The organism is Micromonospora sp. BQ32 (genome assembly GCF_059358895.1).
The window spans coordinates 403,218-460,757 of the sequence record NZ_JCADBI010000004.1 but is presented as its reverse complement, the minus strand read 5'-3'; the positions used below and the strand labels follow the sequence as shown (position 1 = coordinate 460,757).

Sequence of the window (57,540 nt, the reverse complement as noted above, 5' to 3'; positions counted from 1 at the left end):
CGGCCAGGATGAACCCGAGGTCGTTCGAGCCGATCAGACCGTGGCGGAAGGCCACGATGCCCTGGCGCTGCTGCACCGGAGCGCTGGCGGCCAGGCTGCTCTGACAGCCCAGCACCTCAACGTTGGGCAGCGTGCGCAACCCGTCGGTGAGTCGCGCGCCGAGCGCGGTGTTCCACCGGGCGACGCGGTCCAGGCCGGCGGCGTCGAGCCAGTCCAGCGCGGCGACCAGGCTGATGATGCCACTGGTGTTGGGTGAGCCGTTCCAGCCGGCCGGGGCGTACGTCGGACCGCGCTGATTGCGCGCCCAGATCGCGCCGGTGCCCGGCAGCGCCATCGCCTTGTGCCCGGAGAACACCACGAAGTCGACGTCGGTCGCCGAGGTCGACAGCGGCAGGTGCCCCACGCCCTGCGCGGCGTCGAGACAGATCGGGACGTCCGGTCCGGCCACCTCGCGCAACCGGTGCACATTCATGTCGTTGCCGTAGACGTGGTGCACGTGGGTCGCGGCGATCAGGCGGGTCCGATCGCTGATCATCGCCGCGAGCCGGCCGGTGTCGTAGTCGTGGGCGGCGTCGTAGGGCATGGCCCGTACGCCGATGGACATGCCCTGGCGACGCAGCAGCTCGGCAATTTCCAGCCAGGGTGCGTTGTTGGCGGCATGATCGGCGAACGGCACGATGATCTCGTCGCCGTCGCGCAGCTGCGGGGCGAGCCAGTCGCGGGCGATGGCCCGCAGACCCTCGGTGGTGCCGCTGACGAAGTGCACACCCGAACGATGCGGCGCCGGATCGTCGAGGAAGCGGCGCAGCCGGTCGCGGGCCTGCTCGATGCGGGTGGTGGTCCGGTTCGCCCACGGGTACGTGCCCCGGGCGGCGTTGGCGTTACCCGTCGTCAGATAGGTCAGGACGGCGTCGAGGACCACCTGCGGCTTCTGCGAGGTGGCGGCGCTGTCCAGGTACGCCACGTCGGGGTTGGCGGTGATGAGCGGAAACTGGGCGCGCAACGTCTCCTGCCACGGGCGCAGCTCGTCGAGAACATCCATGTCAGTCGCGCACGAGCTCGGCGCCGGCGTCACGCCAGGCGATGATCCCGCCGTCGAGCGAGCGCACGTCCGGATGACCCATCCGGGTCAGCAGAGCGGCGTAGCGGGCGGACTTCTCCCCCACCGGGCAGACCAGCAGCACCGGCTGGCGACGACCGAACGGCAACCCACCGTGCAGCAGCTCGGCGAAGAGCTCGTCGACGATGTTGATCGAGCCGTCGATGTGCAGCGCCTGGTACGCGAACGGGCTGCGCAGGTCGACCACCAGCCCTCGGAGCTCGGCGATCCACCGCTCGGCTTGCGCGACATCCACGGTGGCCGCCTGCCTCACCTCCGCGTCGGTCACCGTGCGGACGGAGTTGCGCCGTGGCGGCCGACCGAACAGCTCGGGGCGCCGCTCCCGCAGATAGCTCATGTAGCTCTCGACCCGGTCACAGACGATGAAGACCGCCGTACGGCGTGCGGTGAGCTGCGCGTCGACGGCGCGCAGGTGGCGTACGGCGCCCTGGTAGGCGCCGCCACCGGTCGGCCCGGCGAGCGTGCCGCATCGGCGTACGAGAGTCAGCAGACCATCGATGGCGTCGTCGGCGGTGATCGTCTCCACCGTGTCGTAGACACCGGGGTCGAAGAGCCCGACCTCGTGCACCTCGTCGATGGTGCGGATCCCCGGGATGAAGTCGGACTTGTGCGCCACCAGCCCGACGACGCGCACGTCGGGATTGTGCTGGCGCAGCGCGGCCGCCACGCCGGTGGAGGAGCCGGCCGTTCCGACGCAGGCGATGAAGTAGTCCGGGGCCCGGCCGTCGAGGTCCTTCACGATCTCCGGGCCGGTGCCGTTCAGGTGCGCGTCGACGTTGAGTTCGTTGAAGTACTGATCGGTGTGCAGGTAGCCGCCGCCCGATCCGGCGAGCCGGTGGTACATCCTGGTCAGCGGGTCGTCGGCGTCGGTGGGGTCGAGGCATTCGGCCTGGCCGGGCAGCTCGTCGATTTCCGCGCCGAGCAGCAGCAACAGGTCCTTGATCTCGGCGACCTTCATGCGGTTGGTGACGCTCTTGAAGGTGAGCCCGTGCATCCCGGCGATGACGGCGAGAGCCTTGGCCGTGTTGCCGCTCGACAACTCGACGACGGTGTCGCCGCGCTCCATGGCCTGGGTGAGCAGGGGTCGGGCCATGTTCCACGCGGCGCGGTCCTTCAGGGAGCCGAACGGGTTGAGCAGCTCCATCTTGGCGTACAGGTCGATGTTGCGCAGGCCGTGTACCGCGGGGTCGATGCGCACCAGCGGGGTGTTGCCGATGGCCTCGGTCATGCTCTCGAACCTCATGGTGCCTCCGCGCGATGGTGAACGGGCCAGTACTGCTCGTCGAGGCACCATCGCCACGCGCCGTCGTCGCGGTACAGCGCGACCTTGCGGCCGATCGGCTGGTGCAGAGCGTGTGTGGCGCTGAAGTCCATGAGGTAGCCGGCGGTGTTGACGAAAGCCAGCAGGTCGCCGGGGCGGGGTCGAGACGGCAGGAAGACCTTGCGTCGGGTGATGAGATCCGCTTCGAGACAGAGGTTGCCGAACAGGTACACCCCCACAGGCCCGGGACCGGCCGGGGTCGTCCGGTGCACGACGACCGGGTCCATCAGGACTCCGTGTTCCTCAAGGCTGACATCGCGTGCGTTGCAGTCCAGGCGCACGATCGTGTCGCCGTTGGTGTCGTCGCGTACCTCGAGAACGCTGGCCAGGACCAGGCCGCACTGGTCGAGCAGGGCCCGACCCGGCTCGACGTGCAGGTCGTACATGTTGTCCAACAGCAGTGTGCCGAGCGGGCGGCGCTGCTCGGGCGCGGTTGTTCGCAGCAACCGATCGAGGTACGCGGGCCCGGCAACGGGCCGGTGAGCGGGGTACAGGTGCAGCGCACCCCGAACGTGGCCACCCTCGGCGCGCAACCCGTAACCGTGCCCGTTCCAGGTCAGTGGCGCCCGCCGGCCGAGCACCGCCTCGGTCAAGGCGGAGGTGTACTGCTCCCACTGCGCGCCGTCAGCGAGGTAGTTCACGCCGAACCCACCGCCAATGTCCACTGACCATGGCCGCAGCCCGCGTCGGCGGCACTCGTCGAGCGCGCCGAGGCAGCCCTCCAACGCGACAGCCTTTTCCGGCAGCCCGATCGTGTCGAGGTGGAACGCCACTCCGACCAGGTCCAGGGCGTCGGCGTGTTTCTCGACCACGTCGAGGACCTCGCTCGCCGCGGCGGCCGACACCCCGAAGCGGCTGCGGCGACTGCCGAGCTGCACGCCTGTCGAGGTGAAGCCCGACAGGCGTGCCATCACGCGTACGCGTGGCAACGACCAGTCCCTGACCAGCGTGGCGAGCGCCGCCAACTCGCCGAGCGAATCAGCGCCGACGGTGACTCCGGTGCGCGCGCACAGCCAGAGGAACTCCTCGTTCTTCGGCCCGGTGGCCATGATCCGTTGCGGCACGAAGCCGGCACCGAGCGCGTGCTGCAGCTCGGCCAGCGACGCCACGTCGATGCCCGCGTCCGTGGCGGCGAGCTCACGCACCAGGGCGCTGGATCGGTTGGCCTTGTGCGCGTAATAGATCTGACCGGAGAGGCGGTGGTCGAAAAAGACCGAACGGAACGCGGAGACGTTGGCCGTTAATTGCTGTGGCAGAATCACGCCGAGTGGAGATCCCAACGCGTCGGCTAATTGTGTCAGCAGGACGGTTTCGTCGAGCGCCGACCGCAGTGTCGGATCGATTTGCGGGGCCAGATAAAGGGGCAATGCGACTCCTCGGGTGAGTCGTGGCGCCACGGGCGCCGCCACCTCTCTCGCCGGAAACCCTTTGTGACGACGGCCTGCTTCAACGTAACCGATGTTCCGACGCCCGCCAAGAGGCGGCAGACGAGCGACTGGACAACCTCGCCGCCACATATACGAGTGCGCATATGTGGCGATGCTCGTCAATGCCTGCGTCGACAATCCAGCAGACCCGACGACCACCACGCGAAGCCATTGTCCTGCCCCACCGCATCGGGGCACGCTGGACACTCGCGGTCGGTGATACCGCAGCGGCGGTTCAGCCTTCGGCGCAGGCCGCGCAGATGCCGGCGATCCCCTCTGGTGGCCCCGGGGGCAGGTCTCGCTGTCCTGCCGTCGGCGATCTCGATCCGCCACGCCCTGCCGGCGGAGGTCGGAACTGGTGGCACTTCTCGGCGCGGCGCCTACGAGAAGTAGGCGCCGCGCCGATCGGATCCGCCGCGGCGCACGCGTCCTACCGGGGCGGATATGGACAATGGGTTGGCAGATCAGCTGCGGGGGGACGGGTCAGGCAAGGACCTCGAAGGTGAAGGTCTTGGCGCCAGAGCTGACGGTGGCGCCGCTGGAGGCGAGTTTGCCGGTGACTTCGAAGGTGACGGCGTAGGTGCCGGCGGCGTCGAAGCCCCAGTTGGCGTGGGCATGGGTGTTGTAGTTGACGTTGAGGCTGTCGGGCAGGCCGTTCCCGCTGTCGAAGAGCACGGTGGGGGTGCCGCCGGAGACGGTGTAGATGCTGAAGCCCGCGGGGCCGGAGACGCTGGTGAGCTTGAAGGTGACCCGGTTGTTCTGGAGGATGCCGCTGGGCACCTCGGCGGTGTTCCACCCGGCCCAGAGCAGTCCGGCGGTGCTGGACTGCGGCAGGACCCATGCCTGACCGCCGGTGCCGAGGAAGGACCAGGCCGAGCCACCGGGCACGGTGATTTTGGCGGTGTTCGGCACCCGGAAGAGCACGTCGGCGGGGTTGCGTTCGACGCTGGTGGCGCCGGTGCCGTCCAGGACGTTGACGGTGAGCGCACCGGCGGCGTAGTCGACGTCGATCACGTCGACATGACCGCTGGAGAGCACCACCGGCGCCGCGGCGACGGGCGTAGCGGTGCCGGCGAGCAGTGCGCCGGTCAGGAGGAGACCGGCGAAGAACCGGTTGCGGGTACGCATGGCGTTCACGCCCTGACCGTGATGCGCAGCGTGGCGGGGGCGGAGGTCACCTGCTGGCCGGTGGCGGCCAGGGTGCCGGTGGCGCGCACCGCCACGTAGTAGGCGCCGGCCTTGTCGAACGCCCAGTTGGCGTGCGTGTGGTCGCCCGCGGTCACCGTGATGGCGTCCGGGAGACCGTCGCCGCTGTCAGCCAGGATGGTTGGCTGGCCGACGGCGTTCTCGGTGTAGATCGCGAGCTGGCCGGGGCCGGTGACCGACTGCACCGACAGCGTCAGTGTGTCGCCCGCGAAGATGCCGGCTTCGATCTCCTCGGTGGCGATGCCCGGCCAGATCAGGTTGGTGTTCTGAATCTGCGGCAGGACCCAGACCTTGGACACGCCCGGGGTGCCGAGGAAGGCGTAGGCGGGGTCGGCGGGGACGGTGACCGTGGCTTGTCGCTTGACGACCAGCTTGACCTCGTCGGCGCCGTACTCGATGTCGTTGTCCTCGTCATGGATGCCGACCTCCAGCGTGCCGGCCTCGTAGGCCACGTCGACGAGGTCGAGGTGGCCGGTGGTGAACACCACGGCAGACGTGGTGGCGGCCTGGGCAGGCAGGGCCGTGGCGACCAAGGCCACGCCCAGGACACCCGACGCCAGCAGATGACGGATGGTGCTACGCACGAAGAGACTCCTCTCCCGCGACGGTCCCGGGTGGACCGTCGCTTAATGGAAACGATAGTCGTTTTATTTTGCCGGCGATAGGGCTGGACGAGGGCTCGGATGCGCGTCATCGCCGAGTTCGCGCCCGCCGGGGCGTCGCCACCGTCGGGTCAGGAGGCCGTGGCGCGGGGCGAACAGCCAGGCGGCCAGGAAGACCGCGGTGGCGACCAGGACGATGGTGCCGCCGACCGGTGTGTCGTAGCTCCAGGACAGGTACAGCCCGACGGTCGCCGAGACGCCGCCGATCAGCGGGGCGAGCAGCATCATCACGCCGAGCCGGTCGGTGAGCAGACGGGCTGCCGCCGCGGGGGTGATCAGCAGGGCCAGGACGAGGATGTTGCCGATGGTCTGTAAGGAGATCACCACGGCCAGCGTGACCAGGACGTAGAGCACGATGTCGAGCCAGAAGACCGACAGCCCCATGGCCCGCGACATCTCCCGGTCCAGGCAGACCGCGACGAACTCCTTGTGCAGGGCGAGCACCAGACCCAGGATGACCAGGCCGGCGCCCCCGACGACGTACAGGTCCCGGTCCGGGATACCGGTGATCGAGCCGAAGAGGAACTGCTGCAGCGAACCGGCGTACCCGGGGGCCTGCGAGATGATCACGATACCCAGGGCGAACGCGCCGACCAGGAACACACCGATGATCGAATCCTCCTTGACCCGCCGATTCTGCGAGAAGATCGCGATCAGCAGGGCGGTGGCGACACCGGCGACGGCGCCACCGAGCACCAGGCTGCCCTGTAGGACGAAGGCGACCGCGATGCCCGGGAAGACCGCGTGCGCCACGGCATCACCGATGAACGCCATGCCCCGCAGGACGACATAGCAGCCGACGACGCCGCAGACGATGCTGGACATGACCGCGATCGCCAGCGCCTTGGGCAGGAACGCGAGGTCAGGGTTGAGCAGGTCGGTGAGGAAATCGGTGATCGACATCAGGTTGCCCCCACGAGCTTCAGCAGCGGGGAGGTCGCGCTCACCCCGAAGGTCGTCGTCCACAGCTCGGCGTCCTGCAGGTCCGCCGGCTGCCCGTCAGCGATGATCCGACCGTTGAGCAGGACCAGCCGGGTGCAGGAGTCCACCGCCGCGACGAGATCGTGAGTGGTCATCAGCACCGCCCGGTCCTCTGCCGCCAGGCTGGTGAACAGGTCACCCAGCAGTTCCTGCGTGGGCATGTCGAGTCCCGTGAACGGCTCGTCCAGCAGCAAGATGCGCGGCGCGAGCGCGAGGGCTCGCGCGACCAGGACACGTTGACGTTGCCCACCGGACAGCTCACCGACCGGCCGCCGGCGCAACCCGGTCAGCTGTACGCGGTCCAGTGCGTCGCCGACCGCCCGCCAGTCGGCGACACCCGGTCGGCGCAGCAGGCCGACGCGGCCGGTCCGGCCGCTCATCACGGCCTGTTCGACCGAGATGGGGAAGTCCCAGGTGAACTCGTGGCGCTGGGGGACGTAGCCGATTCCGGAACGGCCGGGCCGCGACGGCCTGCCCTCCACCGTCACGGTGCCGCCCCGGGTGCGGGTCAGCGCCAGGATGGCGCGGAGCAAAGTGGTCTTCCCGGCGCCGTTGGGCCCGAGCAACCCGACCAGTTCACCTCGGTCCAGGTGCAGCCGGATATCGCGCAGGACCGGCCGGCCGCCGAGGTCCACGTCCAACCCGTCGATGTCGAGTGCTCTCACCGCTGGTCCTCCGACCGTGCGGCGGCGCGTTCCTGTTCGGCCCGGCGCTTCGCGCCGCGTCCGCGCAGCAGCAGGAGGACCAGTCCGACGGCGAGCAGGACGGCCGCGCCGACCAGCGCGATGAGCAGCGTCGTGGACGTGCCGGCAGGCTCGTCGTCTGCGGCCCGGTCCTCGTCGGTCGGTGCCTGCCCGGCTGCCGCGGGGATGTCCGTGGCGACGGCGAACGCCTCGTCGGCACTGGTGGTGTCACCCACGGCGAAGCGCAGCGTGCGGGTCGCCGAAACCGTCTCACCGCTGATCAGGTCGGCCGACGCCCGGACCGCGACCAGGTAGACGCCGGGTGCGGTGAACACCCAGTTGGCGTGGGTGTGGGTGTTGACCTCGGCCCAGAACGGCTGCGCGGCGGAGTCGGCGGAGCGCCACAGTGGCTGGGGTGCGGCGAAGTTGCCCGACTGCAGGTATGTCGTGAGGTTTCCCGGTCCACGTACGCCGAGCAGGGTCAGGGTGACGCCCCGGTCGATGGTCTGCATCACCCGGGGGTCCTGGGTGTTCCACCCGAGCCAGACGACGTTCTGGTTCTGGGTCTGCGGCACCACGTACACCCGCTTGCCGGCGTCGACGCCGAGGAAGGCGTACGCCGGGTCGTCGGGAACGGTCTGCAACGCGGCGTCGGAGACCCGCAGCAGGGCCTCGTTGGGGTTGCGCCACACCGGACGCGCCTGCGTGCCGTCGTGGATCAGCAGCGTCCACTGGTCGTCGACGTAGCGGGGGCCGATGTCGACGTGCCCGCTGGCGAGTTCCGCCCGGCCGGTGGCCAGGGGCTGATCGGCGGCGATCGACTGGCCGAGGCCCGGTGTCGGCTCCTCGGCACGGGCCGGGGTCTGCGTCGTGGCCAGCACGATCAGCGTGGTTACCGCGCATCGCAGGATGGCGCTGGTCGTGCGGGGGCGTCGTCGCGCCCGTCCTGCCGTCACTGGCTCCTCCATCACTCGTCCGTCAGGCAGTCGTGCAGCGATTCGGCGTTGAACCGCATCATGTCCGTGTAGCTGGTGACGTCCCGGTCGAAGGTGTCGCCGTAGATCGCGCAGATCCGCAGCCCTTCCTCGCGGGCCACCTCGGTGAGGGTGGTGGATCGGGCCGCCAGGTTGGGTTCCAGGAAGACGGCGGGGATCTTCAGGTTGCGGATCGTCTCGGTGAGCCGGCGGCGGTCGGCGAGGCTCGGCTCGGTGGCGGGGTTCGGGGTGACGAACCCGGAGATCTGGACCCCGTACGCCTGGCCCAGGTAGCCGAACGCGTCATGGGTGCTGACCAGGTGCCGGCGTGACGGCGGAATGCGGGCGATGGTGTCCCGGACCTGGGTGTCGAGCGTCTCCAGTTCCCGGATGTAGGCCGAGGCGTTCCTGCGGTAGTCCGTCGCGCCCTGCGGGTCGACGCCGATCAGGGTGTCCCGGATCAGCTCCACGTAGGAGATGGCGTTGCGGACGTTCTGCCACAGGTGCGGATCGATCTCGCCGTGCACGTGCTTGCCGAGCACCGCCTGCGGAAGCTGGTAGACCTGGGTGCCGGGCCGTCCGAGGAACCGGAACCGGCGGTCACCGGGCACCTCCAGCAGCGCCCTGTTCGGCACCTCGATCACGGTGCTGGCCGGGTCGTACACCCGCTGGTTGGCCTCGCCGCTGCCCTCCGGGTCGGCGAACAGGTAGAGCCGCCGCTCGTCGAGGTCGACGGTGACATCGGCGTGGCCGGAGTTCAGCACCTGCGCGCCCGCCTTGCCGGGCACCGAGTGCGGGTCCACCCCGACGGCGAAGGTGAACACCTGCTCCCCCAAGGGCACGGGTGCGGTCTCGGGGGTCACCGCCAAATGCGCCCGCATGGTCAGCCGGTAGACCCCGGGCTTGGTGAACGCCCAGCTCATGTGCGTGTGCGCGTCGGGTGGCAGCGTGGCCGTGTCGTCCCGGTACCCGTTGGCGGCGTCGAACCCGTCGCCCGAGTCGACGTAGAACGACGGGTTGCCGAACGACTCGGTCAGGTACGCCAGTGCCCGACCCGGCCCGTCCACGGCGGTCGCGGTGAGCAGCACGTCGGAGGAGCGGTTCGCGCCCTGCGCCGCGCCGGTGCCGCGTACCCGCATACCCAGCCAGAGGGTGTCCAGCGACACGTCCTCGACCAGCGGGATGATCTCCGCGGCGTACTTCACCGCGCCCTCGGCCAGCGAGATGTTCGGTACGCCGTCGCGCAGGTTCGCATCCAGCGCCTTGATGACGGCCTGCTCCTCCAAAAGCAGGTAGTTGCTGAACGCGACGTCGGCGTAGACGACATCCCGCACGTCCCGCAGCGACGGCTCGTAGCTGTGCGGGTCGGCGCTGTCCGGCACCAAGGAACTGACGGCCACCCGCTCACCGCCGACGTTGCTCACCAGGTCCCGCAGGATGCCGGTGGTCGTGATGACCTGGACCCGGCCGTCGTTGGCGGTCAACGCCACCTCCGACCGGCAGCCGCCGATCAACCCCACGATCAGCAGCGGCAGGACCGCCTGCCGCAGCCGTGGCACGACCAGCGGACTCATGCGTCTGCCGTTGCGAGGCCGGCGCGGCGGCGGCGGGTCAGCAGCACCAGCAGCACCCCGACCGCGACGAGAACCACACCGGCCGCGCCGGCCGTCAGCACCCAACCGGTGCCGGTACGCGGGAGACGGCCAGCACCGCCCTGGTCTCCCCCATCGTTGTCCCTCTCACCCCCGGTGTTACCGCCGGAGCCGAAGCCGCTGTTCGGGTCGGTGCTGTCGCCGACGGCGATGGTGAGCGTCTTCGTGTCGGTGACCGCCTTGCCGGCGCTGGTGGTGCCATTCATCTGCACGGCGAGGCGGTACAGGCCGGGCTTGCTGAACGCCCAGTTGCCGTGCGCGTGGGTGTTCAGCGGGAGGCTCAGTTGCTGCGGGAACGCCTTGGCAGAGTCGAACAACACGTCGGCCTTGCCGAACGAGCCGGTCAGGAAGAGGGCGAACCGGCCGGGCCCGTTGACGCCCTTCAGCGTCCACGTGACATTGCCCTTGACCCCCGAGACGACGGACTCGTGCTGGGTGTTCCAGCCAGGCCAAACGATGCCCGCCTGCTGGGACTGCGGCAGCAGCCACACGGCGTCGCCCTGCTTGCCGAGGAAGTCGGCGCCGGCCGGCACCGTGATCTTCGCGTTGTCCTTGACCCGCAGGACCACGTCAGCGGTTTCCCGCCAGACGGGAGGGCTGGTCCGGTCGTCCTTGATCCGGATCGTCCACGTGTCCCCGGACAGTTGGGGGCCCATGTCGACGTGCCCGTCGGCAATCACCTGGCGGGCGCCCGCAGCGGTGGTGGCCGCCGCCTTCGGGGCCGCCGGTGCGGCTGCGGCGGGCTTCGGCGTAGCGACGAGCTTCGGCGCAGCCGGGGGTACGGCGGGTGCGCGCGCTGCCGACTGCCCGTCGGGACGCGTCGCCGGCTTGGCCGGGGCCGGTAGTGGCGCCTGCTCGACCGGGCTGATCGCGGGGACCCGCACCCGGTACGTCGCCTCGGCGCCGACCTTGTCGCCGGAGCGCAGGGTGGCCGAGCCGGCCAGGGTCAACCGGTAGTCACCGGCCGCGTCGAAGGCCCAGACCACGCCGCCGGTCCGTGTCGCCACCGGCACCTGCACCGTCCGCGCCACGCCAGGGCCGCTGCCGAAGAGCAAGGTCGCCGTGCCGAGTCCGGACAGGGTGTACGCGGTGAACGTTCCCGGCCCCTCGACCGAGCGCACGGTGAGGGCCACCGTGTCGTCGGTGACGACGCCGGGGCGTACCTCGGTGGTGTCCAGCGCGGGAAACCCGCTGTCGCCGGCGGACAGCGACCACACGGGACGCCCCGGCGAACCAAGGAAGGCGAAGCTCTTCCCTGCCGGCACTCGGCCGGCCAGCCCGCCATCCGGGCCGAGCACCACCTCGGCCGGGTCGTGTCCGGCCGCGTCGCGGGACACCTGCGCGGCGTCACGCAGCCGCAGCGACATCGCGTCACCGTTCAGGGCGACGGACACCAGGTCCGCGCCGGCCGCGCTGACCGCGGCCGGTTCCGCCGCCGCCGGCACACCCCCAACGGCCAACGCCAGTACGGCCAGCGCAAGACCGGCGGCGCCGGCGCGCATGGTTCTCATCCTCATTGCCTGCTCCCCAGACGGATTCGTAGTAGTTCATCGACGTCGTGCCGCGCCGTGACGACGTGACTCGCGGCGTTGACGCCGTCCGATGCGATCGAGAGGGCCGGCGCGGCACTCCCGGTCCGGCAGGGCCGTGTCATCGCTCGTCCTGCACCGTGCGGTCGATGTCCGGCTGCCGGTTGTGGTGGCCCGGTTCGCGACGGCCGGCGTCCGGCACCGGTTGATCCGGCGGCCCGCTGCCACCGCTGGGCTGCGAGCTCGCACCGATCTCGGCAGGGATCGCGGTCTCCCGGCTGGCCTCGGCACGACCCTCCTCCCGGGCGGCGGCTACCGCCTGGGCGATCTGTCGGGCCCGCCGCCGGCGGGCGGCGACCAGCGCCCAGCCGACGAAGGCGAGCAGGGCCAGGAGAAGCAGCTGGGGCCAGGGCACCGCCCAGACGACGACCCTGGCCGTGTCGACCGCCGGCGGCGGGTCGAGGACCTGGTCGCCCACGGCGGCAGGCGTCACGGCGGCGCTCGCGGTCAGCCGGAACAGTGGTGGCACGCCGGTCATGCGTACGGTGGTGGTCAGTTCGCCGCCGGGCAGGATCTCCGGCAGCGCCGCCGCGTCGACCGAGCGCCGGCCGAGGCCGAACGGGCCGGACGCGGCGAGCGTGGGCTGCCCGGTGAGCCGGACATTGCCGGTGTTGCGGACGGTGACGGTGGCGGTGAGCGTGCCACCGGCCAGGGGGTTGAGCGAGCCGGTGTGCCGTACCCGAAGGTCCTCGACGGTCAGCGCCGGTTGCAGCTCGCCGGACACCCGCAGGTAGATCCGCGCGCCGACGCGGTGGTCGACGGCGACCTGGTTGCCCTGCGCGTCCGCCGTCGTGTCGGCGAGCGAGGCGACGATTCCCCCGGCGTGGTCCCCGGGCGTGGCGTTGCCCGGCACCGTCAGCGTGAACGGGATGTCCAGGCGGGACGTGGACGGGATGGTCACGGTGCCGCCGGTGAAGCGGACCCAGGCGCCGACGTCGGTGGGCTTCTGACCACCGGCCAGCAGGTCGAACCCGCCCTGCGCGGTGGTGAACGCGTCGCTGGCGTAGAGGTTCAGGGTCAGCGGGCGCGCCGAGTGGTTGGTGACCGCGACGTAGTCGGTCAGGGTGGCACCGGGGTCGAGCTTGTAGGTGAACGCGGGCCGGCCGTTCGGGCCCTTCGCACTCGACGGCGCCACTCCCCACGTCACCGCGGACGGCGCAGGAGGCGACGGCGTGGGCGGTGCCGGGGCCGCGCCGAGCAGGACGATGCCGGTGGCGATGGCGGCGAGCAGACGCATGGCGGGGATGGATTCCGTTCCTGAACGAGAGGGGTGAGGCGGGGTGGGCGGGTCGCGGCAACGGCCCGCCCACCCCGCGACCGTCCGGTGACCCGGTTCAGCGCCGGGCCGCGGGACGGGTTCGGGCGATCAGATCGCGGTGAGGGTGAGGGTCGCGGCATAGGTGCCCGCGGCCGTCTCGGTGGGCAGGCTCAGCCGCAGACCCGCGCCCAGTTGCGCCGTGCCGCGCCCGGCACCGCCCGGCGCCGCTCCCAGCACCGCGCTGTTGCCCAGGCCACCGCCGGCTCCGACGACGTACGGCGCAACCTGCGGACCGGCGACGACACCCTGCCCGGAGCCCTGGGTGATCACCCGAGGGCTCCAGCCGAGGTAGCCGGAGCTGAACGTCGCACCGTCCGGCCCGGCGAAGTCCGTCGGGATCTGCCCGGAGGCACTCCATCCCGGTCGGCCGGCGCGGGTGTCGGTCACCGTGACCGGGCGGAGCTCACCGTTGCTCTCCCACCGGTCACCACCCGCACCGAGCTGCGCGGGCGGCAGCACCACGGCACGGTCGTCCGGGTTGACGCTGATCACCAGAGAACCCTGCGTCTCGTCGATCGACGCGGTGATCGTCTGCGAGGTGCCCGGCTCCTCCGGCGGGAACGCCACCCAGAGGGCCACCGGTTCGCTGGTCGCCACCACCTCGTGGGCGTCGCCGTACAGCTTCACCACGTACTCGCAGGCGTTCAGCTCCCGGGTGGCCGTGAACGAGTAGCTCGCACCCGCCTCACCCGCGATGATGCTCCAGTCGTCCGTACCGGGGCACCTGCTGAACCAGTGGTAGTGGTCCAGCTCGGTCTGCGGCGTCTGCACCGCGTTGAGCGTCACCGTGTCGTTGGGCTGGTACCCGTCGGCCATGCCGCTGACCGACAGGCTGACCTGCGGCCCGCCGCCGGACAGCTCGCCGACGACGAACGAGTAGTCGACCGGCCCGGTGCTGACCGTCGTGCCGTTGGTCAACGTCGCGTCGGCCTGGAACGTCAGCGTGTAGCTGCCCAGCGCGCCGAACGCCCAGTTCGAGTGCGCGTGCGTGTGCACCGGCACGTCGACGGCGTCGGGCAGGCCGTCGTCGGAGCGGAACTTGATGATCGGACCGCCGAACGAGTCCTGTGTGAACAGCGTGACGGCGCCCGGCCCCTGCACGTCGACCAGGCTCAGCCGCACCTTGTTCCCCTCGAACATCCCCGAGCCGAGCGTCGTGGTGTTCCAACCCGGCCAGAGCAGATCCGGGTCCTGGGTCAACGGCAGCAACCAGACCTGGCTACCCGCCGGCCCGAGGAAGGCGAACCGAGGATCGTCCGGAACGGCCATCGCCGCCTGCGGCATAACCTGGAACGTCACGTCCGCCGGGTCCCGCGTCACCGCAGGGCTGACCGTGTCGTCGTGCACCTTCAACGACAGCGCACCATCCTCGTAGTGCACGTCGACCGCATCGGTGTGCCCCTTGGACAACACCACCTTCTCGGCCGCCGACGCAGCGGTCGGCGCCAGCACCGTGCCGGCGACCACCACCGCCCCGGCAACCAGGGCCGCGAAACCGCGAGCCCTCAGAATCGCATTCATACCTCCCCTTTCAGCACCGCGCACACGTGCGCACGGTGGTCCATGTGGTGACGTCACCAGGACGCCTTGCGCACCCCGGGCAGCTCGCCACGTAGGGCCAGCTCGCGGAAGCGCACCCGGGACAACCCGAATCGGGAGAGCACCCCGCGCGGACGCCCGTCGATCTGGTCGCGCGAGCGCAGCCGCACCGGGCTGGAATCCCGCGGCAGCCGGCTGAGCCGGCGCACCGCCTCGGCGCGTACGTCCGGGTCGGTGTCGGGATGGGCGACCGTGCGCTTCAGCGCCGCCCGCCCCTCGGCGTGCCGGGCTACCAGTTCCTCACGGCGCGCCTGCCGATTGACCAGGCTTTTCTTGGCCATCAGCGGGCCTCGCGGAACTCGACGTGCCGGCGTACGACCGGGTCGTACTTGCGCAGGACCAGCCGGTCCGGGTCGTTGCGACGGTTCTTGCGGGTGACGTAGGTGTAGCCGGTGCCGGCGGTGCTGCGCAGCCGCACGATCGGTCGCGCGTCGGTCTGGCGGGCCATCAGAGCGTCACCCCTCGGGCGCGCAGCTCGGCGACGACCTTCTCGATGCCCTTGCGGTCCACGGTTTTCAGCGCCTTCGTGGTCAGGGTGAGGCTGACCCATCGCCGTTGCGACGGCAGCCAGTAGCGGTGGTTCTGCAGGTTCGGGTTCCACCGTCGGCGGGTGCGCCGGTGGGAGTGGGACACGGCGTTGCCGAAGCTCGGCTTCGCGCCGGTGACGTCACAACGTCGGGACACAGTGAACGCTCCTTGCTGACTGAACGATAACGACAACGGTTTTCAGTTTTACATCATCCGTTCGGCCAGACCCACCCCGGGTTGCCGCCAACGACCCCGATCGGCGGTCAGGCGCGCCCCGTCGGACCGCCATTCGCCTCGCCAGCCGTGGTGTGTTTAGAATGACAATCGTTTTCAGTTAGCGCTGAGAGGAGTGCGATGTCGTCGTCACCACAGGCCCCGACCCACGTCGTCACAACGGACGCGGACACCCGCCCGTCGTTGACCGTGCTGTCCGGGTTCTGGCCAGCGGCGACCTTCGCCGCCGCCCGGGCGCTGCTCGCCGCCGACGAGTCACTGCTGCTGGTGCGGCACGACCTCACCGGGATCCGCGACGGCGTCGTACGCCGGGTGGTTCGCTCCGGCGCAGGCATCATCGAGGACGAGCAGGTCAACCTGAGGCACGGCTGCGCCTCCTGCACGCTGCGCGAAGATGTGCTGCCCACCCTCGTCCGACTCGCCCGCACCTACCCCGGCCAGGACCTGGTGCTGATGCTGCCCGAAGTGGTGGAACCAGAGGCGGTCGCCGCCGCCTGCGCCCACTGCCTCGTCGACGGCGCACCGATCACCGCCCTCATCCGCGTCGACTCCTACGTCACCGTCCTCGACGCCGAACACCTCCTCGACGGACTCGCCAGCACCGACGACCTCACCACACTCGGCATCCAGGCCGCGGAGAACGACGACCGCGCGCTCGCCGACGTCGTGGTCCGCCAGATCGAGTACGCCGACACCCTGCTGCTCTGGGGCCAGTCCCGAGAAGGCGCCTTCGACACCAGTCGGCTGTCGGTCCTGCTGCAGCGGATGGCGCCGTGGGCGTTTCACATCCGCGTCGACGGTGACCTCGTCGACGCCAGCACCCTGACCCGCCAGCTGCGCCACACCCACCGGCACCGGCCAGAGACCCCCGGGCTGCTCGCCCGCGGTCTGCAGGGCTACACGCTGGGCACCCACGAGCCGGAATCCGACTGCGGTGTGGTCTCCGCCGTCTTCCGCGCTCGCCGCCCGTTCCACCCGCAACGCCTGCACGACGTCCTGGAGCAGGTCAACGCCGAGATGATCCGCTCCCGAGGCCACCTCTGGCTGGCCAGCCAACCCGACACGGTGGTGGCCTGGGAGTTCGCCGGCGGCGGTCTGGCCATGGGCTCGCTCGGGCACTGGCTGGTGAGCCTGCCCGAGGATCGCTGGGAACACGTCGAAGACCAACGCCGCCTCGCCGCCGCCATGGAGTGGGACCTCTACTACGGCGACCGCCACCAGCACCTGGTCTTCATCGGCCTCGACGTCGACCCCGTCGAGCTGCACCGCACCCTCGCCCGCTGTCTGCTCACCGACGCCGAACTCGCCGACGGCGAAGAAACCTGGCGCACCTACCCCGACCCGTTCGCCGGCTGCTTCCCCCTCGGGGTGGAGGAACTGGCAGACACCGACACCGACACCGACACCGACACCGAAGGAGCGCAACCCGCATGAAGCCCGGAATCCACCCCGACTACCGGCCCGTCGTCTACCGCGACAAGGGCGCCGACTTCGCCTTCCTCACCCGCTCCACCGCCAGCAGCGACCAGCGGATCGAGTGGACCGACGGCAACACCTACCCCGTCATCGACGTGCAGATCTCGTCAGCCAGTCACCCCTTCTGGACCGGCAAACAGCGCCTGCTCGACACCGCAGGCCGGGTCGAGAAGTTCCGCCAGAAGTACGCCCGCCGCGGGCCGCAGGGCACGTGACCATCGGGGTGCCGGTCAACCGGACCGACCAGCGCCGCAGCTGGCAGGCGCCACCCGGCACGACCGGGTCTGGCGCCTGACAGCTCAGCGCACGCACTCGGCACAGGTGCCGAAGATCTCCAAGGTGTGGCCGACGTCGCTGAAACCGTGCTGCGCGGCGACCTGGTCGGCCCACCGCTCCACGGCCGGTCCGGCCACCTCGACCGTGCGCCCGCAGTGTCGGCACACCAGGTGGTGGTGGTGTTTGCTCTGGCTGCAACGGCGAAACAGTTGTTCGCCGCCCGGCAGCCGCGTCGAGTCGATCTCACCGGCATCCACCAGCAGCTGCAACGTCCGATAGACGGTGGTCAGGCCGACCCCCGCCTTGCGCGCCAGCAGCATCTGGTGCAGTTGCTGCGCCGAGTGGAAGCCCTCCACCTCGCGCAACAGCGCCAGCACCTCTGCCCGCTGTCGGGTGTTTCGGGTTACATTCGGCATCGCCTGGTTCACCGTGGCCGCCATCCTCCCGTGATTTCGGCCGCCGCCGGCCTGCCGCTTCCGACACGTCGCCTCGCTGCCGGTCGGACCATTATGCGTCGTCGGGGCATCACCTCCGCCGTACCCTCTCCCGAGCTGCCGACTCCCCGTTGTGAGGCCGGTACAGATCGACCCGTTGCCCGGTGCACCAACCGTCCGGGTGCGCGATACCGAAAACCGGAACTACCACTCGCCGCGACCGGCGGGGTCGGCCAACGGCACCTCGATCGCGTGGACAGCGGCGACGGCTGATGTTGGTCAGGAAGCCGTCCGGGCCACGGCGGCCAGTCTGGCCCTCACTCGCAGGGGGCACGCTGGCAGGTCACGGAGAGATCACAACGTGGAGACATCTATCGACAACGACTACCAACACCACGAAGGATTCGCTCACGGGTGCCCTGTCATCTCAGAGCCCTCTTTTCTGGAGGCCAGACGTCGAGGCACCCACATTGCTCTTCATCAACAGCAGTACGGGTAGGCGACCGAGTTGACGCCACATCCCACATGCCCAGAGCAGCGAAGGGGGCGGCGTGGCCGGATCCGAGCCCACCACCTCGTCGAGCACCAGCACAGCCGCCGACGCGTCCGTCGACGCACACGCCACAGCGCCAACCCTCGACGCCGCTCCGGACCACCACGGTCACCGGACCCCGTTTCCCTTCGCCGGCCGGATCGGCTCGGTCGAGATCCTCGCCGCCGTACTGGTGCTGCTCATCTTCCTGCGCGATCCCCTGGCGAGGCTGATGTCCGCGCCGTCGCTGGCGACCTGGACGACGGTGTTCGTCTCGGTGATGGTGCAGGCCGTACCATTCCTCGTCTTCGGGGTGCTGCTCTCCGCCGTGATCGCGGTCTTCGTACCCCGCTCGTTCTGGGCCCGGGCCCTGCCCAAGCGCCCCGCCCTCGCCGTCCCGGTCGCCAGCGCCGCCGGGGTGATCCTCCCCGGCTGCGAGTGCGGAGCAGTGCCGATCGCGGGCTCCCTGATCCGCCGCGGCGTCACACCGGCGGCGGCGCTGGCATTCCTGCTCGCCGCGCCGGCGATCAACCCGATCGTCCTCGTCGCGACAGCCGTGGCCTTTCCCAACAATCCCGAGATGGTCCTCGCCCGCGCGGTCGCCAGCCTCATCGTCGCCATGATCATGGGCTGGCTCTGGCTGCGCCTGGGCCGCGCCGACTGGATCCGACTCCCACGTCGACCCGACCTCGACGGGCTCCGACGCGGCGAGGCATTCTGGTCCGCCGTACGGCACGATGTGGCCCACGCCGGCGGGTTCCTCGTCATCGGCGCGATGGCCGCCGCCACCATCAACGTCGTCGTCCCGGAACAGTGGCTGCAGACCCTCGCCGACCAGCCGGTGCTGTCCGTGCTCGCCCTGGCCGGGCTCGCGGTCCTGCTGTCGATCTGCTCCGAGGCGGACGCGTTCGTCGCCGCCTCACTGTCGCAGTTCTCCCTCACCGCCCGGCTGGCCTTCCTGGTGGTCGGCCCGATGGTCGATCTCAAACTCATCTCCATGCAGGCCGGCATCTTCGGCCGGCGCTTCGCCGCCCGATTCGCGCCAGCCACCTTCACGGTCGCCGTCGCGGTCGCCGTCATCACCGGGATGGTGCTGCTGTGAACCGGATGGCCCAGGCCTGCGTCATGATCTTCTTCGGGGCCGCGGTCCTGCGCGCCAGCGTCACCGACCTCTACCTGCGCTACGTCAAGGAAGGGCTACGACCGTTCCTCATCGCCGCCAGCCTGCTGCTGATCGCCGCCGCGGTGATGACCCTCTGGTACGAACTGCGCCCCTACGCCGACGCGCCCGAGGACCGGAACGACCCACACGACCCCGACAGCGGCAATCGGCGGCAGAGTGCTGAGCAGCGCACGAACGGGTCAACGGCAGAAGATCTTCACGACGAACACGCCCACCACGAACCACGAGTCGCCTGGCTGCTCCTCCTTCCCGCGCTTGGACTGCTGCTCGTGACCCCACCCGCCCTCGGCTCGTACGCCGCCGGCCAAGCGGGCACCGCACTCACCGCTGAGCAGGACTACGACTACGACTACCCTCCCCTACCCGCCGGCGATCCGGCGACGACCACCGTGTTCGACTACGCCGCCCGAGCCCTGTTCGACGAGGGCCAGTCAATCGGCGACCGCCGGGTCCAGTTGACCGGCTTCATCACCCCGGGACCCAACGGACAACCGATCCTCGCCCGCATGGTCCTGTCCTGCTGCGCCGCCGACGGCCGACCCGTCAAACTCGGAATGGCCGGCAACGCGCCCACCGGTCTGGCCAACGACACCTGGATCCAGGTCACCGGCCGCTACACCGACCGCGTCACCCGAGACTCCATCAACGACGAAGAGATCCCCTACATCGACGTCGAATCCTGGCGACAGGTGACCGCCCCCAAGGACCCGTACGAGTAGTCCTCCGTACGCCGGACACGCCTCGGGCGAGTACAGCCGCCGGGACGCCGCAGACAGCCCGCTGGGTCGCAGCGCGCGGGGCGATCGCTCACCGGCACCGGCCGGCTTGGCTTGCGTACCCGCGCGCGACGCTGGCGTGATCCCCGACTGATACCCGCAGCGGTACATCACCGGTCAGAGGTGCGGTGCCGGTCCAAGACGTACCTGTTGACGCGATTCCCGTATCGGCCGGATGCCGACTCTCCCAACCGGAACCCCAGCGATTGGAAGAGCTGCGAGGACCGGACGTGCCGACTGTCGACCTCGGCAACAATCGGAAGACCTGCGAGACCGTGGGTGCTCTGAAGCTGATCGAGCACGGCACGGAGCGCCTCACGGGCGTAGCCGTTCGACCACCGCGAGGGGGTGATCCAGATCCCGATCTCAAGGTCGTCCGCCCGACGGTCGACGGCCACCACGCCGACCTGCTCATCGGTGTGGCGATCCACCACCTGGAGCCACACTCCGAGGCCTTGTCGGTGCGCGGTCAAGCCCTGGTGAAACCGGTCAGCCGCGCGCTGCCGACTCCATGGGGCACCGTCACCCACGAGGTACGTCACCTCCGAATCAAGGGCCAGAAGCAGAAATGCGTGCAGTTCCGACTCTCCGTAAGGCCGCAGGACCAAACGGGCCGTCGCCAGCGTGGGTGCCCAGCGGTCGTAGCGGCCACCGCCACGGGCGTCGGAGGTGGGCGCCCTCTCCGGAGTCGCCAGCGCATGCCCCGCGGTGCTGTCCACGTGATCGGGAACCTCACCCTCGTGGCGATCGCCGGTGGTGGAGGTCCCGGTCGGCTCGAACATCAGGATCGAGCCGCCCGGCGAGGACGGCTTGTGTGGGGTGCCCCTGGGCACCACGAACGTGTCGCCCTGGCGCAGGACGACGGTGTGTTCCTGCCCGTCCGCGTCGCGGTAGGCGACATCGAACTGGCCGGCCAGGACCAGGAAGAACTCGTCGGTGTCCTCGTGGACGTGCCAAACGTGCTCGCCCCGGGTGTGGGCGATCCGCACGTCATAATCGTTGATCCGGGTCACGATCCGCGGGCTGTAGATGTCGTCGAACGACGCAAGCGCCTCGGACAGATTCACGGCGGCCAGGTTGACGGGAGTGATCGACATGAGCCGAGCCTCCACCAGGGCCGCCACGCCGGTCTTGGACGTTCTTGACGCCGACGGCACCCGCTCGCCCGGTTGCCGGGTCCGGGCCTGGCGCCCACCGGTCCCGGGGATCAGCGAGGTGTTCCACGCCCACATCGTCGACTACGCCTACCCGCCGCACGCCCACGACACCTGGACGGTGCTGATCCTCGACGCCGGCGCCATAAGCTACGACCTCGACAGCCGCCACTGCGGAGTAAGCGGCGCCGACTATGTCGCTGTCCTGCCACCCGGCGTGGTCCATGACGGCCGCCCCGCCGCCAACGCGCCCGGCTTCCGCAAACGCAACCTGTACCTCGACCCGGCCTTCCTACCCGCCAGTCTGATCGGCCCCGCCGTCGACCACACCACCCTCCGCGACGGCCCGCTGCGGCAAGCCCTCGCCCGGCTTCACCAGGTCCTTGATGCCGACGAGGACCCGCTGAACGCCGAAGCCCGGCTGGCCATGATCGAGCAACGACTCACCGACCACCTGGCCGCCGCGCCTGCTCCGCCTGCCCGGTCGGAGCCGCAGGCCGCCCGCGCGCTCAGGGCGCTGCTCGACGAGCACACGGTGGAGGCTGTCAGCCTTGCCGCCGCCGCTCGCCTCTTGGACCGGTCGGTACCTCACCTGGTCCGCAGCTTCGGTCAGGCTTTCGGGATCAGTCCGCACGCCTACATCATCGGTCGACGGATCGAGGCCGCCCGCAAACTACTCCTCGCCGGCATCCCGCCGGCCGAAGTGGCGATCACCGTCGGCTTCTGCGACCAGGCCCACCTGACCCGGCACTTCCGCCGGCACACCTCTACCACCCCGGCCCGGTACGCCTCCGCCGCCGGTAGCCGCGCTGAGCCCATTTGACGTCAGAGCTCATGAACATGCAGAAAGGCAGTGGCTCGTCACCCGAGTCCAGGTGTCCCATGACCAGCACGACTGAAGGCAAGATCGACTTCAGGAAGACGCTCGATGCCTACCAGGCCCACCAGGGCCGGTTCCGGACAGTCGACGTACCCGACATGCAGTACCTCATGATCGACGGCCACGGCGACCCCAACACCTCACCCGCCTTCACCCAGGCGATCGAGGCGCTCTACCCGACGGCGTACAAACTGAAGTTCGCCAGCAAGCGGGGCCTCGGGCGGGACTACGTCGTGCCGCCCCTGGAAGGTCTGTGGTGGGCCGAGGACATGGCGGCCTTCACCACCGCACGGCACAAGTCACGGTGGCACTGGACGCTGATGCTCATGGTCCCCGACTGGATCGACCAGTCCATGTTCACCACCGCCATCGGGCAGGCCGGCGCCAAGCGCCGGCCGGCGCGTCTCAGCGACGTCCGCCTCCAGCCACTGTCCGAGGGGCGCTGCGTGCAGACGCTGCACGTCGGTTCCTTCGACGACGAGGCCGAGGTACTCGCGCAACTTCATCATGAGTACATCCCCGCCAACCGACTTCGCATGGCCGGAACTCACCACGAGATCTATCTCAGCGATTTCCGCAAGGTCGCACCCGGCAAGCAACGCACCATCCTCAGGCAGCCAGTCACCATCGACCCGGGGAGCGGGATCTGACGGGCCATCTCCAGGTGACTCCGGCTGATCCTGATCGGTGCACCTGTCTCGCTACGGCACCTCTCTGTGCCAAGGCGCTGGCAACAGAGAGGTGCCGTTAGATCCACAGTGCCCTTCGGCCCCGACGACGTACCGCTGGAACACGGCATCATCGCGGTGTCCTGGTTCGTAGCGTTCACAGACGCGCTGCGCCGCCGGCCTGAGCACCGCGACCGCCTGCGCGCCGGTGACACCGACTACGCGATCGCGTTCGCCCACGAGGTCCGCCGCTTCTACTACTCGTTTGCACCGATCGTCGACGGTCGGGCAATCACCGACCCGACCTGGCAGGGCCAACACCTTCCCGCCGGGTCGCTCGTCCTGCTCGACACCTACGGAGAGAATCGGGACCCCCGCACCGGGATAGGTCGGCTCCGATGACGAGGGGCGGTGTGGGCGTGGGTCAGCGACGGTCGGCGGGTCGACGGGTCAGCGCGAGCCCGAGGGCGATCATGCCAACGCCGAGGAACAGGTGCAGCCAGTTGTCGGCGTTGTTGAGCGGCACGAAGTTGGCCCCGCTCTGGTGGTCGACGAACAGCCCGTAGAGCCAGAGCACCAGGTAGATGGCACCGCCGGTGATGAGGTAGGTGCGGGCGCCGGAGACGGTACGGGCCAGGGCGAGGCCGGCGACGCCGAAGGCGAGGTGGACCAGGTTGTGCAGGATCGACACCTGGAACAGTCCGAGCAGCTTGGCTCCGGACTCGTGCCCGGCGAACTGCATGGTGTCGTAGTTGCTGGTGATGCCGGGGATGAATCCGAGCACGCCGACCAAGACGAAGACGGCACCGACGGCTTGGGCGGCGGTGCGGACCGGGTGCTTGGCTGTGGTCGTGCTGCCGGAGTGGGACCGGTTGACCATTGTTACCTCCATGGGAGACGGTGCCGGTTCTGTCCCCCACCAGGCCGGCCCGAAACCGGACGGGTCGGGTCAGTGGTGACGCAGTCTCCGCGCGAGTTCGACGCGGAGGTGGTCGATGCCGGCGCCGGTGCGCGCGGAGACCGGGACGGCGTCGGGGTGGACGCGGCAGAGCGCGTCGACCCACTCTGACGGCGCTGTATCGATCTTGTTGAGGACCAGAAGTTCGGGAACGTCACGCGCGCCGATCTCGTGCAGTACGCCGTGCACCGTGGTGATCTGGTCCAGCGCGTCGGGGGCGGAGGCGTCGACCACGTGCAGGGCGAGGTCGCTACGGGTGACCTCCTCCAACGTCGAGCGGAACGCGTCGACGAGCTGGTGCGGCAGGTGCCGCACAAAGCCGACGGTGTCGGTGACCGTGTAGGTCAGCTCGCCGGTGCTGATCCGGCGTACGGTCGGGTCCAGGGTGGCGAACAGTACGTCCTGCACCTGGGCGTCGGCGCCGGTCAGCCGGTTGAGCAGGGCGGACTTGCCGGCGTTGGTGTAGCCGGTGATCGACACCGAGGGCACCTGGTTGCGTGCGCGCCGGCTGCGGGTGCGTTCGCGGCGCCGGGCTAGTTCGGAGGCGTTGCGGCGCAGCCGGGTCGCCCGCTGCCGCAGGGTGCGGCGCTGGGTCTCGAGCCGCATCTCACCGGGACCACGAACCCCCATGCCGGCGCCCCCGGCTGTCCGGCCACCACCGACGCGCGACATTGCCCGGCCGCCGCCGCGCAAACGGGGCAACTGGTAGGCGATCTGCGCCAGCTCCACCTGCACCCGGCCCTCGCTGGTGCGGGCGTGCTCGGCGAAGATGTCGAGGATCAACGCCGTGCGGTCGACCACCCGCACGCCGACCCGCTGCTCCAGGTTGCGCACCTGGCCGGGGGTCAGTTCGCCGTCGGCGATCACCAGGTCGGCGTGTGCGCGTTCGGCCAGCGCGGCCAGTTCGTCGACCTTGCCGGAGCCGACGTAGGTGGCCGAGTCGGGGTGCGGCCGGCTCTGCACCACCTCGTCGGCGACGGTCAGGCCGTCCGTGGCGGCGAGCCGGCGCAGTTCGGTCAACGAGGTCTGCGAGCCCGGTCCACTGTCGGCCGCGCCGCCGTCGTCGCGTACCGCCACCAGCACCGCCGTCGGACGCTCTCGTCGGGCACCGACGTCCGGGCCCAGCAACCACGATCCCGCCATGCTCTCACCTCGCCTCGTCTCGGGTGTGTGTCCGCCTACCCCTGCCCCGGCCGACCATGCCCAGCCGCCTGCCCTGCCGGTCCAGCGGCCGAGGCCGGCCGACGGCACCTGCCCCCTTCGTCGGCGTGGCTTTCGGCGATCGGTCGGCGGTTTTAGCTGGCCGGTGTAGGTCTGGGGCAAGAGGGCGGAATCTGGGTGATTCTCGCCCGAGGTCCGGGTAGGAGGCCGAGGCGCATCCGACGCGAACGGAGAAATGATGTTGAACGCAAGGGCATCGCCCTGGAGAGCCCGTTCACTCATGGCACCGGACCCCTGTCTCCCAGCCCAGGCCACCCGAGATGAGTGCAGCTGGAGGAGACCAGCGGGGTACCCGTCGGCCAACCCGACGAACGTGCTGAAATGGACCTACTCACTCCCGAGTAGAGTCCGTGATCCGAACTACAGGATGAGGCCGAAAGATTTGATGAGCCGGAGCAGCGCGACTCCCCGGATCGCGAGGGACGATGACCTCGCGGGCTTCACAGCCGGCCAGTTCCTGGCCGTGACAAAAGCCCTCACGATGATTTTGGCCCTCCCGCCGTCGGCGGCCGACCACGTCGATGCGCTCGTCATCGCCAGCGGCCAGGGCGAGGAGTGGCGTTTCACCCACGCGATCCGCAACTGGGAGGCGAACCTCGATCTCCGTTACCTCCTGGTGGCCAACGGCAACCCGACCGAGAAGACCTACGTCGAGATCACGCTCGGCTACCTGCGCAGCCTCGGTCTCCGCCGCATCGAGGGAGTCCACCTCCAGGCCGAGCCGGCTCCCAACACGGCCCTGCAGGCCGCGTGGATCGTGAACCAGGTCAGAGACCGAGGCATCACGAGCCTCGCACTCGCCGTCTCTCCCTACCACCTGCCCCGCGCCTACCTCACGCTCCTCAAAGCGTGCAACAAGGTAGGCGTTCGCCTTCCCATCATTCCGGTTCCCGTGGCCGTCCCCCCGGACAGACTGGTTCCGGAAACCGGCGCCACCGCCTACGACCTCGTACCCGGGGAGGTGAAGCGCATGCTCACCTACGCGGACGAGGGTTGGATCGCGACACTCGAGGAACTGCAGCAATACCTACAGTGGCTGTGGAGCCATCACGAGTCGCTTCTCAGAGCCTCTTCGCGAAGGTCTGTTGAGGATGGCGTGACGGCCTGACCTCCATCAAGGGGGCGGGCAATGTGCAGCAGGGCCCGCGCGCCGCAACCGAGGGCGGGGGGAAACCGACTCCCCGAGCACCCTCGTCGACCGGCAACTACGAGCCGGAGGGCCGGGCGGCGCGGCGACGCTCGGTAAGCCGTCGCGCCTTCACCACGTTGCCGCAGTCCGCCATGCGACACCAGCGGCGGGACCCGTTGCGGCTCCGGTCGAGGAACAGCCAACCACAGCCACCTTCGAGCACCGGGCAGCGGCGCACCCGGGTCAGGTCGGCCGTCAGCATGACATCGTAGGCGGCCTCGGCGATCCGGTCGGGAACCAACATGGCCGGCACCGTGCCGTAGGCCAGCCGCACCCCCGAGGAGTCGAGCACGAATCGTGCTCGGGCGGCCGCGCCGGACCAGCGCTGATGCAATGCGACCAGCGCGGCGCCGGCCGCGACAGAGTCACCCGCCGTACCACCGTCCGCGTCGGTGATCGCCGCAAGCATCACGAGATACAGCCCTTCCCGGATGTCCCGCACGGCGGTCAGTGCGGCGTGCGCCGCGGCAGGCTCGTCGTGCCACGCCCGGCCAACCTGGTCGGCCTCCGCGTCGCTGATCGTGCCCGCCAGGGCCGACCAGCGCAGCAAGGCGGAGCTGTCGGACAGGAAGTCGTGAGGCGAGCTGCCCCCTCGCTCGAGTGTGTTGACCAGATCGAGTGCAGGGTGCCCGCCGACCAACGGTAGCTGGCAAACGTCGGGTGGCATGCCGACAAGGCTACCACCTAAACCATCAAAGGAGGTTGCGCTCCACTGAGGTGACAACCACGTCGGCCGATGCCCCGATCACGAGGCAGGGGCGCCGGCGGCGTCGAGTAGCTCGACGTGTGCGGCGTCGAGCTTGATGTCGAGCGCCGACATGGCGGCCGCATACTGGTCGAGGGTCCGCGGCCCGATCAGCGGCACGGTGCGCGGCGCCGTCTGATGCATCAGCCACGCGAGCACCAGTTGGTTCGGCGTGACACCCAGCTCGGCGGCGAGCACGGTGAGCGCCGCGAGCCGCGCCTCGGCATCCGGACCCTCGTACGGAGCCATGATGTCGTGGTTTCGCCGCTTCTCCGGATCGTCGTAGACCCCTTTGAGGATCGGCGAGTACGCGACCAGGGTCAGGTCGTCGTGCTCCCGGAGGTAGTCGAACTGCTCGTCATCCACGATGGACTTGTGATTGAGCCCGGCACGACGACGGAGGTAACTGTGTTGCTGCTGCAGCGCAACCGGTGCCGGCCAGCCATGCCGGTCACAGAGCTGCCGGATCCGCTCCAGCCGCCAGGTGCGCACGTTGCTCCAACCGACGTACCGTGCCTTGCCGGCGCGCACGATGTCCGCCAGGACGGACAGCGTCTCTTCCAGCGGCGTCGACCGGTCGTCGACGTGCACGTAGAACAGGTCGACTTGGTCGGTGCCGAGCCGCCGCAGGCTGTCGTCGATGCCCCGGCGCACCGTGTCGCCGCTCGCACCTTCGAAACGAGCCTGGACCTCTTCCCACGTCTTGCCGCGCGCTTCTTCAGGATCGGGTATCCGCGCACCGCACTTGGTAGCGAGAAAGATTTTGTCGCGTCGACCACCATGGGCGAGCCAGCGGCCTATCAGTTCCTCACTCTCGCCACCGGTGTTGCCGGGCGACGGCCACCACGCATAGCAGTTGGCGGTATCAACGAAGTTGCCGCCGGCGTCGAGGTAACGGTCCAGCATTTCGAACGACGACGCCTCGTCGGTCAGCGTACCCATCAACATGCATCCGAGCGCGATCTGGCTGACCTGCTCACCCGTGCGCCCTAGTTCGACAGTCCTCATGGCCGGAAAGCTATCCGTTCGTGTGCGCTCTACGTCAACCCGTCGGGCTACTCGAAAGCCACTTCGGTGGTACGCCTCTGTGGAACAGCGATCAGGTCGAACTGCACCGTTGTCGGAGCAGGGCGGATGGCCGCGGCCCACAACGGGACACGTCGTCGCAAGTGGTGGCTACCTCATGAGGCACGAACCCACGCGAGAGCGCATGACCCGAATGGGCGCCTCTCCGGGACGTGATCCCGTGAGCGCGTCGATGGCACGGTGGATCATCTTGACGACGATGCGTGGCTGGGTTGGTAGCTCGACGCCGTCCGGCGCTCCGCGACGCGGCACCGATCCCAGTCCCCCGGTCCAGGACTCTGGCGGATATCGGCGGCGGCGCCAATGGCCAGTCGGGGCGACGGGGGTGAGAGGTCTACCGATCTCGCGGCTTGTCTTTCCGTCCGCTGGGATCGGTGCACTGCCGCGGGCGCGCCGCTAGGCGCACCTAACTCTGGAGCGCGGGGCGGCCGGGCGCGAAGTACTGCCATCCTGCCCGCTGCCACTCCTCGGCGTTGAGCTGGTGCCGCGCGTCCACAACGTTCCGGCTCCTGACTTCCTTGCCCAGGACCCGTGGATCGAGAGTGGCGAACTCCTCCCAGTCGGTCAACAGCGCCACCGCGTCGGCGCCTCGTGCCGCGTCCAGCGGGCTGGTCGCGTAGGTCAGGTGGGGGAATGCGCGCCGCGCGTTCCCCATCGCCCGCGGGTCGTAGACGGCAGCCACACCGTCCTCACGGCTGATCAGCTCAGCCACGTGCAGCGCAGGCGAGTCGCGGATGTCGTCGGTGTTGGGCTTGAACGCGGCGCCGAGCACTGCCACTCGCCGCCCGGTGAATCCTCCCCCGCACTGCTTGCGAAGCAGTTCCACCACCCGGTCGCGGCACCGCAGGTTCACCGCATCGACCTCGGCCAGGAAGGCCAGGGCGTGGCCGACGCCGAGGTCGTGGGCGCGGGCCTGGAAGGCCCGGATGTCCTTGGAGATGCAGCCACCGCCGAAGCCGAGCCCGGCCCTGAGGAACTGCTCGCCGATGCGCGGGTCGCGGCCGAGCGCCTCGGCGACGATGGTGACGTCGGCACCGCTCGCGTCGCAGAACTCCGCGATCGCGTTGATGAACGAGATCTTCGTGGCCATGAAGGAGTTGGCGGCGGTCTTGATCACTTCGGCAGTGGGCAGGTCGGCCACCACCACCGGAACGCCCGCCTCGATCAGCGGCGCGTAGACCTCCCGGAGCACCTTCTCGGCGGACGTGTCAGCCACGCCGAGCACGAGACGATCCGGGCTCAGGGTGTCGGCCACGGCCGTACCCTCACGCAGGAACTCCGGGTTCCAGGCGACCGACACCTTGTCGCCGTCGGGCGCGAGACTGCGGAGCATCTCGGCCAGGTGCGCCGCGGTGCCGACCGGCACGGTGGACTTGCCGACGACGAGGCACTCATGCGCGAGCGACGGCGCCAGCCGCTCGATGGCCGCGTGCAGGTGGCTGAGATCGGCTGCGCTGGTGTCGCTGCGCTGTGGGGTGCCGACGCAGATGAAGTGCACGTCGGCCGTCGCGGCGTCCTCGTACGACGTGGTGAACCGCAGTCGCCCGGCGGCGAGATTGCGACTGATCAGCTCGTCCAGCCCAGGCTCGAAGAAGGGCACCCGACCGTTTGCCAGCGCGGAGATCTTGTCAGGATCGATGTCGACGCCGATGACCTGGTGCCCCAACTCGGCCATACCGGCGGCGTGCGTGACACCGAGATACCCGCAGCCCAGCACGGAGATCGTAAGCACTGTGCCTCCTATTTCCAGTCCGGTGATGGTTTGCTGGCGGCCGCTACCGTCCGCCGTAGGCCCTCTTCGAGGGCGACCTGTGGCCGCCAGCCCAGTTCCCGCTCCGCCCGACTGATGTCGGGGCAGCGCTGCCGAGGGTCGTCCTCGTCGGCCTCGATGAACTTCAGTGGTGACCGGCTCCCCGTCACATCAAGGATCATCTGAGCCAGGTCACGGATGGTGACCTCCTGGACGTTGCCGATGTTGACCGGCCGCCCATAGTCGCTCTCCGCGATTGCCACAAGGCCCCGCGCGGTGTCCTCGACGTAGCAGGGCGAACGCGTCTGGTTGCCGTCGCCGTGGATCACCAGGGGGACGCCGTCGAGGGCCTGGGCGATGAAGCCGGAGATCACCCGACCATCCGGCCGCATGCGGGGCCCGTAACTGTTGAAGATGCGCGCGATACCCACGCTCACCCCGTGCTGCTTGCCGTACGCCGTCGTGAGGGCCTCGGCGTACCGCTTCGCCTCGTCGTAGACCGAGCGCGCGCCGATCGGGTTGACGTTGCCCCAGTACTCTTCGTCCTGCGGATGCTGCAGCGGATCGCCGTAAATCTCCGATGTGGAGGCCAGCACAAAACGGGCTCCACACCGGTGTGCGATGCGCAGCGCGTTATAGGTGCCGTGGCTACCGACGAGCATGGTCTCGATCGGCAGCCGGTAGAATTCGGGAATCGACGCCGGCGACGCCAGGTGCATCACGAGATCAACCGATCCCGTTAATGGGAATTCCTCGGTGACGTCCGCCTCCACGAGAGTGAAACCCGGCCGGTCCATCAGATGGTCGATATAGCTGCGGTGCCCGGTGGAGAAGTTGTCGACGCCAATCACCTCCACTCCGGAGGAGAGGAGCTGCTCGCAGACGTACGAGCCGAGAAATCCTCCACCGCCAGTGACCAAGGCTCGTCGGAATCTGCTGGTGTGCGGCACGGAAGCCTCCTATCCGGGTCGAAAGTGGGTTGGACCTCGGCTGCGCAGAGCCTTATCGCACCAGCGCGTCAATGGTGCGACGGCTGAGCCCACTCTCCGGTGGGATGAACGTACTGTCGGCCGGGTACTCTGCACGCGGCTCGACCAGCACTCAATGGGCCCCTATGCCTACGGCTGAGACGAACGGGCACTACTTCAGACAGCGGGCGGAAGGACAGCTTGTTCGCGCAGGCCATGCCGTCCAGCTGCTTCATCCCGGATCTGCCCGAGTAGCTCGTCGGCCTCCAGGCGACCCAGCAGTGCGTGGAACTGGTCGAAGATCCCGAGGGCCTGGGAGGCCCACTCCAGCGCAGAGGGGTAGTCCCGTCGAGCGCGGTGCAGCCGCGCGAGCGCCAGGCAGAACCGCGCGGTGGCGAGCCGGTCACCGTTGCGACGGGCGATCGCGTACCCGTGGTTCAGCGTCACCGCCGCCTGGTGGTGCTGGTGCTGCCGCAGCTTCACGAGACCGAGCCCGTGCAGCACGTGAGCCTCGCCTGCCCGGTCGCGGCCTCCGCGCACCAGCTTCAGGGCCTTGGTCAGCTCTTCCTCAGCCCGGGTGAGGTCGCCGTCCTCGAAGTGCAGTTCGCCGAGCCGGTGCAGCACCATCGCCTGAACACGCGTGCTGTTCACCTCCGTCACCTTCCGCAGCGCCTCGGCCAGCAGTTCGGCGGCGGAGCCGCGTTCGCTCCATTCCAGCTTGATGCGCGCCATCCCGCTGAGGATATGAGCCGCGGCCGCTGCGTCCCCGAGCGGACGCAGCGCGGCAAGCGCCTCGCTGTAGCGCGCCCAGGCTTGATCGAGGTCGCCGTGCACCCGGTCGAGGAAGGCCAGGTGCCGCAGGGCGAGCGCGCGACCGCGGGCCTCGCCGATCTCGTCAAACACCTGAAGCGCCTGGGTCAGCCGGACGCGAGCGTCGTCGAAGCGCTGCTCGACGATATTCACCGCCCCTAGCGAGTACAGCATCGCGGCCGTGCCGAGTCGGTCGTCGGCCTCCCGCGCGGTGAGCAAGGCGATCTCATGGGTGGCGCGCCAGTCGTCGAGGTAGCTACCGGTCTCGAAGAGCGCCACCATGGTGATCGCCAGGTCCCAGCAGTAGTCGGGAGCGCCAGCTTGGGATGCCTGGCCCACCGCGGCCACCGCGGCGGCGCGCTCGCTCTCGAACCACATCAGCGGGTCGCGCAACAGGTCGTCAACGAGGTGTCGAGGCAACTCCCAACGCTGCGCCTGGCTGTGAATGACGGTGTAGTCGCCGCCGTAGAGGATGCGGTGCGCCTCGTCGGCGAGGAACAGCCACGCGCCGAGGAGACGCCGAGCGGCCTCGAGCCGCACCGGCGCGGTCTCCTCGGCCGCGAGCCGCTCACGGGCGTAGACCCGGACCAGGTCGTGCAGCCGGTAGCGAGTGTCGACGCCGAATCCACCCACGACTTCCAGCAGCTGCGCGTCCACCAGCGCATCGAGCGTGTCCGACGCGGTGGCCACGTCGATGTCGAGCAGCGGCGCTGCCGTCCAGCTCGGAAAGTCATGCGTCTCGAGCAGACCGAGCCGCCGCAACAGCCGCTGCGCTTGCGCGTCAAGGCCCTCGTAGCTGACCGCGATGTTGGTCCGCACGTCCAGGCCGCCGTGCGCCAACTCGTCCAGACGCCGGCCCTCGTCCTCGAGTCGCTCGGTCAGCTGCGAGATCCGCCAATGCGGACGGGCGATCAGCCTCGCCGCCGCGATCCGCAGCGCCAGCGGTAACCGGCCGCACAGCTCGACCAGGCGTAGGGCCTCGCGCGGTTCGGCGGACGCTCGCTCCGAGCCGACCATCCGCGTCAGCAGTTCGACGGCGTCGCGCTGTTCGAGCGCACTCACCTCGACCAGCCGGGAGCCGGGAATGCCGGCCAGGCGGCGCCGACTGGTCACGATCACACCGCAGCTGGGGCTGCCCGGCAGGAGGGGGTACACCTGCCGCTCGTCGACGACGTCGTCCAGGACGATCAGCACCCGGGATGCGGCAATCTGACTTCGGAAGGTCGCCGCGCGCGCCTCCAGCCCCTCGGGTATCGAGGACCCGGGCATGCCGAGCGCGCGGAGGAAGCCGTCGAGGATCTGGGAGAGACCGCCGCTGTGCGACCGCTCCGGACCCAACCGGCTGAACAGTTGCCCGTGCGGAAATTCGGCGGCCAGCTGGTGGGCCAGATGCACGGCGAGCGTCGTCTTTCCGGCGCCGCCGCGGCCGGTGATCGCCAGGACCGGCACGGAGTCACCGTCGGAGTGCCCGCCGCCATAGCGCAAAAAGTCCCGCAACTCGCTCACGAGCTCGCCGTATCCAGTGAAATCCGGTATGTCGGCGGGTGCCATCCGGGGCACCGAGGGAGCCGGTTCGATCGGAGTCGGCCATTCCGGCTCCACGGCCGGGCCGGGCTCGAGGTCTCCGTTCAGGATGGCGCGCTCGAGCAACCGGAGCGGCTCACTCGGCTCCAACCCGAGGTCGTCGATCGAGGCTTGCCGCGCCGACCGGTACGCCGCCAACGCCTCCGCCTGCCGGCCGGCCCGGTACAGCGCGGTGATCAGCTGTTGCCACAGCCGTTCCCTCAACGGGTGCTCGGTAACGAGCGCCATCAGTTCATCGATGGTCTCGCGATGCCGACCGAGGTGCAGCTCCAACTCGAGGCAGTCCTCGACGACGGCGAGTCGTCGCTCGGCGATTCTGGTCGCCGCCGCCTCGACCAGCCGGCTGTCCACGCCGCTGAGCGGAACCCCGCGGTACAGCGCCAGGGCCTGCCGAAAACCCGAGGCGGCGTCCTCCAGCCGTTGCTCGCGCAGCGCCGCGCGGGCTTCGGTGAGAAGTTCGTTGAAGGTGTGCAGGTCCAGCTCACCCTCGGCGACTCTGATCTGATAGCCGGCCGGGTTGGTGATGATCCGATTATCGAGACCGGTGTCTCGCAGCGCACGTCGTACCGCCGATATGCAGATCTGAATCTGACTTTTGGCCGTCGATGGCGGGGTGTCCTCCCATACCGCATCGATAAGCCGGCCCAATGGAACCACATTGTTTGCCTCTAGCAACAGCATGGCGAGCACTATCTGCTGCCGGGAGGCGGTGATGGTGGCGTTCAGAACATGCAAGGGCCCCAGGATGCGGAAAACCTGCAAATTTCCTCCCCGTCAACAAGGACACCTCGCGCCGGCCCAACGGTGCCCCCCGGAGCAGGCCGGCATGATCGTTTGACGCCCCGTATCGAGAACGTTTTCCATCGTAGCGAAGCATGCAGGCCGACACCAGGTGAGATTCGGGGTGGCCGATGTTTCACAGCCTGTTTGAGATGGGGCTTGTCAGGTCCAGGTGAACGTGCGACGGGCGCGTTGGTCGCCGGTGATTCGGCAGGTCATGCCGATGACGGCTTCGGGAAGCACGAGGTGGCGCCGGTAGTTCCGGCCGGCGGCGCCGACGCCCTGCACACCCTGGGAGTCCGACAATCGCCGCCCGCGGACGCAGCTCACGGGCCCGCCCTGCCTCACCCGCGCCCTTGAAGCCGAGCAGGGTCGGTATTTCTTCGCCAATCCGACTTCCTGCACCGGAGTGGAGTGACCGGTACACCCCCACCCAGGGCGGAAGGTCAGCGGTCAGATACTGCCACGGGCACCCGGACCCGCGGCACGGACAAGATCGCGTTGACGATCTCCCGAGGCGGCAACTCTCCCGGGCCCCTCGGCATCGGCTCCGGCAACAGCGCCTCGATCAGCGCCACTGCGCATCGGTCACGTCTCAGGGGTAGCCACGCCGAGCAGACACCGCGCCACCCTGCCCGGCCCGTCGGCGGATGGCCGCACGCCATCCACAACAGACCCGCTCTCCGGCCGGCACCCTATCCACGTTCTCCGTAGACGGCGAAACCCGCCGCGTTGAGATAGACGGCTACCCGTAGATCGAGTTCGATCTCGCGTACCTGGATATGCACCGTGAACTCACGGTACTCGGCGACAGTGCCGAGTCCGGCGAAGTAGCTGGAGGGATCGAACGTGAGCTGATGCGCACCGCGCCTCACCTGAAGTTCCTCCAGCGCCGGCAGCCGGCCGTCGTTGACCGTGAACCCGGACATCAGTGGTGCCCAGCCTCGATCGTCGCGGCTGTCCAGCCGCACCAGCACGCCCGGGACAGGTCGGCCCGACGCGCCGTCAATGATGCGAACACCAATCATTTGACATCTATATCCCTCTATTTGGGTCAATGCTTCGCGTGAGCGTACACCTGGCCGCTGTTATCCCGCTATCGAACTGGCAAACGCCCTCCTTAGCCTGAAGTAAGCGCAACGACGATGGAGCGACAGCCAACGGATATCAGGTCGACAGCGGACGCTGGTGAACTCGGTTCGTGGTCGAGATCGAAGGGGGAGCGAGATTATGAGCCGTGACACCAACTGGGGCTAGCGAATCAGCCGAGCATCATGACAGAAGGTGGTCCCTCGAGTCAGAAGACGACTCGAGGGACCACCTTCACGTTGCGCACAAAACGCCTAGAGGCCAGATATTGCCGACCGCACAGCCCTCGCCAACACCCGCTCGATCAACGGATCGAGGATCCGGTCATATATCGGCACCCCGACGTCGTACGTCAACTCGAGCAGCACGTCGCAGCCCTCCGACGCGGGAATTGTCCGCCAAACGCCGGAGAGACTGCGGAAGTCGCCGACGGTCTGGGTGAACGAGATACGACGCTCGTTCGGTGCCGGCTCAGACCGCTGCCGCCAGTGAATCGACCTACCCCGGAACGGCACCGTCCACTCATCGTCGAACTCACTGATCCGTTCGAACGCAACGTCCGCCGACAGCGTCGTCCCGGCCTCTACCCGAATCGTTCTCATGAGCTGCCCCTCAGTGAGACCGCCTGCAGATGCGTCGTGCGGATCATCATGTAGCTGGCTTCACCGAAGACTCCGCCGGTGAGGCCGGTGCCGCCGTGAGAAGGCAGGTAAGGGAAGAAGCCGGAGTGCGACTCGTCGTTCACCTTGATAACGCCGCCGTTGGTCACGGCACCCACGAAGCGCTCCACGACCGCTTCGTCCTCCGACCAGAACGAGTTGCGCAGGCCGTACGCATTGGTGTTGACGAATTCGAGCACGTCCTCGAGCAGCGCGTCGTCGCTGCGGCCCGACTCGGGAACCACCACCGGTAGCAGCGGGAAGAAGGTCTCCGCGCGGACCGCCGCCAGCTCACGGCTGCGCGCCAGGCCGTCGATGCGTAGCACGGTCGGTTCCAGGAAGTAGCCGGTGTCGGACGGTGACCCGTCCACCTCCAGTTGGCGTCCGCCGCACACCAGCTCGGCTCCCTCGGCCAGCGCCTCGTGGAGCACCGCGAAGAAGCTCTCCCGGGCCAGGACCGGGGTGAGCTCCACGCCGTCATCGTCGGGGTAGCCCGGCCGGATGCGCCCGGCGGCGATCCGTAGCCGATCAAGCAGTTCATCGGCGATCGCGGGATGCGCCACCACCTGATTGGGGACGTTGCAGATCTGCCCGGAGGCGTTGAACGCCTCGGTCAGCGCGCGGACCGCCACGTCGAGGTCAGCATCCCGCCACACCACGGCGCAGTCGTTGCCGGCCAGCTCCAGAATGGGCTTCTTGCCCGCGGCGATGCAATCGTTCTGGAAGATCAGCCCCTTGTCGCTGCCCCCGAAGTAGATGATGTCGTTGACGTGCGGGCTGGCCAGCCAGTCGTCGAGCATCGGTGGTCCGCACACGACATTGACAGTGCCCGGTGGCGCGCCCACCTCGTCAAGGGCGGGCGCGATGATCTCCCGGATCGCGTACATCACGCCCAGCGGCAGACTCCGCGGCGCCCGGATCACGGCGGCGTTGCCGGAGAGCAGGGCGGCTGCACCGTAGATGGCGTTGGAGTGCGGCGCGTTCTGCGGCGGCGCCACACAGACGACCCCGTCCGGACGGCGGCGCAGGACGATTCGCCTGCCGCCGTGCGAGAACTCGCGGTGCAGCAGCTCCGCGCACCAGGACAGGGTCTGCTCGCTGAAGATGTGCAGCAACCCGTCGATCTCGGCGTGCGACGCGGTGCGCGGCCTGCCCTCGGCGACCATGAGCCCCACGAACTCGTCACGGGTCGCGACCAGCCGCCGGCGGATCGCCTCGCCCAGGCGCAGCCGGGTACGCAGAGGCGTTCTCCCCCACTCCGGCTGGGCGGCGGCGGCCGCGGTCAGCGCCTGCTGGACAGTCTGCGGGTCGGCCAACGCGCACCGGCCAGCAATGCGCGGGTCGCCCTCCTCACCGAGCTCACCGGACTCCAGCCGCCGCTTGAGGCTCAGCGCACCGAAGGTGTCCTCCAGCGCCGCGCGTGCCGAGATGCCGTAGACATGCCGGGCGGAATCGACGTCCTTGCCGGCCACATAAGACGGAAAGGTTCTCATGGTGCGTACTCCCGCCCGAGCAGTTCCCGCGCCACGACCAGCTTGGTGGCGTTGGCGGTGCCATCGGCGAGTTGAGTGCCGATCAGGTCACGGAGCCGCTGCGCGATCGGCTGCTCCTCGCTGTAGCCGAAGTGGCCGAGCGTCAGCAGCGCCTGGTGCGCCGCGTCGACGGCCGCCTTCGGTGCCCACCACTTCGCCATGTTCGCTGCCAGGCGGTGCTCCAGCCCGGCGTCGTTGCGCCACAGCGCCTCGTACGCGAGGAGCCGGGCCGCATGCAGATAGGTGGCGCACTCCGCGAGCGGAAAGGCGATTCCCTGAAATTGGCCCAGCGGCTTGTCGAACGCCCGCCGGTTCCGAGCGTGCGAAAGAGCGTCATCCAGCGCGGCCTGTGCTGTGCTGACCGCCATGAGCGCGATGAGCGCCCGCGAGTAGTCGAAGCCGCGCATGCCCTGGGCAAAGCCGAGCCCGGTTTCGCCGACCACATCCGACACCCGGACCGGCAAGCCGTCGAAGACCAGAGTCGATCGGCCGCCGGACCGGCTGCCAAGGTCACGCAGGGGTGAGCGCACCACGTACTGGTCGTCGAGCCGGGCGTAGAACGCGGTGACGCCGCGGGCACGTGGCGCATCGCTGGTACGGGCGAAGATCATCCCGTGCGTGGCGTACGCGCCCAGCATGATCGACGTCTTCTCGCCGACGAGCCGCCAGTCGTGCGGACCGTTCGGCTCGGCCCGAAGCTTCACGGCGGCTGCGTCGGTCCCGTGGCCCGGCTCGGTCATGCAGAACGCCACCACCGCATCCCCGCGAGCGATCGCCGGCAGCCACTGCGCGCGTTGCTCCGCGGTCCCGTTGGCGGTGATGATGCCGGCAACCAGGGCGGCGTTCAGCACCGGATAGCAGGCGGTGAGATCACCCCGGGCCAGTTCCTCGAGGGCAACGCCGGTGCTGACCGCGTCCAACCCCAGCCCGCCGTACTCGACCGGGACGCGCAACGCGAACAGGCCCTCGGCGGCCAAGTCGCGCAGCAGCTCGGCGCGAAACTGTCCCTGCCGGTCGCTGTCCTGGTAGAACGGCACGATTCGGTGTTCGGTGAAGGCGCGCACCCGTTTCGCCAGCGCGCGCTGCTCATCAGTATGAGAGAAATCCATCACGCAGCCTTCAATCGTTCCCGCAGAACGAACTTCTGGACCTTTCCCGACGGTGTCTTCGGCAGTTCGTCAACGGCACTGATCCGCTCCGGCCAGTACGGTTTGGCCATGCCCAGATCGGTGAGATGGGCACGCAGTTCGTCGAGGGAAGGCGCCTCGCCGTCCGGCACGATCACCGCGCACGCCCGTTCGCCGAGCCGCGGGTCCGGATAGCCGACGACGGCCACCTCCCGGACCGCCGGGTGGCGCAGCAGTGCCGCCTCCACCTCGACCACGGGCACCTTCTCAGCTCCACGGACGATGACGTCCTTCACGCGGCCGACCATGCGGACGCCGCCGTATCCGTCGTCACGCGCCAGGTCGCCGGTGTCGAACCAGCCGTCGGACGTCAGCGACTGGCGGTACAGGTCCGGACGGCGGTAGTAGCCCAGGCACTGGTTGTCGCCGCGTACCTGGAGCCGCCCGACGGCGCCCTTCTCGACCAGGTTGCCGGTCTTCTCGTCGACGATGCGGATCTCCATGCCGGGTACCGGTGTGCCGTCGCTCTCCGCCGCCCGCATCGGCGGGTCTTCCGGGCGGGTGACCGTGACGCAACCGTTCTCCGTCATCCCCCACACCGCGTAGACCCGACAGCCGAGGACCTCCCGCGCCTCCTCCACGAGGACCGGTGGCACCGGCGCGCTGCCCGTGCCGAACGCCGTGAGGGCACCGACGTCCCGCCCACGGCGCCGCTGCTCGTGGATCAGGTCGGTGAGAACCGTCGGCGCGCCGTAGAAGAACGTCACCCGCTCCGCCTCGATGATCCGCAGCATCAGCGCCGGGTCCCACGAGTCCACCTGCACTGCGGTCGCGCCCAGCATCAGCGGCATGGCGAAATTCCAGGTGTATCCACCTTGGAGGGTGGTGGGTGAGCCCATCGCCGTGACCTCGTCGCCGGTCAGCCCCAGCACCTCGATCTGCCGCCGGTTGATGGCGTAGAGCGTCCGGTGGCTGTGCATCACGCCCTTCGGCTCACCGGTGGTGCCGGACGTGAACATGACCTGGGCCAGGTCGTCGGGGCCGGCTTCGCGGCCGTCCAACTCACCGCGAGGCACCTCGTCCTCCCAGGCCCGATCGAGCAGGTCGGCGTCGAAGTCGAGCGCCCCCGGAGTGCTCGGCTGACCGATCAGGATGCGATGGTTGAGCGAGGGCACCGCCGCAGCCACCTCGGCGCTCATCTCGTCGTACGAGAACCCACGATGCGACGTCGCCCCCACGTACACCGGACTCTCCGTGAGCCGCGTCATGAATTCCAGCTCGCGGCGGCGCATAACCGGCGCCACCGGCCCGGCCACGGCCCCGATCCGCGCGCAGGCGAGGGCGAGGGCGACAAGCTGCCACGAGTTGGGCAGTTGCAGCGTCACCACCTCACCGCGCCGGACGCCGAGCCCGACCAGCCCGGCGGCCAGCCGCTCAACCGTCGCACCCAACTGGGTGTAGGTCAGCCGCTCGGTCGGCCGACCGTCGGCGTGCCAGCAGATCACCGCCGACCGCTGCGGATGCCGGACCACGGCCTCCCGGAGATGGTCGAGCATGGTCTTGTCGTCGTGCGGTCCGGCGGGTTGGGTCCGCCGGACCGCCGTACGTGCCTCTATGGTCACGCCGTCCTCCGAACGCTAGACGCTGGCCGGGGTGAACTGGTCGAGCTGCCCGATCGGCCGGGTCGGCTGCCAACTCCCCGGAACCAGGTGGGCGTTGATCAACTTGCCGTCGCCGCGAAGCTCCGAGTAGGACGGGTGCCGCATGTGCAGCAGCGGCTCGTCGTAGGCGTCGTACGCCGCGTCGAATCCGAAGCGGTAGTTGAACTCGATGTCCTCGCCGCCCCAGCCCTGGAAGCGCTCGTCCATGCCGCCGGTGCGGTAGTACAACTCGGCGCGGGCGAAGAAGCACAGCCCCGGCCCACGGCGCAGGGTGAAGGCGCGCAGACGACGCGGGTCGGGCGCTGCCGCACCGCCGTGCAACCGTTCGCGGATGGCCCGCCAGGTGGCGGGGTAGTCCATCGCCACCATGTCCCGGTACGGCAGGTGCCCCATCGTGCCGGGCTCGCGCATGCGATCGACGTTGCGCGCCAGGAAGTCACGGTCGGCCAGCACGTCGGCGTCCATGTGGCAGATGATCTCGGTGGGCCCGGGCGTGTTCGCGACGCCGACGTTCATCGCCCAGGACTTGTTGAACACGCCGTCTTTGCGGGCGAAGATGTAGTTGTCGGCGAACCGGCTGATCACATCGCGCCAGCGGGACTGCTCGTCGCTCTCCACGACCGTCACCTGATACTGATCACGCGGCAACGACTGGTCACGCAGCGAACGCAGACACGCCAGGAGGTTGCGCAGCCGCTCGCCGCCGCCCTCGAGCCGGCTGTGGAACGGGATCACGACGAGGACCTCCGGGGCAGCGCCCTCAGGAAGCCGCAGCCCCGGGTCGAACGCGGCCATCTCCTCCACGGTCACCGGAACCGAGTCACTGCTGTAGTCCTCGTTCAGCACGTGGCCGAGGCGCGAGTTGCACTCCGCCCGCCAGCCAAGGTGCAGGATCTCGTCGACTGCGGAGTCGTGGCCGTGCCGCTGCACCAGCGCCGTGTGCAGCGCCCAGTACCGCAGGTGATCCGTCGGCTCGGCCAGCAGGCTCTCACCCAGCGTACGGATCGTCTCGGCTTCACACGTCCGCACGGCATCGACGACCTTGTCCCGCCAAGGCCGGGAAATCTCCCAGTAGTAGAGACCCGAGGCGGGCGCGTCGGGATCGGCCGCGACGACGAGGTTGTCAGCGACGGCCTTTGCCAGTACGGCAGGATCGGACGGCTTCAGATACGACATTATCGCCCCAATTCACGAGAGCTGATTCTGATCGGGCTTGCCGGCAGTGGCGACGATACTGCGAACCCGCTGCGGGAAAGGATTGATCCTCGCTACCGGGTTACCGCGACGAAGTACTCAACCAGTCCGCCTTTCCGATACGCAGGGACCGCGTTCGGTACTCAGGACCACGCCGGCCCGCACACCGACGGTGGGGCGTCTGTCTCGTGATGGCTCGACGAAAGCCGATTGATAGCAACCAATAAGACAGTGGGTTGGTGGACTCCACCGAAATAACCATCAGGGATCGCGTCCGAGATGTTTTCGCTGGCCGGCACACAGAGCTGCGGCGCATCGCCGCGGCGACCGACCGGCGCGGGTCCGCCGGCATCGCGTTGATCGGCGCGGAAGGCGTGGGCAAAAGCCGACTCCAGACCGAGGCTGCCCATCGGGCCGATCCGGCAAGACACCACGTCATCCGGGCCGTCACCACCGTGGCGACCGCCAATGTGGCGTTCGGCGCGCTCGCCGAACATCTACCGTCCGGGCTACTCCGCTCACCGTTCACCGGCGACGCGCTCCGCACCGCGGCCGAGGCATTGCTCAAGCCGGCCGGCAAGCGCCGCCTGACGCTCGTCGTGGACGACCCCCACCTGCTGGACGAGGCGTCCGCCGCGCTGGCGGTTCAGCTCGCCCGGCGAGGCGAACTCTTCCTCCTTACCGCCGTGCGTCCCGACCGGCGGCTGCCGCGCCCGATCGGGGACCTGTGGACCGATGGGCTGGCCGAGTGGATCGAGATTGGCCCGCTCAGCCGTGCCGACGTCCACCAGATCCTCGGGGAGGCGCTGTGCGGCCAGGTGGAAGGCGCCCTGGTCCAGCGGTTCTGGGAAGCCACCGCGGGCAACGCCCTGCTGGTGCGCGAGCTGCTGACCGCACAGCTGGAGGCGAACCGGCTGGTAGCCGAGGACGGCAGATGGATGCTCCGTGGCCCGTTCGCCATCCCGTCCTGGCTCGCCGGACTGGTCAACGAGCGGCTCGCGGCAGCGCCGCCGGAGTGCCGTTCCGCCATGGAGCTGCTCGCCGTCACCGAGCCGATCGGCCCGAATGTGCTCGGCGAGCTCGTCCCCGCTGATGTGCTCGAAGCAGCGGAAGCGCACGGTTTCATCAGGATCGAGCGAAGCGGCGGCCAGGACCTCGCGCGCCTGGCGTACCCGATATACGGCGATGTCCTGCGCGCCGTCACGCCACGGCTGCGTGCGCGGCGCTGGCTCAGTCAGTGCGCCAGCCTCATCCAGGCAACCAGCCACGATCCGGTCGACCTCGCGCGGGCCGTGCGGTGGCAGCTGGCCTGTGGCGAACGGCCGTCCCCGGGAAACACGGCAGTCGCCGCCCGGGCCGCCCAATCCGCGATGGACTTCGAGCTCGCCGGGCAGCTCGCCCGACGCGAGCTGACCGCCGGCCGGGGGGCGACGGTGATTGAGCCGCTCGGATACGGACTGCTGTTCGCCGGCCGGCCGGCGGAGGCCGAATCCGCACTGTCCGACCTCGGGCGGTTGGACGGCGACCTCGACCGCGCCCGGGTTGCCCTGGTGCGCGCGTTCAACCTCTACCTCGGCCTCGACCGGCAGGCACCCGCCGAGGCCCTGCTGGCCGCGGCGGTCGACGAGACCGTCGACCCGGTTGCCCGTCGACGGCTGATCGCGCGGCAGGCGTTGCTGCGTGCTCTCTCCGACGCACCGAAGGAGGCGCTGGAACTGGCCACCGGCGCCCCGGACGAGCCGGAAGCCCAGGTGGCCACCGGCCTGGCCATGGTCTTCTCCGGCCGCCCGCACGAAGGACTCGACCTGCTGGCCGGCGAGTGGCCGGCCGAGGCACCATGGCTCTCCGTCTTCGCGGACCTCGGTACGGTCCACGGCCTGCTGTGGACCGCGCAGCTCGCCGCGGCGGAGGAGCGGGCCCGTGCCGGCTACGAGCGGGCGCTCGCCAACCGGTGGCAGTTCGCGACCATCGTGTCGTGCCTGCTGCGCGGCCTGGTCGCCCGGATGCGGGGTCAACTACGAGACCAGGCGTCCTGGTGCCGTGAGGGCATCTCGATCGCCCGTGAGCAGGGTTCGAACAATGTGCTGGCCATCCTGCTGGGGCAGCTCGCGCACGGCTACGCGCTGACCGGCGAATCCGACGCGGCGGTCCGCACGTTGGACGAAGCCGACCGGTTGGGCGGGGTGTCCCTGCGGCTGCTGAACCCGTGGACGGAGCTCGCCCGCGCCTGGGTCATCAGCGCCCGACACGGAGACGCCGCAGCCCACGCACAGTGGACCGCGCGGCTGGCCCGGGACCGGGGCGCGGCAGGCTTCGAGACGCTCGCCCTGCACGACGCGGCGCGCCTTGGCGCCCCGAAACACGCCGCCGACCGGCTGCGGGCGCTCACGGGCCAGTCCCGTCGGCTCCTCGGGAATTCCTACGCCCTGCACGCCCGAGCGATGGCCGAGGGAGACGCCGCGGCACTCGCGGAGGTGTCCGCCGACTTCGCCGAAATGGGTAGCCCGCTGCTGGCCGCGGAGGCCGCCGCCGAGGAGTCCGAGCGGCATCGGTCGCACGGCCGCCTGGCCATGGCGTCCACGGCCGCCGCGCGAGCCCTCATGTTCATGCGCCACTGCGAGGAGATCCCCCGCTCGCCCGCGCTGTCCGCGCTGGCGCCGCCACGCCTCACCCGCCGCGAGGGCGAGATCGCCGAACTCGCCGCCGGAGGGCTGTCCAGCCGCGAGATCGCCCGCAACCTCGTGCTGTCCGTACGGACGGTGGAGAACCACCTGCATCGGGTCTACCGCAAGCTCGGCATCACCAACCGCGGGGAGCTCAACGCCCTGAGCGTCCTGCTCACCAGGCCGCAGAGCTGAGCCTGCACCCGAGTGACCGGAGCTGTTCGCGGCCCGAGCCCGCAGCCGTCCCCACCGGGGGTTTCCGGTGGGGACGGCTGCGGGCTCGGACGCGGTGCGCGACGTCAGTTGATAACGCCGGCGCCAACGGTGTGATTCGTCTCCTCGTCGATCAGGATGAAGGAGCCGGTGAGCCGATTGCGCGAGTACGGGTCACACAACAGCGGCTGGGTCACCCGCAACTCCAGCCGACTGATCTCGTTGCAGCGCAACTCGGTGGCACTCACGTCACGACGCAACGTGTTGACGTCGAGCCGGTAGCGCAATTCTCGGACGACCGCACGAACGGTTCGGGTCGTGTGTTTGAGCAGCAACCGAGCCGGCGGTCGGAGCGCACGCTCGCTCATCCAGACGACCATGGCGTCGATGTCCTGGGCCACGGCCGGCGCGTTGTGTGGCCGGCAGATCATGTCCCCCCGGGACACATCGAGGTCGTCGTCGAGTCGCAGCACCACCGACATCGGTGGCCTGGCCTCATCGACCGGCCCGTCCGGACCGTCGATGGCGGCGACCCGGGTGGTCAGCCCGGAGGGCAGGTGCATGACCTCGTCACCAGGGCGCAGCACGCCGCCGGCGACCTGGCCGGCGTAACCGCGGTAGTCGGGGAACGCGGCGGACTGCGGGCGAATCACGTACTGCACCGGGAACCGGACGTCCACCAGATTGCGGTCCGAGGCGATGTGCACGTTCTCCAGGTGATGCAGCAGCGAGGCACCGTCGTACCAGGGCATCTCGGGCGAGCGACTGACGATGTTGTCCCCGTGCAGCGCGCTGATCGGCACGAAGGTGACGTCCCGGGTGGCGATCCTCGTGGTGAACTCCGAGAACTCCGCCCGGACCCGGTCGAACACTTTCTGGTCGTACCCGACCAGATCCATCTTGTTGACGCAGACCACCAGGTGCGGCACGCCCAGCAGACCGAGCAGGAACGTGTGCCGCCGGCTCTGCTCGACCATGCCCTTGGTCGCGTCCACCAGGACGATGGCCAGGTCCGCCGTGGAGGCGCCGGTCACCATGTTCCGGGTGTACTGGGCGTGGCCGGGAGTGTCAGCGAGAATGAACGTGCGCTTGGGCGTGGCGAAGTAGCCGTACGCCACGTCGATGGTAATGCCCTGCTCACGTTCCGCCCGCAGGCCGTCCATCAGCAGCGCCAGATTGGTGTACTCGTCGCCGCGCCGGCGGCTGGCGTCCTCGACCGCGGCGAGCCGGTCGGTGAAGGTGGACTTGGAGTCGTAGAGCAAGCGTCCGATGAGTGTGCTCTTGCCGTCGTCCACCGACCCAGCGGTGGCGAACCGGAGGATGTCCATGATCAGAAATACCCTTCCCGCTTGCGGTCCTCCATGGCGGCCTCGCTGGTCCGGTCGTCCGCGCGGGTCGCGCCGCGCTCGGTGACCCGGGTGGTTGCCACCTCCTGGATGATGTCCGCGACCGTCTGCGCACCGGAGAGGACCGCTCCCGTGCAGGTCATGTCGCCCACCGTCCGGTACCGCACGGTCGCCTCGGTCACCACTTCCGTCGGGTCCGGCGACTGGTACGGGTTCTCGGCCAGCAACATGCCGTCTCGCTCGAACACCCGCCGCCGGTGCGCGAAGTAGATCGGCGGCACCTCGAGCTCATCGCGGCCGATGTACCGCCAGACGTCGAGCTCCGTCCAGTTGGACAGTGGAAAGACCCGGATGTGCTCCCCCGGCCGGATTCGGGTGTTGAACAGGTTCCACAACTCCGGGCGCTGGTTTCTCGGGTCCCACTGGCCGACCTCGTCCCGGAAGGAAAAGATCCGCTCCTTGGCCCGGGCCTTCTCCTCGTCGCGTCGGGCACCGCCGAAGGCCACGTCGAAGCGGTGCTCGGCGATGACATCCAGCAGCGTCGTCGTTTGCAGCCGGTTGCGGCTGGCCCGTCGCCCGGTCGGCTCGACCACCCGCCCGGCGTCGATCGAGTCCTGCACCGAGGCCACGATCAGCCGTAGGCCCAGCTCGGCGACGCGCTTGTCGCGGTATTCAAGGACCTCCGGGAAGTTGTGCCCGGTGTCGACATGCACCAGCGCAAATGGCATCGGTGCCGGCCGGAACGCCTTCTCCGCCAGGCGGAGCATGACGATCGAGTCCTTGCCACCGGAGAACAGCAGCGCCGGCCGTTCGAACTCGGAGGCCACCTCGCGGATGATGTGGATCGACTCTGCTTCCAGCATTTCCAGACTCATGTGACACCCCGCGTGTTCCCGCCGTCCACCAACAGCACCGTGCCGGTCACGAAGCCCGCCTGCTCGCTGGCCAGGAAGGCAGCGAGCGCACCGAAGTCCGCCGGCCGTCCGACCCGGCCGAGCGGCACCTCGGCGATGATTTCCTTGAGCGCGGCCTCGCCGTCCACAGCGGGCCGCGCCGCCACGAAGCTTTCGAATGCCGGCGTCTGATGAACACCGGGGGCCAGCACGTTCACCGTGATGCCGCTGGCGCCCAGGGCGTGGACCACGCCCTTGGCGAAGCCGAGCACACCCAACCGGGCGGTCGCGGACATCGCGGTGCCGGGGAGCGGCTGGCGTACGGCCTCCGAGGTGATCAGCAGGATCCGACCCCAACCGGCCCGCCGCAGGTGCGGCAACGCGGCCATCGTGATCGAGATGTGTGGCAGCATCGACCCCTCTACGGCTTGCCGATAGTCGTCCACGCTGAACGCATCGGCCTTGCCGTGCGGCACGCCCGGAGAGTTGGTGACCACGACGTGCAGGGCGCCGAACTCCTCCGCCGTCCGGTCCACCCAGCGCGTCACGCCGGCGTCGTCACGGACGTCGACCTCGACGGACAGCACCCGCCCGGGACCGGCCTCATCGATCTGCTTGTGCGCCGCGGCCAGACGCTGCGGGTCGCGGGCCGCGATGGACACGTGCGCGCCCTCGGCCGCCAGCGCGCGAGCGACGGCCAGCCCGAGGCCGCTGCTGGCGGCGGCGACCAACGCCGTCCGTCCGGACAATCCGAGATCCATCAGGCCACCTTTCCCGCCAGCACCGGATACCCGTAGCGGCGTAGCAGGGGCAGTGCGAGCGCCGTGGTGGTGGCAGTCGGCAGTCCCGGCAGCTCGGTACGCCAGCGCTCATCCGGCCGGATCAACACCGTGCCCTGGCCGAGCCGGTCCGGGTTGCCGGTGACCGTGTGGTTGATGCCGAGAGTCACCTTGCCCTCCTCCGTCACCGGTGGCTCGTCCTCGAGCCCCGCGAAGCGCAGCACATCGGCCACCACCTCACGGGGCCGCCGGGTCAGGTCCTCGTGCCGGATCCGGAGGTAACGGCCGTCCGCGGCGCCGCCGACGTACTCGGAGGCCACGTTGAAGCCGACCCAGTTCGCGGTGCTCTGCGTCGGGCTCATCGGCTCGATGTACCGCTTGCCGCGTTGGTACGAGTAGGTGGTGGCGCGCGGATCCCGGACGATGTGCAGCACCCGCACATCCACGTCGGAGCGCCGGAGCAGGGCAGCGGCCTCGGCCGGGTACTTGGAGCTGTCCACGACCGCCCGCTCCGCGCCGCGCCGCGTCAGTTCCCGGTACACGGCGACGGTGCGGTCCAGCACCGCGGTGACGTGCTCGGGTGTGCTGGCGAGGCGGGCGCGGGTGTGCCGGGTCCGCAGGCCGGCCTGCTGCCACGACATCATCTGGCGCGCGAGCCGGGTGGGCTCGTCGTCGCCGAACGTGGCGATCACCGACGACCACAGCGCGCACTGCCGGATCTGCTCGCCGCACCCGCACAGCGAGTTCGTGCCGCTGTCCAGCAGGCCGTTCTTCCACAGGTAGTGCAGCTCGCCGGCGTGCAGCACGCCGGGCAGTTCGTTGAGCACGTTGCCGAGAATGGTGCTGCCGCTGCGCAGCCAGCCGGTGATGTAGATGACCTTCATCGCGCACCGTCCGTCAGCAGGAGAAAGTGCTGGGGCAGGTGAACGGCGAGGCCCACGGAGGTGCGGGCCTCCACGACGTCGCCATGCAGCGCCAGCGCCGACCGGCTGGGGTCGAGCAGCGTCACGGCGGCCCGGAAATCCCCGAGCAGCGCCTGGCCGCGCGGCATCATCCGGGTACGCGAGACCTTGATTCCGGCCTCGGCGAGTCGGCCGAGCAGCCCGTCCCGGACCATGTCCCAGTAGTGAGCGGGGTGCACGACGACACCGTCGCAGGAACCACCGGTCTCCTCGACCGTCCCCGCCGCGGTGGTCAACGCCGCACCGAGGTCGCCGGAAATGGTCGACCTGCGCATCTCGGGCAGCTTCAGCAGTCCCGGTATGCGACCGTCGGCGGTGCCGTGCAGCAGGGCCTGGTTCTCCACCACGCCCATCCGGACGAGCACCCGGTAGTCGATGAACGCGGCGAGCAACGCGGGCTCGTGCCGCAGGTCGGCCGGGACCGGTACCGACACGCTCAGCTCGGTCAGCTCGGCATATTCCACCGTGGGCTCGAAGGTGGCCTCCGGGGTGCTGGCGTACGCCGTGCCCGCGGACCCGTACTCGCTCTTCGGCGCCTCGCGTACGTAGGCGAGCGTCTGGTCGGAGACCGAGGCCACCTTCAACAGGTGCCGCACGGTGTACCGCGGGCGGCTCTTGAAGAGCGGAAACGACGCGGTCAGGTGCGCCCGGATCGGCACCACCACGTCGGCGCCGTTCTGCGCCCGGGCAACCGACATGGCGAATTCCTCACCGGGGCTGCGCAGGGTCAGCGTCGGGTCGGCGAACGTCTGCCGGGTCACTTCCAGCGCGCTGGCGCTGGGTTGCATCGTGGTGGTCATTTCTTCCCCTCCAGGACGGCGCTGAGAACCGCGGATGTCGTGAGCCCCAGCGCGGCGAGTGTCTCGTCGTGGTTGCCGCCCTCGGTCGGCCAGTCGTCGCCGGCGTTCACACCCCGTACCTCGCGGTCGGGGAGCAGCAACGCAAGGGTGGATGCCACGCTGCCGGCCGGGCGATGCTCCTCGACGACGATCAGCCGCCGCGCGCCGGCCAGGTGCGGCATGGCGAGCGCCAGGCTCTCCGCGTCCACCCAGCACAGGTGCGCGTGGCCGAGGTCCGGCTGGCTCTCGGTGACGGCCTGGCACAGCGCGGTCGGCTTCTCCCCGATGGATACGAGGCAGGTGTCGCCGCTCATCGGGTTCAGCCAGGTGACCTCGCCCCGGCCGGCCGGCGCGAACGGGGCGTCGAACACCTCGTTGCGTCCCAGCCGCACGTAGCACGGCCGGTCGCCAGCGGCCGCGACCCGGATCGCCTCGCGGGTCTCGGCCTCACCCGCGGGTACGGCGATCCGCACGCCCGGCAGGCTCTGCATCACGGCGAGGTCCTCCAGGCAGTGGTGAGTCGGCCCGAACCACGCACCGGACACCCCGCCATACGGGCTGACCAGGACCACGGGCGCCGCGAGGTACCCGAGCCCGAGCTTGACACTCTCCGCCGCGCGGAACGCCGCGAACGAGGCGAACGTGCTGACGAACGGCCGCAGCCCGGCAGAGGCCAGCCCGACCGCGATGTCCACGGCGGACGCCTCGGCGATGCCGAGGTTGAGGAACCGGTCGGGAAACCGGTCCTTGAAGCAGTGCGACGCGCCGCCCAGGTCCGCCTCCAGACACACGATGCGCGGGTCGTGTGCGGCGAGCTCGGTCAGCTCGACCCGGTACGCCTCGCGTGCCGACACCGTCGCCGTCATCACCGGATCGCCGCCTTCCACTGCCGTGCCCGAGCCGGACTGATCTTCACGTAGTGCGAGGCAGCCTTTCCCTCGGTCGCCGGCACGCCCTTGCCCTTGACGGTGGTGGCCAGCACCGCGAGCGGCCGGTCTGTCGGCACGATCGTCGCCAACAACTTCTCGATGTCGTGCCCGTCCACCTCCGCCACCGAGAAGCCGAACGCGGCCAGCCGGGCCGGTAGGTCGGTCATCGGCGAGATGTCCGAGACGTAGCCGTCGTTCTGGCCACCGTTGAGGTCCACCACCACGGTGAGCCCGCCGATCCGCTTGGCCTGGGCCACCTGCAACGCCTCCCAGACCAGGCCCTCCTGCAACTCGCCGTCACCAACCACGGCGATGGCCCCGCCGGGTTGGTTCAGCAACCGCCGCGAGAGGGCCCAGCCGACCGCGTACACAAGCCCGTGGCCGAGGCTGCCCGTGGGGAACCGGACGCCCGGCACCTTCGGGCCGGGGTGCCCGGTGTAGGGCGACCCGGCACGGCCGTACCGGGGTGCCGGGTTTTCCTCGATGACGCCGACCTCGTGCAGCACCGCGTAAAGTGCGGCCGCCGCATGGCCCTTGCTCAGGACGACCTCCGTGCCCGGCCGTGAGCGGGCGACAGCAAACGCGGCTACCAGAATGTCCACCACCGAAAGGCTGCCGCCGAGGTGGCAGCCAACCTCGCTGGCAGCCATGTCGACCACCAGCCGGCGGGCCCGGCTGGCCTGTTCCCGAAGCAGGTCGATCTCGTCCATCACCGCACACACCAATCCCGTACGGCCGCGGACAGCACCGCCCGCGCCCGCCGGTACTCGTCGGCTGACAGCCGCTCGTCCGGCGTGTGGTCCAGGTGTGCATCTCCCGGTCCGTACGCCACCATCGGAACGCCGCGCCATCTGGTGGCGAGCGTGTTCATGTCGCTGCTCCCCTTCTTCGCCAGCAGCCGTGGAGCGCCGCCGGTCACCGCACGCAGGGCTCGGGTGAACGCCCGCACCAGCGGATCGGTGCGTGGCGTGCTCACCGGGGGCGTGGCCAGCAGCAGCTGACCGCCTTCGAAGGCGGACAGCACGTCGTCCACCTCGGTTCCCGGCGGCACCCGTACATCCAGCACCGCCGAGGCGGTCTGGGTGCCACCGGAGCCGCCAGCGGCCAGGTCGAGCACCGCGAACAACGCCTCCGGGCTGCGCTTGCCGACCTCGGCCTCGACCTCGCCGATGAGGTCGACCAGGCAGCTGGCGGCCGTCCGCCGATCCTTGCCCGCGGTGTGACCGCTGGCCTGGGCCACGTTCATCCGCACCTTGCACACGCCGTGGTAGCCGATGGTCACCGCGCCGGCGCCGCTGGGCTCGCCGATGATGACCGCGTCCGCGGGGTAGTGGTCACGCGCGTAGAGCGCGCCGGACGCGGTCCGCTCCTCCTCCACGGTGCCGACCACCCGAACCGTGACGCCCTCGGGTGGTTCGAACTCCACGAGCGTCTGGAGGAACGCGGCCAGGCTGGCCTTCGCGTCCACGCAGCCGCGGCCGGTGAGCACGTCACCGTCCCAGACGACGGGCCAGCGGTAGGGAACGGTGTCGAGATGGCCGAGCATCAGCAGCCGGCGTGGCCCACGGCCGCGCGTGGCGACCAGGTTGCCGGCTGGATCGATCTCCGCTTGCACGCCTCTCTCGGCCAGCCACTTCAGCAGGAACAGCGCCAGCTCACGCTCGCCGCCGGAGATCGAGGAGATCTCCACCATGCGGGTCAGCAGATCCAGGTCGGGCTCCGGCGCGGCGGCCCGCCAGAAGCGGGTACCGCCGTGGGCGTTGACGGTGTGGGGGCCGGTGATGGCGACGTCCGCGGTTCCCCTCAGGGCGAGCTCCGCCGCCCGGACCTTCTGCCGCATCCGCCCGCTGGCATACGCCATTCCCTCGCCTCGGCCCAGGTGCGGCAGGGTGCTGCCGCGGTCGGACGGGTCGGCGAGCAGGCCCGGGGTGCCGGTCACCAGGCGTAGGTGGTCGGCGTCGAGCGCGTTGGCCAGTTCGGCGGCGAGCACATCGGCGTCCACGTTGATCGGCGCCCCGCCGTCGTCCGCGGTCACCGGCGGTGACACGCAGACCACGTCGAAGGTGTCCAGCAGGGCGCGCAGTCGTGCCACGTCCACCGCGCGGACCACGCCGGCCCGGTGGTCGCGGACCAACCGCTGCCGGTCGCCCTCGACCACCCGCAGCGGACGGTTCGGGGTACCCGTGACCAACCCTTCCGGCGTGGCCGTCGCCGCGAACACCGTCATCCCGCGCTGGACCAGGTTCTCTCGGATCCGAGGGAGGGTCAGCCGCTCGTACGCGGCGACGATATGCGGCATCTCGTCGGGCGGGCAGTACCGCACCTCGTCGCCGGAGGCCAGCCGCAGCATCGGCATCGGGCGCTCGATGCTGGTGTAGTGATCAGCGATGTCGGCCGCGCCGCCAGCGACCAGCAACAGTCGGGCGCCGCACGCGTTCAGCGCGGCCAGGTCGTCGTAGGCGGACGCGTGACGCAGGCTTGAACTGCCCACCTTCACCACGTACAGCGGCGCGTAGGGGGAGACCTCCGCCAACGCCTTGTTATCCATCACGGCCATCCCCCGGCCTCCGGAAGCCCCAGCCGTTCGTCCATGCCGTGGATCCGGTTGAGTGCCTGTACCGCTTGGCCGGCGCCACCCTTGATGAGGTTGTCCAGGGCGGACACCACCACCCAGCGGTCGCCGGCCACCGACACGCCGACCTCGGCGACGTTGGAACCCACGACCGTCTTGAGCATCGGCATCCCCATCGGGGACCGCCCGCCCGCCACCCGCACGAACGGCGCGTCGGCGTACGCCCGGGCGAACGCCCGGCGCACGTCGCTGCCCTCGGCGCCCGGCTTGAGCCGCCCGTACGCCGAGACCATGACACCGCGCGCGACCGGCAGGCTGAACGTGGAGAACTGCAGTTCCGGCGCACGCCCGGTCAGGTCGGTGAGCGCCTGCCGGACCTCGGGAGCGTGCCGGTGGCCGTGCAGCCGGTGCACCCGTACGTTCCCGTCGCGCACCGCCGGATGCTCCACACTGCCGGTGCCGCTGCCGCTCGACCCTGACTTCGCGTCCACCACCACGTCCGCCGCCGCCACGTCAGCCTGAAACAGCGGGTAGAGCGCGTAGATGGTCGCCGCCGCCATGCAGCCCGGCAGGTTGAGCACCGATTCCGTCGGCGTGGGCGCGAACTCCGGAATGTAGTAGGGAATCGGCTGCCGCCAACCGCCGGCCGACGCGGGATAGTGGCGCTCGATCTGGTCCGACTGGCGCAGCCGGTAATCACCGGCCAGATTGATCACGACGCTCGCGCGGTCGGCCACGTCGTCGAGCACGGACGGCAGTACGCCGTTGGGCAGGCAGGCGAACGCGACGTCCACGTTGGGCATCTCGTCGAGCTTGCGCATGTGGTGTCCGCCCATGGACGAATTACGTAACCCCGGCACCACCTGCCCGACAGGCTGACCGGCGTGTCTGGACGAGGAGACGAACGTCGGCACCACCCGGGGGTGGGCGGCCAGCAGCCGGATCAGCTCGGCTCCGATGAACCCGCTGCCGCCGAGGACGGCCGCGCTGATTCGCTCGCTCATGCCGCCACCTCCGCCTGGGCGAACACCGCGTCGCGCACGTACGCGGCGACGTGGCCGGCGATGTCAACGCCGTGAATCTTGGAGGATTGGGCGAAATCCGGGTTGGTGTTGACCTCCAGCACGTACATCTCACCGGTCTCCCTGGACTCGGCCAGGTCGACGCCGTAGAAGCCGGGGCCGAAACACGCCACGACCCGGGCGCACAGTTCGCGAGCGCGGTCCGAGATCGGGATGGGCTCCACGGCACCGCCCTGGTGGGTGTTGGTGCGCAGACCGGAGCCCACCTGACGGTAGGCCACGATCGGGCGGTCCCCCACCACGTGCACTCGCTCGTTGTAACCCGGCTTGGGCACGTACTCCTGCACCACGACCGGGAACTCCTTACCCGCCGGGTCCAACGCCTCCCGACCGCCGACCCAGGCGTCGAACTGCGCCTGCTCGGCGATGCGGACGATCCCGCGCCCCCATGAGCCGCTGATCGGCTTGACGACCGCGTCCCCGCCGAGCGCGTCGATGTACATCTGAACCTGCTCGACGGTGAACGCGACGTACGTCGTCGGGTGCGGAACGTCGTGGTTGGCGTAGGCGATCGCCTGAAGGTCCTTGGCGAGGCACAGGCGCACCGCGTGCGGAGTGTTCAGCGTCTGGACGTCGGCGTGCTCGAACCGGGCCGCCATCGCGGCCAGCTCCCGGTGGGACACGTTGCGCAGCAGCACCATGCGGGGCCGCGGCGCGGCGTTGTTGAGCACGGCGGCGGTGTGCCGGGGCATCGCCGACTGCGCGGTCAGCCCGGTCGCCCGGAGCGCCTCCAGGAGCAGGCGTTCCTCCGGGCGCACCATGGTCACGGAGACCAGCACATCGGCCGTCTCACTCACCCCAGTCCTCCTCAATCTCGGGTGCGCGGTCGAGCCGGATCGTGGGCGTAACCTCGACTACCTCGTGTTCCTGGCCGCAGCCGCGGCACGACAGAATGTCGCCCAGCTCCGCCTCGGTCGATACCGCGACCTCGGTGTCGCACTCCAGGCAAACCGATGCGGTGGTCACATTGGACATGGGGTCCCTCCGGAAGACTAGGCTCGATCGAAATCGATGATCATCATGTCGCGGGTCGCGATGGTCGCACCCTCGGGTCCGATCGGGGTGACTTCGTGCTCCATCGCGCGGTCATCGAGCACGATTGTTTCCATCGGATTCACCATCGCGTGCTCGAACAACGGCTCGTTCTCACCCTTACGGAAGACGCGGCTGACGCCACCGGCGCAGTTCTGACGGCCGACCAAATGGATGGCCACGTAGTCGTGGCCGTCGCTGTGGCGGCCTTCCGGAGCCGGTGCCGAGGTGCTCTGGCCGTCGGCCGCCACGCGAATCATGTGGACGGTTATCAACCAGTCACCGTCGATTCCGCTCGCGCGGCTGACAATGCCCAGGTCGTGCGCGACGGCGGCTCGAAGGTTCGCGTTCGCGTGCATCTCCGGGGTCATCGGCGCGAACTGCCTGACCTGCCCACCGTAGACCCGGTTCACGTCCGTGGCCTGGTAGAAAGGCTCGGCGGGCAGCGTTTCCAGGTCACCTCCGGAGCGCCCCAGCAGCCGCCCTAACCGGCGGTACCGGCGCGTCCGATGGCTCGGTTGGACATACGGGTCGATTGGAAGATCGTCCCAGAATTTCGCGAATTCATGCCACCCGCTACCTACGGAAACGTGTAGTTGCTCATGGGCCCACCCATTCTTCACGATGTCCTGCGGGCGGAGCAGGACGAAATCTTTGATAGGCATTCCGCGCCTCCCTTCTTATCCAGGAATGAACGTACTCGCGGGGCGGTACTCTGCACCCGGCTGACCTCCACTCAATACATCTAGAAAGGGCACCCAGAAGCTGATTAAGCCCTCACCCATGGTGTTGTGTATCGGAGCCGATGGGTGGCGGGGCCGGCACTGGCCTCAGTACGGGCGAAGGCGCGACCCCGCGTTGGGGGCCCGGCGCGCCGGCGGGCCGCTCGGTGCCGAGCGGGCGGGCCGGCAGGGGCCGAGTAGGCGGCGGTGGCACCACGCGCTGTCAACCCGACGCTTCCTCGGTACCGGCATACCGCACGCCCGCTCGACGACCGCTGGCACCTGCCCCCCTGCCGGCCACCGTGCCAAACCACGCGTTTTCGATCGCACGCGATCGGGCCGCACGGCTAGACGGCTTCCTGTCAACCGGCTGGCGGCAGTAGCTCGCCTGACTCGATGCACCTCCGCTGCGCCGTGCCATACAGCGAACGACGTGCAGAGACGACTTCTAGTGTGGACATGTCGGGGGATGTCGACTCGTCTATGCTACCGTCAAAACTCGATTAGCCGGTTCACGTGAGCGGATCTGCGATTGAGTAGCGCCATCGAGATGATCGAGTGGTCTACGGCGTACCGCTTGCGTGGGGCCTTCTTGCTACACCTTGTCCAGGATCTGGGAGGTAGCCAATGGTGCACCAACGACGCGCGGTCTATGCCCTCGCCGCGTTGTCCGCCGCCACTTTCTGTTACGTCACCACCGAGGTGCTTCCGATCGGGTTGCTCACGCTGATCGCGCCGGACCTGGGACGCTCCAGATCCGAGACCGGTCTGCTGGTGACCGGGTACGCCGTGGTGGTCATGATTGTGGCGCTCCCGCTGACCCGGGTCACTCGGCGAGTGCCCCGGCGCCCGCTGCTCGCCGGCGCTCTCGGTGTGTTCGCCGCGGCGACGGCGGTGTCGGCCTTCGCAACCTCCTATGAGGTGCTGCTCGCCGCGCGGCTGGTGTCCGCCACCACCAACGGTGTCTTCTGGGCGGTGGTGTTCCCGGTGGCGATCTCGATGTTCCCCGCGAACATCCGCGGCCGCATCGTGGCCCGGCTGTCGATCGGCAACGCCCTCGGCCCGGTCCTCGGCGTACCGCTGGGCACCTGGTTGGGCGGGCAGGCCGGCTGGCGGGCCGCCTTCGTCGCGATGGCCGCCCTCGGCTTCGTCACCTGCATCGCGGTCGCCCTGCTCCTGCCGAGCGTCACACCGCAAGAGAACGCTGCCGACACCGGGCCCATGCCGGATCGGCACCGCTTCGTCGTCCTCCTCGTCGCCACCATCCTCGCGGTCACCGGCGCCATGGGCGCGTTCACCTACATGACCGTCTTCCTCCTCGACGTCAGCGGGTTCGCCGCAGCATCACTCGGCATCCTGCTCTTCGTCCAAGGCTCGTTCGGCGTCGCCGGAACCTGGGCGGTCGGCCGCGTCCTGGACCGGTTTCCGCTCGGTGTCGTCCTGGGTCTACTCGGGCTCATCACCGCCGCGATGCTCGGCCTCTACGGCGGTGGCTCGAGCAAGGCGCTGACGATCCCGCTGCTCGCCGTGGCGGGGATGTCGTTCAGCTCGCTGATCGCGGGCATCCAGCACCGCATCATGCAGGTGGCCCCGTCGACCACCGACATGGCGTCAGCCAGCCTCAGCGTCGCCTTCAACTTCGGCCTCGCGGCCGGCTCGTTCATCGGCGCGGGCCTGCTGGCGACGGCCGGAGTGCGCGTCATCCCGTTGTTCGGTGGCCTGCTCACGGCCGCCGCGTTCGCGTTGCTCGCCTGCCACGAAATGTCCCGCAAGAGAAGGAGAGGCCATGAAACTGTCCGTCGTAATCCCGACCTACAACCGGTCGGACATTCTGCAGCTCACACTTGAGTCTCTTGTCCACCAGGACCTGGATCACGATGACTACGAAGTCCTGGTGGTCGACGACGGATCGTCCGACGACACCGCGGATGTCGTGAAGAAGTACATGGACCAGATGAACCTGCGCTACTTCTTCCAGGAGGACGAGGGTTACCGGGCCGCCGGGGCCCGTAACGTCGGCATCAGCCACGCCCAGGGCGAGATCACCGTCTTCATGGACGCCGGTGTGATGGCGCACTCCAGCCTCCTCCGCGTTCACCTGGCCAGCCACGAGGCTTCGACCGAGCCGCTCGCCATCTGTGGGTACGTCTTCGGCTACAGCCTCAACAACGAGAACGCTGACGAGGTCCTGGCCGACCTCGACGTCAACGATGTGGACGGGACGATCGAGCAGTGGCGCGAGAAGGGCCTGCATCCGGACATCAGGGAGGACTTCTTCATCCGCGAGGGTGACGACTTCTCCGCCGCGCCCGCGCCCTGGCTCATGTATTGGACGTTCAACGCCTCGGTGCGGACGGAACAGCTGCGGCGTGTCGGCATGTTCGACGACGCGTTCCGCGCATGGGGTGGCGAGGATGTCGACCTCGGCTACCGGCTGCACCGCGACGGAGCCCGCATGTTCCTGAACCGGGACGCGGTGTCC

The 57,540-nt window shown here is 69.4% G+C and carries 53 protein-coding genes (2 of these 53 running past the window's edge); 11 read left to right on the top strand and 42 right to left on the bottom strand.

Annotation, left to right across the window (positions count from 1 at the left end):
* From AC5L30_RS11640 to rpmB, 15 genes are all read right to left on the bottom strand, one after another.
* Positions 1–1,042, bottom strand: partial view of an aminotransferase class V-fold PLP-dependent enzyme gene (locus tag AC5L30_RS11640; RefSeq protein WP_494867074.1) — the 5' portion only. Its footprint begins 149 nt before the window's first position; only the first 1,042 of its 1,191 coding nucleotides appear in the window; it begins with the start codon at positions 1,040–1,042; the stop codon falls past the left edge of the window.
* Between the two features lies 1 nt (position 1,043).
* Positions 1,044–2,363, bottom strand: a complete 1,320-nt coding sequence (locus AC5L30_RS11635; protein ID WP_494867072.1) for a pyridoxal-phosphate dependent enzyme — start codon at positions 2,361–2,363, stop codon at positions 1,044–1,046.
* Positions 2,360–3,808, bottom strand: coding sequence for a type III PLP-dependent enzyme domain-containing protein (locus AC5L30_RS11630; protein ID WP_494867071.1), 1,449 nt, complete (start codon positions 3,806–3,808; stop codon positions 2,360–2,362). The genes AC5L30_RS11635 and AC5L30_RS11630 overlap by 4 nt, the downstream gene beginning before the upstream one ends.
* Before the next feature lie 543 nt (positions 3,809–4,351).
* On the bottom strand, positions 4,352–5,005 hold the full coding sequence (locus AC5L30_RS11625; protein ID WP_494867070.1) for a choice-of-anchor M domain-containing protein: 654 nt from the start codon (positions 5,003–5,005) through the stop codon (positions 4,352–4,354).
* Positions 5,002–5,658 carry a choice-of-anchor M domain-containing protein gene (locus tag AC5L30_RS11620; RefSeq protein ID WP_494867069.1) on the bottom strand — a complete coding sequence of 219 codons (657 nt, stop codon included), beginning with the start codon at positions 5,656–5,658 and terminating at the stop codon, positions 5,002–5,004. Before AC5L30_RS11620 ends, AC5L30_RS11625 begins: the two co-directional genes overlap by 4 nt.
* A 63-nt stretch (positions 5,659–5,721) precedes the next feature.
* The gene (locus AC5L30_RS11615) at positions 5,722–6,639 is read right to left on the bottom strand and encodes an anchored repeat-type ABC transporter permease subunit (protein WP_494867068.1); all 918 of its coding nucleotides are present in this window, start codon (positions 6,637–6,639) and stop codon (positions 5,722–5,724) included.
* Positions 6,639–7,352: an anchored repeat-type ABC transporter ATP-binding subunit gene (locus AC5L30_RS11610; protein WP_494867208.1), complete on the bottom strand. Its 714-nt coding sequence runs from the start codon at positions 7,350–7,352 to the stop codon at positions 6,639–6,641. The genes AC5L30_RS11615 and AC5L30_RS11610 overlap by 1 nt, the downstream gene beginning before the upstream one ends.
* Positions 7,353–7,378: 26 nt before the next feature.
* On the bottom strand, positions 7,379–8,356 hold the full coding sequence (locus AC5L30_RS11605; RefSeq protein ID WP_494867066.1) for a choice-of-anchor M domain-containing protein: 978 nt from the start codon (positions 8,354–8,356) through the stop codon (positions 7,379–7,381).
* Between the two features lie 11 nt (positions 8,357–8,367).
* Positions 8,368–9,948, bottom strand: a complete 1,581-nt coding sequence (locus tag AC5L30_RS11600; protein WP_494867064.1) for an anchored repeat ABC transporter, substrate-binding protein — start codon at positions 9,946–9,948, stop codon at positions 8,368–8,370.
* Positions 9,945–11,543, bottom strand: coding sequence for a TIGR03773 family transporter-associated surface protein (locus tag AC5L30_RS11595; protein WP_494867062.1), 1,599 nt, complete (start codon positions 11,541–11,543; stop codon positions 9,945–9,947). Before AC5L30_RS11595 ends, AC5L30_RS11600 begins: the two co-directional genes overlap by 4 nt.
* Positions 11,544–11,676: 133 nt before the next feature.
* The gene (locus AC5L30_RS11590; RefSeq protein ID WP_494867061.1) at positions 11,677–12,852 is read right to left on the bottom strand and encodes a WxL protein peptidoglycan domain-containing protein; all 1,176 of its coding nucleotides are present in this window, start codon (positions 12,850–12,852) and stop codon (positions 11,677–11,679) included.
* 129 nt (positions 12,853–12,981) lie between these two features.
* On the bottom strand, positions 12,982–14,454 hold the full coding sequence (locus AC5L30_RS11585) for a choice-of-anchor M domain-containing protein (RefSeq protein ID WP_494867059.1): 1,473 nt from the start codon (positions 14,452–14,454) through the stop codon (positions 12,982–12,984).
* Positions 14,455–14,507: 53 nt separating this feature from the next.
* The gene (gene rpsN / locus AC5L30_RS11580; protein WP_494867058.1) at positions 14,508–14,813 is read right to left on the bottom strand and encodes a 30S ribosomal protein S14; all 306 of its coding nucleotides are present in this window, start codon (positions 14,811–14,813) and stop codon (positions 14,508–14,510) included.
* Positions 14,813–14,980, bottom strand: a complete 168-nt coding sequence (rpmG, locus tag AC5L30_RS11575) for a 50S ribosomal protein L33 (protein ID WP_494867057.1) — start codon at positions 14,978–14,980, stop codon at positions 14,813–14,815. Before rpmG ends, rpsN begins: the two co-directional genes overlap by 1 nt.
* Complete coding sequence (gene rpmB, locus AC5L30_RS11570; protein WP_494867056.1) at positions 14,980–15,216, bottom strand: 50S ribosomal protein L28; 237 nt, start codon at positions 15,214–15,216, stop codon at positions 14,980–14,982. The genes rpmG and rpmB overlap by 1 nt, the downstream gene beginning before the upstream one ends.
* A 198-nt stretch (positions 15,217–15,414) precedes the next feature.
* Here rpmB and AC5L30_RS11565 point away from each other — a divergent pair, with 198 nt between their 5' ends.
* Positions 15,415–16,728, top strand: a complete 1,314-nt coding sequence (locus AC5L30_RS11565) for a CobW family GTP-binding protein (RefSeq protein ID WP_494867055.1) — start codon at positions 15,415–15,417, stop codon at positions 16,726–16,728.
* Positions 16,725–16,985 (top strand): type B 50S ribosomal protein L31, encoded by a 261-nt coding sequence (locus AC5L30_RS11560; protein WP_494867054.1) that lies wholly within the window; start codon positions 16,725–16,727, stop codon positions 16,983–16,985. The genes AC5L30_RS11565 and AC5L30_RS11560 overlap by 4 nt, the downstream gene beginning before the upstream one ends.
* A gap of 84 nt (positions 16,986–17,069) precedes the next feature.
* Here AC5L30_RS11560 and AC5L30_RS11555 read toward each other — a convergent pair whose 3' ends face one another.
* Positions 17,070–17,486 carry a Fur family transcriptional regulator gene (locus AC5L30_RS11555; protein WP_494867053.1) on the bottom strand — a complete coding sequence of 139 codons (417 nt, stop codon included), beginning with the start codon at positions 17,484–17,486 and terminating at the stop codon, positions 17,070–17,072.
* Positions 17,487–18,172: 686 nt separating this feature from the next.
* On the opposite strand from AC5L30_RS11555, the gene AC5L30_RS11550 reads away from it, so the two are divergent.
* On the top strand, positions 18,173–19,114 hold the full coding sequence (locus tag AC5L30_RS11550; RefSeq protein WP_494867206.1) for a permease: 942 nt from the start codon (positions 18,173–18,175) through the stop codon (positions 19,112–19,114).
* Complete coding sequence (locus AC5L30_RS11545) at positions 19,111–19,914, top strand: TIGR03943 family putative permease subunit (RefSeq protein WP_494867052.1); 804 nt, start codon at positions 19,111–19,113, stop codon at positions 19,912–19,914. The genes AC5L30_RS11550 and AC5L30_RS11545 overlap by 4 nt, the downstream gene beginning before the upstream one ends.
* Before the next feature lie 167 nt (positions 19,915–20,081).
* On the opposite strand, the gene AC5L30_RS11540 is transcribed toward AC5L30_RS11545, so the two are convergent.
* Complete coding sequence (locus AC5L30_RS11540) at positions 20,082–21,068, bottom strand: GNAT family N-acetyltransferase (protein WP_494867050.1); 987 nt, start codon at positions 21,066–21,068, stop codon at positions 20,082–20,084.
* Between AC5L30_RS11540 and AC5L30_RS11535 the strand changes: the two genes are divergently transcribed.
* The 3 genes from AC5L30_RS11535 to AC5L30_RS11525 all read left to right on the top strand — a co-directional run bounded on the left by AC5L30_RS11535 (position 21,067) and on the right by AC5L30_RS11525 (position 23,075).
* On the top strand, positions 21,067–21,948 hold the full coding sequence (locus AC5L30_RS11535; protein ID WP_494867049.1) for a helix-turn-helix domain-containing protein: 882 nt from the start codon (positions 21,067–21,069) through the stop codon (positions 21,946–21,948). The two genes, AC5L30_RS11540 and AC5L30_RS11535, sit on opposite strands and share 2 nt — an antisense overlap.
* A 59-nt stretch (positions 21,949–22,007) precedes the next feature.
* Positions 22,008–22,655: a GyrI-like domain-containing protein gene (locus tag AC5L30_RS11530; protein WP_494867047.1), complete on the top strand. Its 648-nt coding sequence runs from the start codon at positions 22,008–22,010 to the stop codon at positions 22,653–22,655.
* A gap of 108 nt (positions 22,656–22,763) precedes the next feature.
* On the top strand, positions 22,764–23,075 hold the full coding sequence (locus tag AC5L30_RS11525) for a hypothetical protein (RefSeq protein ID WP_494867045.1): 312 nt from the start codon (positions 22,764–22,766) through the stop codon (positions 23,073–23,075).
* 22 nt (positions 23,076–23,097) lie between these two features.
* Here AC5L30_RS11525 and AC5L30_RS11520 read toward each other — a convergent pair whose 3' ends face one another.
* Positions 23,098–23,553, bottom strand: a complete 456-nt coding sequence (locus AC5L30_RS11520; protein ID WP_494867044.1) for a DUF4383 domain-containing protein — start codon at positions 23,551–23,553, stop codon at positions 23,098–23,100.
* Positions 23,554–23,622: 69 nt separating this feature from the next.
* Complete coding sequence (gene hflX / locus AC5L30_RS11515; RefSeq protein ID WP_494867043.1) at positions 23,623–24,774, bottom strand: GTPase HflX; 1,152 nt, start codon at positions 24,772–24,774, stop codon at positions 23,623–23,625.
* A gap of 463 nt (positions 24,775–25,237) precedes the next feature.
* On the opposite strand from hflX, the gene AC5L30_RS11510 reads away from it, so the two are divergent.
* Entirely contained in the window at positions 25,238–25,960 is a 723-nt protein-coding gene (locus AC5L30_RS11510; protein WP_494867041.1) for a YdcF family protein, read from the top strand.
* A gap of 97 nt (positions 25,961–26,057) precedes the next feature.
* On the opposite strand, the gene AC5L30_RS11505 is transcribed toward AC5L30_RS11510, so the two are convergent.
* The 11 genes from AC5L30_RS11505 to AC5L30_RS11455 form a co-directional block, all read right to left on the bottom strand.
* Entirely contained in the window at positions 26,058–26,708 is a 651-nt protein-coding gene (locus tag AC5L30_RS11505) for a CGNR zinc finger domain-containing protein (protein WP_494867040.1), read from the bottom strand.
* A 78-nt stretch (positions 26,709–26,786) separates the two neighbouring features.
* On the bottom strand, positions 26,787–27,794 hold the full coding sequence (locus tag AC5L30_RS11500) for an aldo/keto reductase (protein ID WP_494867039.1): 1,008 nt from the start codon (positions 27,792–27,794) through the stop codon (positions 26,787–26,789).
* A gap of 484 nt (positions 27,795–28,278) precedes the next feature.
* The gene (locus AC5L30_RS11495) at positions 28,279–29,604 is read right to left on the bottom strand and encodes a UDP-glucose dehydrogenase family protein (RefSeq protein WP_494867038.1); all 1,326 of its coding nucleotides are present in this window, start codon (positions 29,602–29,604) and stop codon (positions 28,279–28,281) included.
* 8 nt (positions 29,605–29,612) lie between these two features.
* Entirely contained in the window at positions 29,613–30,572 is a 960-nt protein-coding gene (locus AC5L30_RS11490; RefSeq protein ID WP_494867037.1) for a GDP-mannose 4,6-dehydratase, read from the bottom strand.
* A gap of 195 nt (positions 30,573–30,767) precedes the next feature.
* A complete protein-coding gene (locus tag AC5L30_RS11485; RefSeq protein WP_494867036.1) occupies positions 30,768–33,746 on the bottom strand; it encodes an AfsR/SARP family transcriptional regulator in 2,979 nt (992 codons plus the stop codon).
* 713 nt (positions 33,747–34,459) lie between these two features.
* Positions 34,460–34,792: a hydroxyisourate hydrolase gene (locus tag AC5L30_RS11480; protein WP_494867035.1), complete on the bottom strand. Its 333-nt coding sequence runs from the start codon at positions 34,790–34,792 to the stop codon at positions 34,460–34,462.
* A gap of 315 nt (positions 34,793–35,107) precedes the next feature.
* On the bottom strand, positions 35,108–35,455 hold the full coding sequence (locus tag AC5L30_RS11475) for an SRPBCC family protein (RefSeq protein ID WP_494867034.1): 348 nt from the start codon (positions 35,453–35,455) through the stop codon (positions 35,108–35,110).
* The gene (locus AC5L30_RS11470) at positions 35,452–37,005 is read right to left on the bottom strand and encodes an aldehyde dehydrogenase family protein (protein WP_494867033.1); all 1,554 of its coding nucleotides are present in this window, start codon (positions 37,003–37,005) and stop codon (positions 35,452–35,454) included. The genes AC5L30_RS11475 and AC5L30_RS11470 overlap by 4 nt, the downstream gene beginning before the upstream one ends.
* Positions 37,002–38,153 carry an acyl-CoA dehydrogenase family protein gene (locus tag AC5L30_RS11465; RefSeq protein WP_494867032.1) on the bottom strand — a complete coding sequence of 384 codons (1,152 nt, stop codon included), beginning with the start codon at positions 38,151–38,153 and terminating at the stop codon, positions 37,002–37,004. The genes AC5L30_RS11470 and AC5L30_RS11465 overlap by 4 nt, the downstream gene beginning before the upstream one ends.
* The gene (locus tag AC5L30_RS11460) at positions 38,153–39,793 is read right to left on the bottom strand and encodes an AMP-binding protein (RefSeq protein WP_494867030.1); all 1,641 of its coding nucleotides are present in this window, start codon (positions 39,791–39,793) and stop codon (positions 38,153–38,155) included. Before AC5L30_RS11460 ends, AC5L30_RS11465 begins: the two co-directional genes overlap by 1 nt.
* A 15-nt stretch (positions 39,794–39,808) precedes the next feature.
* Entirely contained in the window at positions 39,809–41,008 is a 1,200-nt protein-coding gene (locus tag AC5L30_RS11455; protein ID WP_494867029.1) for a glycosyltransferase, read from the bottom strand.
* 257 nt (positions 41,009–41,265) lie between these two features.
* On the opposite strand from AC5L30_RS11455, the gene AC5L30_RS11450 reads away from it, so the two are divergent.
* The gene (locus AC5L30_RS11450) at positions 41,266–43,884 is read left to right on the top strand and encodes a LuxR C-terminal-related transcriptional regulator (protein WP_494867028.1); all 2,619 of its coding nucleotides are present in this window, start codon (positions 41,266–41,268) and stop codon (positions 43,882–43,884) included.
* A 104-nt stretch (positions 43,885–43,988) separates the two neighbouring features.
* On the opposite strand, the gene AC5L30_RS11445 is transcribed toward AC5L30_RS11450, so the two are convergent.
* From AC5L30_RS11445 to AC5L30_RS11390, 12 genes are read right to left on the bottom strand one after another with little or no spacing between them, the layout of a single operon-like run.
* Positions 43,989–45,230: a sulfate adenylyltransferase subunit 1 gene (locus tag AC5L30_RS11445; protein WP_494867027.1), complete on the bottom strand. Its 1,242-nt coding sequence runs from the start codon at positions 45,228–45,230 to the stop codon at positions 43,989–43,991.
* A gap of 2 nt (positions 45,231–45,232) precedes the next feature.
* Positions 45,233–46,123, bottom strand: coding sequence for a sulfate adenylyltransferase subunit CysD (cysD, locus tag AC5L30_RS11440; RefSeq protein ID WP_494867026.1), 891 nt, complete (start codon positions 46,121–46,123; stop codon positions 45,233–45,235).
* A complete protein-coding gene (locus tag AC5L30_RS11435) occupies positions 46,120–46,902 on the bottom strand; it encodes an SDR family oxidoreductase (RefSeq protein ID WP_494867024.1) in 783 nt (260 codons plus the stop codon). Before AC5L30_RS11435 ends, cysD begins: the two co-directional genes overlap by 4 nt.
* On the bottom strand, positions 46,902–47,804 hold the full coding sequence (locus AC5L30_RS11430; protein ID WP_494867023.1) for a sulfotransferase: 903 nt from the start codon (positions 47,802–47,804) through the stop codon (positions 46,902–46,904). Before AC5L30_RS11430 ends, AC5L30_RS11435 begins: the two co-directional genes overlap by 1 nt.
* The gene (locus tag AC5L30_RS11425; RefSeq protein ID WP_494867022.1) at positions 47,801–48,682 is read right to left on the bottom strand and encodes a family 3 encapsulin nanocompartment shell protein; all 882 of its coding nucleotides are present in this window, start codon (positions 48,680–48,682) and stop codon (positions 47,801–47,803) included. Before AC5L30_RS11425 ends, AC5L30_RS11430 begins: the two co-directional genes overlap by 4 nt.
* Positions 48,679–49,587, bottom strand: a complete 909-nt coding sequence (locus tag AC5L30_RS11420) for a transketolase family protein (RefSeq protein ID WP_494867021.1) — start codon at positions 49,585–49,587, stop codon at positions 48,679–48,681. Before AC5L30_RS11420 ends, AC5L30_RS11425 begins: the two co-directional genes overlap by 4 nt.
* Positions 49,587–50,360, bottom strand: coding sequence for a thiamine pyrophosphate-binding protein (locus AC5L30_RS11415; RefSeq protein ID WP_494867204.1), 774 nt, complete (start codon positions 50,358–50,360; stop codon positions 49,587–49,589). The genes AC5L30_RS11420 and AC5L30_RS11415 overlap by 1 nt, the downstream gene beginning before the upstream one ends.
* The gene (locus tag AC5L30_RS11410) at positions 50,360–52,207 is read right to left on the bottom strand and encodes a M20/M25/M40 family metallo-hydrolase (RefSeq protein WP_494867019.1); all 1,848 of its coding nucleotides are present in this window, start codon (positions 52,205–52,207) and stop codon (positions 50,360–50,362) included. Before AC5L30_RS11410 ends, AC5L30_RS11415 begins: the two co-directional genes overlap by 1 nt.
* Positions 52,198–53,226, bottom strand: a complete 1,029-nt coding sequence (gene argC, locus AC5L30_RS11405; RefSeq protein WP_494867017.1) for an N-acetyl-gamma-glutamyl-phosphate reductase — start codon at positions 53,224–53,226, stop codon at positions 52,198–52,200. Before argC ends, AC5L30_RS11410 begins: the two co-directional genes overlap by 10 nt.
* Positions 53,223–54,101, bottom strand: coding sequence for an ATP-grasp domain-containing protein (locus tag AC5L30_RS11400; RefSeq protein ID WP_494867015.1), 879 nt, complete (start codon positions 54,099–54,101; stop codon positions 53,223–53,225). The genes argC and AC5L30_RS11400 overlap by 4 nt, the downstream gene beginning before the upstream one ends.
* Entirely contained in the window at positions 54,094–54,279 is a 186-nt protein-coding gene (locus AC5L30_RS11395; protein ID WP_494867014.1) for a lysine biosynthesis protein LysW, read from the bottom strand. Before AC5L30_RS11395 ends, AC5L30_RS11400 begins: the two co-directional genes overlap by 8 nt.
* Positions 54,280–54,296: 17 nt before the next feature.
* Positions 54,297–55,001: a 2OG-Fe dioxygenase family protein gene (locus AC5L30_RS11390; RefSeq protein ID WP_494867012.1), complete on the bottom strand. Its 705-nt coding sequence runs from the start codon at positions 54,999–55,001 to the stop codon at positions 54,297–54,299.
* 684 nt (positions 55,002–55,685) lie between these two features.
* On the opposite strand from AC5L30_RS11390, the gene AC5L30_RS11385 reads away from it, so the two are divergent.
* A complete protein-coding gene (locus tag AC5L30_RS11385; protein WP_494867011.1) occupies positions 55,686–56,906 on the top strand; it encodes an MFS transporter in 1,221 nt (406 codons plus the stop codon).
* Positions 56,845–57,540: the 5' portion of a glycosyltransferase gene (locus AC5L30_RS11380; protein WP_494867009.1), read on the top strand. It continues 168 nt past the right edge of the window; 696 of the gene's 864 nt are visible here — the first part of the coding sequence; its start codon is at positions 56,845–56,847; the stop codon falls past the right edge of the window. Before AC5L30_RS11385 ends, AC5L30_RS11380 begins: the two co-directional genes overlap by 62 nt.

Coding starts and splice junctions, on each gene's coding strand:
- AC5L30_RS11635 (WP_494867072.1), bottom strand. CDS start 2,363: ATGAGGTTCGAGAGCATGACCGAGGCCATCGGCAACACCCCGCTGGTG.
- AC5L30_RS11615 (WP_494867068.1), bottom strand. CDS start 6,639: ATGTCGATCACCGATTTCCTCACCGACCTGCTCAACCCTGACCTCGCG.
- AC5L30_RS11600 (WP_494867064.1), bottom strand. CDS start 9,948: ATGAGTCCGCTGGTCGTGCCACGGCTGCGGCAGGCGGTCCTGCCGCTG.
- AC5L30_RS11595 (WP_494867062.1), bottom strand. CDS start 11,543: ATGAGGATGAGAACCATGCGCGCCGGCGCCGCCGGTCTTGCGCTGGCC.
- AC5L30_RS11590 (WP_494867061.1), bottom strand. CDS start 12,852: ATGCGTCTGCTCGCCGCCATCGCCACCGGCATCGTCCTGCTCGGCGCG.
- AC5L30_RS11585 (WP_494867059.1), bottom strand. CDS start 14,454: ATGAATGCGATTCTGAGGGCTCGCGGTTTCGCGGCCCTGGTTGCCGGG.
- rpsN (WP_494867058.1), bottom strand. CDS start 14,813: ATGGCCAAGAAAAGCCTGGTCAATCGGCAGGCGCGCCGTGAGGAACTG.
- rpmG (WP_494867057.1), bottom strand. CDS start 14,980: ATGGCCCGCCAGACCGACGCGCGACCGATCGTGCGGCTGCGCAGCACC.
- AC5L30_RS11565 (WP_494867055.1), top strand. CDS start 15,415: ATGTCGTCGTCACCACAGGCCCCGACCCACGTCGTCACAACGGACGCG.
- AC5L30_RS11560 (WP_494867054.1), top strand. CDS start 16,725: ATGAAGCCCGGAATCCACCCCGACTACCGGCCCGTCGTCTACCGCGAC.
- AC5L30_RS11555 (WP_494867053.1), bottom strand. CDS start 17,486: ATGGCGGCCACGGTGAACCAGGCGATGCCGAATGTAACCCGAAACACC.
- AC5L30_RS11535 (WP_494867049.1), top strand. CDS start 21,067: ATGAGCCGAGCCTCCACCAGGGCCGCCACGCCGGTCTTGGACGTTCTT.
- AC5L30_RS11540 (WP_494867050.1), bottom strand. CDS start 21,068: ATGTCGATCACTCCCGTCAACCTGGCCGCCGTGAATCTGTCCGAGGCG.
- AC5L30_RS11530 (WP_494867047.1), top strand. CDS start 22,008: ATGACCAGCACGACTGAAGGCAAGATCGACTTCAGGAAGACGCTCGAT.
- AC5L30_RS11520 (WP_494867044.1), bottom strand. CDS start 23,553: ATGGTCAACCGGTCCCACTCCGGCAGCACGACCACAGCCAAGCACCCG.
- hflX (WP_494867043.1), bottom strand. CDS start 24,774: ATGGCGGGATCGTGGTTGCTGGGCCCGGACGTCGGTGCCCGACGAGAG.
- AC5L30_RS11510 (WP_494867041.1), top strand. CDS start 25,238: ATGAGCCGGAGCAGCGCGACTCCCCGGATCGCGAGGGACGATGACCTC.
- AC5L30_RS11505 (WP_494867040.1), bottom strand. CDS start 26,708: ATGCCACCCGACGTTTGCCAGCTACCGTTGGTCGGCGGGCACCCTGCA.
- AC5L30_RS11500 (WP_494867039.1), bottom strand. CDS start 27,794: ATGAGGACTGTCGAACTAGGGCGCACGGGTGAGCAGGTCAGCCAGATC.
- AC5L30_RS11480 (WP_494867035.1), bottom strand. CDS start 34,792: ATGATTGGTGTTCGCATCATTGACGGCGCGTCGGGCCGACCTGTCCCG.
- AC5L30_RS11475 (WP_494867034.1), bottom strand. CDS start 35,455: ATGAGAACGATTCGGGTAGAGGCCGGGACGACGCTGTCGGCGGACGTT.
- AC5L30_RS11470 (WP_494867033.1), bottom strand. CDS start 37,005: ATGAGAACCTTTCCGTCTTATGTGGCCGGCAAGGACGTCGATTCCGCC.
- AC5L30_RS11465 (WP_494867032.1), bottom strand. CDS start 38,153: ATGGATTTCTCTCATACTGATGAGCAGCGCGCGCTGGCGAAACGGGTG.
- AC5L30_RS11455 (WP_494867029.1), bottom strand. CDS start 41,008: ATGTCGTATCTGAAGCCGTCCGATCCTGCCGTACTGGCAAAGGCCGTC.
- AC5L30_RS11445 (WP_494867027.1), bottom strand. CDS start 45,230: ATGGACATCCTCCGGTTCGCCACCGCTGGGTCGGTGGACGACGGCAAG.
- cysD (WP_494867026.1), bottom strand. CDS start 46,123: ATGAGTCTGGAAATGCTGGAAGCAGAGTCGATCCACATCATCCGCGAG.
- AC5L30_RS11435 (WP_494867024.1), bottom strand. CDS start 46,902: ATGGATCTCGGATTGTCCGGACGGACGGCGTTGGTCGCCGCCGCCAGC.
- AC5L30_RS11430 (WP_494867023.1), bottom strand. CDS start 47,804: ATGAAGGTCATCTACATCACCGGCTGGCTGCGCAGCGGCAGCACCATT.
- AC5L30_RS11425 (WP_494867022.1), bottom strand. CDS start 48,682: ATGACCACCACGATGCAACCCAGCGCCAGCGCGCTGGAAGTGACCCGG.
- AC5L30_RS11420 (WP_494867021.1), bottom strand. CDS start 49,587: ATGACGGCGACGGTGTCGGCACGCGAGGCGTACCGGGTCGAGCTGACC.
- AC5L30_RS11415 (WP_494867204.1), bottom strand. CDS start 50,360: ATGGACGAGATCGACCTGCTTCGGGAACAGGCCAGCCGGGCCCGCCGG.
- AC5L30_RS11410 (WP_494867019.1), bottom strand. CDS start 52,207: ATGGCCGTGATGGATAACAAGGCGTTGGCGGAGGTCTCCCCCTACGCG.
- argC (WP_494867017.1), bottom strand. CDS start 53,226: ATGAGCGAGCGAATCAGCGCGGCCGTCCTCGGCGGCAGCGGGTTCATC.
- AC5L30_RS11395 (WP_494867014.1), bottom strand. CDS start 54,279: ATGTCCAATGTGACCACCGCATCGGTTTGCCTGGAGTGCGACACCGAG.
- AC5L30_RS11390 (WP_494867012.1), bottom strand. CDS start 55,001: ATGCCTATCAAAGATTTCGTCCTGCTCCGCCCGCAGGACATCGTGAAG.
- AC5L30_RS11385 (WP_494867011.1), top strand. CDS start 55,686: ATGGTGCACCAACGACGCGCGGTCTATGCCCTCGCCGCGTTGTCCGCC.